Genomic DNA, 54,009 nt, shown 5'->3' on the forward strand with positions numbered 1-54,009 from the left:
CTCCGACAGGTCGTACAGGGTCCAGTCACCGTGCGGGCGCGCCAGCGTCCAACACACCACCGGCAGACCGGATCTGCCGTCGTGCAGCACGCTGAACGGCCCCAGTTCGGCGACGGCGTCGGCGAGTTGGGTCGCGACCCGGGCGCAGGCGCTCTGCACCGAGGTGTAGCCCTCGCGGCCCAGCCGTACCAGGTTGTAGTACTGGGCGATCACCTCGCCACCGGGACGGCTGAAGTTGAGGGCGAAGGTCGGCATGTCGCCGCCCAGGTAGTCGACGTGGAAGACCAGTTCTTCCGGCAGGTACTCGGCGTCCCGCCAGACCACCCAGCCGACGCCGAGCGGCGACAGACCGAACTTGTGGCCCGAGGCGTTGATGGACTTCACCCGCGCCAGCCGGAAGTCCCACTCCAGGCCGGGCTCCAGGAACGGCGCGACGAAGCCGCCGCTGGCCGCGTCCACGTGCACCGGGATGTCGAATCCGGTGCGCTGCTCCAACTCGTCGAGCGCACGGCTGACTTCGGCGACCGGCTCGTACTCGCCGTTGAAGGTGACGCCGAGGGTGCACACCACACCGATGGTGTTCTCGTCGCAGTACTCGGCCAGTTGCTCCGGCCGCATGGTGAGATTGTTCGGCAGCAGCGGGATCTGCCGCAGCTCCACGTCGAAGTAGCGGCCGAACTTCTCCCAGCACACCTGCACCGGACCGCACACCAGGTTGGGCCGCTCCACCGGCTGCCCCGCCGCGCGCCGCTTCGCCCGCCAGCGGCGCTGCATCGCCAGTCCTGCCAGCATGGCCGCCTCGCTGGAGCCGGTGGTGGAGCAACCCACCGCGGACGCGCCGTCCGGGGCGTGCCACAGGTCGGCCAGCACGTGTACGCAGCGGGACTCGATCTCCGCCGTCTGCGGGTACTCGTCCTTGTCGACCAGGTTCTTGTCCAGCGTCTCGGACATCAGCTCCCGAACCTCGGGCTCCGACCAGGTGGTGCAGAACGTGGCGAGGTTCTGCCGGGAGTTGCCGTCCAGCAGCAGCTCGTCGCGGATCAGCTGGTACGCCGCCCGGGCGGGCATGGTGCCCTCGGGGATGCGGTAGCGGGGGAGCGGCTCGAACGCTCCGGGCAGCGCGTACAGGTCGTCGGGTGCGTATTGCCGCGCTTGGTCGACGCGGTGCAGTGGCATGGCACAACCTCCTGGTGGTGGTTTCCATCCTGCCCGGGGCGGCTGGTGGTCATCCGTTAGCAATGCCGACAAGCTCAGATCTTCCTCAAGGAATCATGAACCGCATTTGCCGCGGAAGACCGGCGGGTACCGTCACTGGAGTTGTTGTCTTACCCATGGACCCCGCTCAATTAGCCCCGGTTAAGGAGACCTTGACGGCATGCGTGACGTTCTCCGGGAAGCGGTCCGCGTCACCGATGCCGTAAAGGCGTCGATTTCCGCGGACCTGCGTGCGCACCCTGGGCTCGGAGACGTCACTCCCGATTCTGACCTGCGCTTCTACACCCAGACCGGCGCCAAGCACCTGCGCAATCATCTGCCCGCCGCGGTGCTGGAACGGTTGACGGCATGGCGCCGGGAACCGGATCCCTGGTTGACGGTGTCGAACCTGCCAGAAACGGAGGAATGGATTCCGACGCCGGACAACGGATTCTGCGATGAATCCGCCCTCACCGTTCCCAATCTGGTCCACTTCGGCATGCTGCAACTGCTCGGTCTGACGCCGATGGCCTACCGCTGGGAGAACGAGGGACGGCTCATCCGCAACGTCGCGCCACGGCCCGGATCCGGGCGGGCGCTCACCTCCTGGGGCTACTCTGCACCGCTCGACTGGCACACCGACGACTCGATCCTCGACCACACCGACGGAGCCGAGGCGTCGATAGCGATACCGCACTTCCTGTCCTTCTACGGGATGCGCAACGTGGAGCAGGTCCCCACCGACCTGCTGCCGCTCACCGAGGTGCTCGCCGCCCTGCCCCAGTGGGTCATCGACGACCTGCGGCTGCCGGAGTTCCTGGTGACCGCCCCGGAGTCCTACGCGGCCAGCGCCGACGGCGGCCCGATGACCCGCGAGGGCGTGCCACTGCTGTGGACGCTGCCCGACGGCCAGGACGCCGTACGGTACGGGCCGGGCCGGATCACCGGACTGACGCTGCGCGCCACCCGGGCGCTGAGCCAGTTCGAGCGGCGGCTGGGCGAGTTGGACGGCACCGCGGTACTGGTCGGTGCCGGTGACTTCCATGTCTTCGACAACCGCCGGGTGCTGCACCGCCGAGTCCCGTTCCAGCCTGCCGCACAGGGGACGGCACGCTGGCTGCGGCGCTGCTACGCGCAAAGCCGCGGGGGGCAGTAGCGCGGTGTGTTGCCGGGCGGCCGTCGGCGCGGATGCCGGCGGCCGCCTTCCGGCTTCCGCCGGGCCGCGATCCGCCAGACAGGTCCCTTCCGCGGGACCGCGCGGAACGCCATGCCGGGGTGTGCTGTGCGAAGCGGCCTCCACGTCGCTACCGTGCTGGTGGTGACCTGTGTCCGGGCCGACAGCACTGGGCCCGGCCGGATACCGCGCCCTCCGGGGAACGCCCCCCGGACCGCCACCGCCAGGAGGGCCATGAGCGACGCCGAGAGCAAGACCCGGTCCGGCCCGCTGCGGCGCGCGGCCATGCGCGTGCCCGCCTGGTCCGGCGGGTTCTTCGGCCTGCTCGGCACCGCCTGCGCGCTGTCCGCGCTGGTCAGCCCGGTGCGCTGGCTGCTCTCGCCGGTGCTGGACGTGATCGACGACTGGATCGTCCCGGCCTCGCCCAACCTCGCCTACGCCGTCTTCCTGCTGCTGCTCGCCGGGGCACTGCTCGCCCGCAAGCGGGTCGCATGGTGGGTGGTCACCTTCTACACCGGCCTGGTGCTGCTCGCCGAGGTCCTCACCATCGACCTGGTCGGCCCGGTGGAGGCCGGCGTCTCGCTGCTGATCACCGGCTCGATCATGACCGCGCTGCTGCTGTCCCGCTCGGCGTTCGCGGCCCGGGTACGGCGCGGCGCCTTCTGGCGGGCGCTGGGCGTACTGGCCCTGGGACTGGCCGTCGCGGTGCTGCTCGGCTGGGGCCTGGTGGAACTCTTCCACGGCGGACTGCCCGCCTCCGAACGGCTGCCGTGGGCCGCCAACCGGGTGTTCGGCGGACTGATCAGCGGGCACCGCTTCCCCCAGCACCCCCCGATGGCGGTGAGCTTCCTGCTCGGGCTGTTCGGCGCCCTGGCGCTGCTCAACGCGGCAGCGGTGCTGTTCCGTTCACAACGCGCGCAGGCCTCGCTGCACGGCGACGAGGAGGCCCGGATCCGCGCGCTGCTGGCCCGCTACGGCGCCCACGACTCGCTCGGCTACTTCGCCACCCGCCGCGACAAGGCGGTGGTCTTCGCGCCCAGCGGTGGCGCCGCGGTCACCTACCGGGTCGAGGCGGGCGTCTGCCTGGCCAGCTCCGACCCGGTCGGCGACCGCGGCGGCTGGGACGCGGCCATCGAGGCATGGCTGGCCCTGGCCCGCAAGTACGCCTGGGTCCCGGCCGTCATGGGGGCCAGCGAGGAGGGCGCCAAGGCCTACGCGCGCGCCGGTCTGAACGCGCTGCAACTCGGCGACGAGGCGGTGCTGGAGACCGCCCGCTTTGACCTGGCCGGACGCGACATGCGGGTCACCCGGCAGGCCGTCGGCCGGGTCCGCCGCGCCGGCATGTCCTGCCGGATCCGCCGTCACGGCGCGTTGGCACCGGAGGAGATGGCGCGGGTCATCGCGCTGGCCGACGCCTGGCGGGACACCGAGGTGGAACGCGGCTTCTCGATGGCCCTCGGCCGTCTCGGCGACCCGGCGGACGCCGACTGCCTGCTCGCCGAGGCGGTCAACACCGAGGGGCGGACCGTGGCCCTGCTGTCCTTCGTGCCCTGGGGATCGGACGGCATCTCGCTGGACGTGATGCGCCGGGACCGCTCCGCACCCAACGGGGTGATGGAGTTCCTGGTCGCCGAGATCGCCGAACGGGCGCCACGGCTGGGCATCAAACGCGTCTCGCTCAACTTCGCGGTGTTCCGCGCCGTCTTCGAACAGGGCGCGCGGATCGGCGCGGGACCCGTGCTGCGGCTGTGGCGCCGGATGCTGCTGTTCTTCTCCAAGTGGTGGCAGCTGGAGGCGCTGTACCGGTCGAACGTGAAGTACAAGCCGGACTGGTACCCGCGGTTCCTGTGCTTCGCCGAAGGCCGCCAGGTGGCCAGGATCGGTCTGGCCGCCGGGATCGCCGAAGGTTTCGTGGACTTCCCGCGCTTCGGCCGCCGCTGGCACCAGGGAGTGCGCCCGCCGGTCAGCGCCGAGCCGCTGCCACCGCTCACCGAGGTGCCCGGCGGCGCGCCCGACGAGACCGCCGCCCGCGCCGCAGACGAACTCGCGGCGCTGCCGGAACAGGTCCGGGTGCGCCGCCACAAGCTGGACCGGCTCATCGCGGGAGGCGTCGAGCCGTACCCGGTGGACGCCGCCAGGACCCACACCCTCGCCGAGGTCCGGGCCGCCCACCGCGACCTGCTGCCCGGCACCCGCACCGGTGAGCGGGTCGCCGTCACCGGTCGGCTGATGATGCGCCGAGACTTCGGCGGAGTGGTGTTCGCGGTGCTGCGTGACTGGTCAGCCGACCTGCAAGTAGCCCTCACCAGGGCGGACTTGGGCGCCGCGGAACTGGCCAGGTTCACCGCCGACACCGACCTCGGCGACCACATCGAGGTACGCGGTGAGGTCGGCACCAGCGAGAAGGGCGAACTGTCGGTCTTCGCCACCTCCTGGCGGCTGACCGCCAAGTGCCTGCGCCCGCTGCCGGACAAGCGCCGGGGTCTGACCGACCCCGAGGCCCGGGTGCGCCAGCGCTACGTGGACCTGGTCATCCGCCCCGAGGCCCGCGAGGTGGTACGGGCCCGCAGCGCGGCCGTCCAGGCGCTGCGCCAGGGCCTGCTGGACCGGGGCTTCCTGGAGGTGGAGACCCCGATGCTGCAGCAGATCCACGGCGGCGCCAACGCCCGGCCGTTCACCACCCACATCAACGCCTACGGCCTCGACCTCTATCTGCGGATCGCGCCCGAGCTGTACCTCAAGCGGCTGTGCGTGGGCGGCGTGGAGAAGGTCTTCGAGATGGGCCGCACCTTCCGCAACGAGGGCACCTCCTACAAGCACAACCCCGAGTTCACCATGCTGGAGGCGTACCAGGCGTTCGCCGACTACCGCGTGATGCTGGACCTGACCCGCGAGTTGGTGCAGTCCGCCGCCATCGCGGCCAACGGCGCGCAGATCGCCCGTAGAACCGCGGCCGACGGCACCGTGACCGAGCACGACATCTCCGGCGACTGGCCGGTCAAACCGGTCTACACGGCGATCTCCGAGGCGCTCGGCGAACAGGTCGGCCCGGACGCCGACACCCTCGCGCTGATGCGGCTGTGCGACCGGGCCGAGGTGCCGTACGCACCGGGCACCAGCCACGGCGAACTGGTGCTTGAGATGTACGAGCGGCTGGTCGAGGAGCGCACCACACTGCCCACCTTCTACACCGACTTCCCCACCGAGGTCTCCCCCCTCACCCGCCAGCACCGCACCGATCCACGGCTGGCCGAGCGCTGGGACCTGGTCGCCTTCGGTACCGAACTGGGCACCGCCTACTCGGAGTTGATCAACCCGGTGGAGCAGCGCAGACGGCTCACCGAGCAGTCACTGAAGGCGGCCGGTGGCGACCTTGAGGCGATGGAGGTGGACGACGACTTCCTGACCGCGCTGGAGTACGCCATGCCGCCGACCGGCGGCCTGGGCATCGGAGTCGACCGGCTGGTGATGTTCCTGACCGGCCTGACGATCCGTGAGACACTGCCCTTCCCGCTGGTACGGCGCCGCTGAGCGCTTCCGCTGGGGGTGCGGTGATGTGCGGTTTGGGATCGTCCGCGGCACCGTTGTGGCTGCTCGCGCAGTTCCCCGCGCCCCTTCGGGGCGCTACCGGGCTAACCCAGCGCCGCGGCCTGCTCGTACAGGTCGCGCACCCGCTCGCCGAACACGCTGCTGTACGACACGTCCGGCGTCGAACCGCCGTTGCGGTAGCCGCCGATGACCCCCACCACCGAACCGCCGCCCGACGGACCGGCGTTGGCCAGCCAGGGGCTGCCGCTGGTGCCCGAGGTGAAGCCGGGGCACTCGACGCGCAGTTGGTCCACCCCGCGGCGGGTCGCGGGGCGCGCCGTGCCGTCGCAAGAGATCGCGTCGTCGGCGTTGCGCGGATAGCCGACCAGGCGGATCGGGCCGCTGTCCCGGCCGGTGGACAGCGGGTTGCCGCCCACCACGTCCTGGATGTTCCGCCCGTCCAGCGGATCGACCACCAGGAACGCCACATCGGCCGAGGTGTCGGTGGCGTTGGCCCACTCCGGCGCCACCAGGGCGCTGCGCACCCGCCACAGCCCCGCCGGACTGCGCCCGTTGCGGTAGCCCGGTGCGAAACCGAGCCCGGTGCGGTAGCCGCCGCCCGCGCCGCCGTGCACACAGTGCGCCGCGGTGATCACCAGATCGCGGTGCGGGCTGTCCACCACGCTGCCGGTGCAGTAGTGGTGCGGCTGGCCGTTGAGCGAGAAGACCGCGCCCACCCGGTAGTCGGGCGGAAAGGTGCTGGTCGGCACCGGACTTGCCGCGCGCAGCACCGCCACCCTGTTCCGCGGTGCGGGGGTGCGCCGGGGGCGGTGCGGCGCGTGCGAGGGGGAGCGGTGGGGCCTGGCCGGGGGGCGGGCGGCGGGGCCGCTGATGGCGGCCGACGAGAACAGGGCCGTGGCCAGACAGGCGAGTACGACGCCACCCGCGCGCGCTGCCGCAGCCGTGCCGATCCGCTCCACCGCTGGCCCTCCCATGACCTCTGGTTAAGGCAGATGATCCGACGGTGTACGCCGCGGTCAGCGCTGGACACTCCAGAAGTCACCCGCACGGTGGAGATCGAAATCTCGTCCAGGTCACCCGAAGGCGGGCCGGGACGGGTAGGGGATGGCACCGGCCGGGCTGGGTGGGAAAGGCGCTGCGCTGGGTGGGTGGGAAAGACGCTGCGCTGGGTGGGTGGGAAAGACGCTGCGCTGGGCGGGTGGGAAAAGAATCAGTACCGCAGGCTGAGGGCAAGCCCCGTGCCGTCCACGGCCCCCGACGGCACGAACGTGACCTCCCCGCCGTGCTCCAACTGCCGCTCGACCAGCTCGTCCACCGCGTCCTGGACGACCGTCCCCCGCGCGTCCGGCCGGATCTCGCCCTCGTCCCCGGTGACGACGTTCACCCGCTCCCCGTCGACCCGTGCGGCCACGTGGTACGACTCGTCGACCACGAGGTGCCGGCCCCGGCCCTGGTTCACCAGGCTCCACGCCTCCTCCAGGCTGCCCGCGTACCGCTTCTCGCTGCGGGCGGCGTCCAGCGCGTCCAGCGCGGTACGGACCCGCTTGGCGTGCGCGCGCTCCCACGCCGTCCGCAGCGCCTCGGACAGCGCCGCGGCGGACGCCTTCTCGTACCCGGCCGCCTCGGTGTCCGTCTCGGGATCGGCCAGGGCGTCGCGGTGCCGGGTCAGCTCGCGCATCCGGCGCAGGTGCGCCTGCATGCCGACCAGGAACACCGGCCTGCGCCGACGCTCCAGCGCCTGCCCCAGCGCGTCGTCCACCGCCCGGATGAACCGCTGCACCCGCTCCGTGCGGTAGGCCGCCCGCGGTTCGCTCGGGCGCACCGCGACACCGCCCTTGAGCGGCGCCTCGCCCTCCGGTCCCTGCGCGCTGAGCGGGAAGCCGTACTCGGTCACCTCGTGCAGCCACAGCGGCGAGCCGTCCCACAGCCGGGTGGGCTTCTCGGCCAGCACCAGCGCCCAGTACGGCTCCAGCATGTTGGCGGCCGCCACCAGGTTGCGGGTGAGGAAGGTGGTGCCGAACACCACCTGCTCGGTCACCGGCTGCGGCAGCACCCAGGTGTGGTGCTCGCCCGGCGCCACATGCAGCACCAGCCCCTCACCGGAGGTCTGCTCACGCTCCCACTCCAACTCCTCGACCGCGGAGTCCAACTGCTTTTGCAGGTCCGCGCGGCGGGAGTGGGTGATCTCCGGATCGTCATCGGCTTGTTTCCGGGCCTGTGCCACCAGGTTCCGCAGCCGGATCGGATCCTGTGCCTTCTCCGGCAGCGCCCGGTGGACGGGCAACACAAGGGAGACGGCGGGGTACTCACGTGGACGGCGCAGTTCCGCGAGGATCGAGGGGGTGACCCAGGAGACGTCCATCGGATTCTCCCTAACTCGTCGATCTGAGGCTCGTCGCGCTCAGCCCGTCGATGGCCTGGCGGCGCACGGGCGGCGTGCGCCCGCTGGCGGCGTTCTTCCATCCTCCGCGCAATGGCCGCCGATTGCGACTCGGCGGCGGGCCGTCGCCGTACCACCGACGGGCTACGCCTCCGCGCGCGCCGCCTGGGGCTGTGGCCAGGGTGGGGAGGGGTACCCGGACGCATCCCGGGCAGAAGCGGGGCGAGTAGCACTCGCAAGGCGCTGGAGGACGTCATGAAGCAGCACACCGCACGGCACCCCCTGCTCGCGCCCGACCCGACCGTGCGGCCCCTGACCCCACCGCGGACCCGGCAGCCCGCGGGGCCCGTGCCCGCCCCGCAGGCCCAGAAGGACCCCACCCCCCATCCCGATCCGGAACCCCCCTCGCCGACCCCGCCGCCGGGCCCCGGCCCCGTGCCCGGCCCGGTCCCGCCGGGCCCCACGCCGAACCCCATCCCCACCCCACCGCCCGAGCCCGCACCGGGCCCGGAACCGGAACCGGTGCCCTCGCCTCCGCCGCCTGGCCCCACACCCGGCCCGACACCCAGTCCGATACCGGACCCTGGGCCGCTGCGGTAGCGGCCGCCGTTGCCCGGTCGGCGCGGTCCCCGGACCGCCGAGTACATCGCCCTGGTGCTGCTGGCGGCGGCCTCCGGGGCGGTGGACGCGTTGGCGTTCACCGTGCTCGGCCATGTCTTCGCCGGGGTCATGACCGGCAACCTGGCGCTGCTCGGCATCGCCCTCGCCTCCGGCCGCCCGGCCGATCTCACGGCGCCGCTGGTGGCCCTGGCCGGGTTCGTCGCGGGAACCTGGCTCAGCGCCCTGATCTGCCGTGGCGTCGCCTCCGACGCGCGGCCGGGGTGGCCGACCCGGGTGCTGTTCTGCCTGGCGGGGGAGACCGGGCTGCTCGCCGCGCACGCCTCGCTGTGGGCGGGCAGCGGCGGGGTGCCGGGCGGCGGGCTGCGCGTGGTGCTGTTGTGCGTGGCGGCGGTGGCGATGGGCGGTCAGTCCGTGGCGATGCTCGCGGCGGGCGCTGGCGGCCGGCCCTCCACGTACTTCACCGGCACACTGGCCACGTACGTCGCCCGCAACGCCGGTGCCGCGGTCGGCGCCGAGGACCGGTGGGTGCCGGTACGGCTGGCGGCGCTGGTGGCGGGTGCCGCCGCGGCGGCGGTGCTGCACCACTGGGCCCCGGCCTGGGCGGCGTTGCCCGCCCCGGTGCTGGTCCTGGCGGCGGTGCTCGGGGCTACGTACCGGCCGCCGGAAGCACCGGAACGTAACGGGTAAATGCCAGCGCAGCGGGCACGCGACCCAGTGGCACCGTCCGAGGAGGAAGCCATGGCCATCGCAACCGTGAATCCGGCGACGGGGGAGACCCTGAAGACCTTCGAGGCCCACGGCCCGGACGAGATCGAGGAGCGGCTGGCCCGCGCCGCCGCGGCCTTCCAGGAGTACCGCACCACCGACCTGGTCACCCGGGCCGAACTGCTGCGCGCCGCCGCCGACTTGCTGGAGCAGGAGCAGGACGAGATCGCCCACACCATGACCACCGAGATGGGCAAGACCCTGGTCGCGGCCCGCGCCGAGGCGGCCAAGTGCGTCAAGGCGCTGCGCTGGTACGCGGAGAACGGCGAACGGCTGCTCGCCGACGAACACCCCTCAGCCGCCGACATCGAGGACTCCGGCGCGCGCACCGCTTACATCCGCTACCGGCCGCTGGGCCCGGTGCTCGCCGTGATGCCGTGGAACTTCCCGCTGTGGCAGGTGATCCGGTTCGCGGCGCCCGCGCTGATGGCGGGCAACGTCGGGCTGCTCAAACACGCGTCGAACGTCCCGCAGACCGCCTTGTACATCGGCGACCTCTTCCACCGCGCGGGTTTTCCCGAGGGATGCTTCCAGACGCTGCTGGTCGGCACGGACGCCGTGGAGAAGATCCTGCGCGACCCCCGGATCGCCGCCGCCACGCTCACCGGAAGCGAGCTCGCCGGGCGGTCGGTGGCCGCGATCGCCGGTGACGAGGTCAAAAAGACGGTGCTGGAACTCGGCGGCAGCGACCCGTACATCGTGATGCCGTCCGCCGACCTGGACCGCGCGGTCGGCACCGCCGTCACCGCCCGGGTGCAGAACAACGGCCAGTCCTGCATCGCCGCCAAGCGCTTCATCGCGCACACCGACATCCACGACGCGTTCGCCGAACGGTTCACCGCGGCCATGGCGGCGCTGACCGTCGGCGACCCGATGCTGGAGAGCACCGACGTGGGCCCGCTGTCCAGCGAGCGGGGCCGCGCCGACCTGGAGGAACTCGTGGGCGACGCCGTCGCGCAGGGCGCCACCGCACTGTGCGGTGGCCGACGCCCGCCGCACCACCGGGTGGGCTGGTTCTACGAGCCGACGGTGCTCACCGGCATCACCCCGACCATGCGCATCCACCGTGAGGAGGCCTTCGGCCCGGTGGCCACGCTCTACCGGGCGGCGGACCTGGACGCGGCCGTGGAGCTCGCCAACGACGTTCCGTTCGGCCTCAGTTCCAATGTTTGGACCGGCGACGAAGCAGAACAGCGGCGTTTCGAGCGGGACTTGGCGGCGGGCGGTGTCTACTTCAACGGCATGACCGCCTCGCACCCCGCGATGCCGTTCGGCGGAGTGAAGCGCTCCGGGTACGGCCGCGAACTGTCCGGCCACGGAATGCGCGAGTTCTGCAACGTCACCACCATCTGGTACGGCGCCTGAACATGGCCGCCAAGACCGAGACCCGTACCGTGCGCGCCGGGCGGCACACCATCGAGCTGAGCCGCCCGGACAAGGTGCTGTTCCCCGACGACGGCCTCACCAAGGCCGATCTCGTGGACCACTACCGCACCGTCGCCCCGCGGATGCTGCCGCAACTGCGCGGCCGCCCACTGATGTTGGAGCGGCACCCGGACGGAATCGACGACGGCCGGTTCATGCAGAAGGACATACCCGACTACTACCCCGACTGGATCCGGCGCGCCGAACTGCCCAAGGAGGGCGGCACCGTCACCCACGTGCTGTGCGAGGACACCGCCACCCTGGTCTACCTGGCCGACCAGGCGTGCCTCACCCTGCACCGCTTCCTGGCCAAGGCGGACCGGCCGCGCTGCCCGGACCGCATGGTCTTCGACCTCGATCCACCGGGCGAGGACTTCGCCCCGGTGCGCGAGGCGGCCCGGCGGCTGTGCGCCCTGCTGGACGAACTACGGCTGCCCGCCGCCCTGATGACCACCGGTTCGCGGGGGCTGCACGTGATCGTGCCACTGGACCGCAGGACGGACATCGACGAGGTACGGGACTTCGCCCGGCGCGTCGCGGACACCCTCGCCGACCGCCATCCCGGCCAACTCACCACCGCGCCACGCAAACAGGACCGCGGCGACCGGCTCTACCTGGACGTGCAGCGCAACGCCTACGCGCAGACCGCGGTCGCCCCGTACACCGTCCGCGCGCGGCCCGGCGCACCGGTCGCCACCCCCATCGACGGCTCCGAGCTGGACGATCCGCAACTGCACGCCCAGCGCTGGACGTTGACCAACATCGCCGACCGCCTCACCGACGACCCCTGGCAGGACATCCTGCGCCGAGGGCGCTCGCTGCGCGCCGCGTGGCGGCGGATGTGAGAAGCCGCAGCGCCCCGCGGAACCCATCACCAGCCGGTGCGGTGCTATGGCAGCACGTTCCACGCCGTGATCACCGGACGGCCGTGTTCCGTCCCGATCCGGCTCACGGTGGCGGTGTCCAGCCGGAACAGCGCCCCACCGGAGCCAGGCAGCCCGAGCCGCCGGGCGGTCAGTACCCGCAGGAAGTGCGCGTGCGCCACCAGCGCCACGTCCTCGCCGTCCGCCGCCTCCGCCAGCGCCGCGTCCACCGCCTTGAGCACCCGGTCGGCGCGCTCGGCCACCTGCGCCGCGGACTCACCGGGATGCTCCGCCGGACCGGGCGCCACCCCATCGGTCCACAGGTCCCAGCCGGGGCGGGTGCGGTGGATCTCCTCGGTGGTGACGCCCTCGTAGCCGCCGTAGTCCCACTCCCGCATGTCGGGCTCGACGACCGGATCGCTCAGCCCGGCGAGCTGCGCGGTGCGCAGCGCACGCGCCATCGGGCTGCAGAACGTGGCGGCGATCCGGCGGCCGCGCAGCAGCGGTGCGAGCGAGCGGGCCTGCTCCTCGCCACGGGCGGTGAGCGGCAGATCGGTCCAACTGGTGTGCTGCAACGCCCGGCTCCACTCGGTCTCGCCGTGCCGGATCAGGATCAGCTCGCCCATGTGCGTCCTTATGTTGCGGCCTGCGTGCGTCGTCGGCCTTGGTCTTCCCGTACCGGCCATCCTCGCCGATCATCGAAGGCGGCCGGTCACCCGGGTGGACGGGGACACGGGCGGGCCGCCGCCGACCGCCCCAGGATGGGGCGAGGGCACCGTACGAGCCATACGCAGCGGGAGGCCGGATCGTGACCACCGAGACCCAGGAGTACGACGTCGTCGTGCTCGGCGCGGGACCCACCGGGGAGAACCTCGCCGACTACGCCCACTCCACCGGGCTGACGGTGGCGCTGGTGGAGAGCGAACTGGTCGGCGGCGAGTGCTCGTACTGGGCGTGCATGCCCAGCAAGGCCCTGCTGCGGCCGCCGACCGCGCTCGCCGACGCGCGCAGGTCACCGGGCGCCCGGCAGGCCGCGGGCGGCGCGCTGGACGCGGCGGCGGTGCTCGCCCACCGCGACGAGTACGCCTCGTACTGGAAGGACGACGGGCAGGCCGCCTGGGTGGCGGACGCGGGCATCGACCTGGTGCGCGGCCATGGTCGGCTGGCCGGGGAGCGCCGGGTGGCGGTCGACGTGCCCGGGGGCGGGCGGCGCACGCTGACCGCCCGGCGCGCGGTCGCGGTGTGCACCGGCAGCCGGGCGGCGGTGCCCGACCTTCCGGGGCTGGCCGAGGCCCGGCCGTGGACGAGCCGGGAGGCGACCAGCGCGCAGCGGGTGCCGGGGAGCCTGGCGGTGGTCGGTGGCGGGGTGGTCGCCGCGGAGATGGCCGCGGCGTGGCGGGCGCTCGGTGCCCGGGTGACCATGCTGGTGCGCGGTACGGGACTGCTGCCACGGATGGAGCCGTTCGCCGGTGAACTGGTGGCGGAGGGTCTCACGGCCGCCGGAGTGGAGATCCGTACCGGAGCCAACGTGTCCGCGGTGCGGCGACCGGAACCGTCGGGACCGGTGACGATCACGCTGGCGGACGGCGGTGAACTCGTCGCCGACGAGGTGCTGTTCGCCACCGGACGGGCGCCGCGCACCGACGATCTCGGCCTGGAGACGGTGGGTTTGACTCCGGGGCAGTGGCTGAGCGTTGACGACACCTGCCGGGTCACCGATGTGCCGGGCGGCTGGCTGTACGCGGCGGGCGACGTCAACCGGCGTGCGCTGCTTACCCATCAGGGCAAGTACCAGGCGCGGATCGCGGGCGCCGCGATCGGCGCACGGGCCAACGGCCAGCCGTTGGACACCGTCCGCTGGGGCAGCCACGCGGCTACCGCCGACATCGACGCGGTGCCGCAGGTGGTCTTCACCGACCCGGAGGCGGCCGCCGTCGGATGGACCGCGGAACAGGCGGAACGCGCGGGCCGCCGGATCCGCACCGTGGACCACGACATCAGCCAGGTCGCGGGCGCGGGCCTGTACGCGGACGGCTACCGGGGCCGGGCGCGCATGGTCGTGGACCTGGACCGGGGCCATCTGCTCGGCGCCACGTTCGTCGGCTACGGCGTCGCTGAACTCCTGCACTCGGCCACGGTGGCGGTGGTGGGCGAGGTCCCGCTCGACCGCCTCTGGCACGCGGTCCCCTCGTACCCGACCATCAGCGAGGTATGGCTGCGGCTGCTGGAGACGTACCGCTCGACGGCGTGACCGCCAGCGGGGTGGTCCAACGGCCGGACGCGGGCGGCACGTTGGGTCCGTGCCGCCCGGGTCTGTGAATGAGGTTCCTGAGGACTTCGAAGCGTTGGGCGGTCAGCTGGGATCAGCTGGACTGACAGGTGTTGCCCGCCGCCGGGTTGAGGATTCCGATGATGTCGATGGAGTTCCCACAGACCTGGATGGGCAGGTTGACGGGGACCTGGATCACGTCGCCGGAGATGACTCCGGGCGACCCGACGGCAGACCCGTTGGCGCCCGACTGCGCGACAGCGGTGGTGGCGGTGGCCAGGGCGCCGGTCAGGGCCAGGGTGGCGGCGAGGGCAACACTTCGAACACGCATGGTCTCTCTCCCGAGGCGATCGACAAAAAACGGTGAGACGATCACACCGGTTGAGGTGTCCCATTCCTCCGCATTCACCGGAGTGGCGGCGTGTCGGCCCGGCTGTTCTCCGGCACCGCGAAGCCCGCCGAGTCGCGCCTCCGCGAAGCCTCCAGCGCCGGGACGCCGCCCTTGGCGAAGCCGCACCCCTGAAGCCGCACCGCCGTTAGGCCGCACCCTGGTGAGGCCGCGTCCGCGTGAAGCCGCACCGGCGTTCGCCCAACAACCGCGTGCCGAACGCTCGTTGCGGGTAGTCTTGAGCCGGGGGAGCCCAACCCGGCGCATTAAGTACCCACCTGCGAACGAAACCCGCGGGACCCATGACACCAACCGGCCGGGCTCGGGTCGGATGGGGGGAAGAAGGGTGCGTGCCCGATGAACCCCGGGCTCCTGTCCGCGGCGGCCGCGATCGTCTACGCCGCGACGGTCTCGTTGCTCGCCCTGACCGCCACCTTCGCCCGACGCGCGGTACGTCGGCGTGCGGCGCGGGACACCTTGCTGCTGCTCGTCCCACGACGGCACTTCGGCTGCCCGGCTGGCGGTGAGGAGACCAGCCGGGCAGCGGGGGTTGGCGCCGTCGGGCTCAGGCCCGCGGCCAGGTCGGAAGCGCCGAACGCCGCCAGGTCGCGTTGGTGACCGCCGCGAACGACGCGTACCAGGCGACCACCGCGGTGACCAGGCCGGACCAACCACCCACCTTGGTGGTCACGGTGGACTGCGCGAACTCACCGGCCGACAGCAGGACGAACGTCAGTGACAGGAAGGCGAAGACGCCCAGCACCGCGCCGTTCGTCTTCAGTGCCGCCACCGTCATGTACACCGTGAACACCGCCCACACCAGCAGGTACAGGCCGGTCGCCTGGTGCGCGCTGGCCGCCGGAAGGTGCGGCGCCACAAACCTGACGTATCCCGCGAAGGACAGCCAGAAGGCGCCGAACGAGCCGAACGCCGTCGCGCCGAAGGTGTTGCCCCTGCGGAATTCCCACATCCCCGCGAGGAGTTGGACCAGCCCGCCGTAGAACAGCGCCAGTGGGAGCACGACGGCGGACAGGCTCGCGTCGAGCAGGTTGGCGTTGAAGCAGCTGAGGACGAAGGTGGTGCTGGCGAATCCGGCCAGGCCGAGCGGGCCGGGGTCGGCGGTCGAGTCGGGCGCGAGCTGCCGGGGTTGATCGAGCTGGGCGGTGGAGTCGGGGTTGGCTTCGGCCATGGTCGTACTCCTTGCTCTCGACGAGGCGGCCGGACAGGCCGGGATGCCGCGGATGCGAGGGTTTCGTCCTGCGTGGACCAGGTGTGTGCGCCGACGACCGGAGGACGCGCCTCCAGGATTCCCGTGCCCTGCCCACTTCACCCCTCCCACCGGCCGGGTTGACCACATTCGCCAGCCATTGGCGCGTACAACCGGCGCGCGACCTCCGTAAAGCGCTCCCCAGGTTGGGGTTTCACAGCGCAACGACCGCTCAGCGACGTGCCGTTGGCCTTCCCGGTCGGCAGCGGTGGGCGCCGCGTTACCATCCAGTGCCCGCAGCAACCGCACGAAACGGACCGGAACGTGACGCCCACGCCCGACGACGACCTGCGCCAAGTCGCCGCCGTCGGCCCGTTCTTCGGCCTACGGACCGAGGCGGCCCCGGCCGGGCCGGGCGGCGAGGGGTACCGGCCGCTCGCCGACTTCTATGCCGGGCGCGGCCCGGATCCGCCGCTGGGGGAGCGGTTGGCCGTGGTGGCCGAGCGGTTGGCGACCGGAGAGCCGAGGGTCGCCGCGTCGCTGGTCTTCCAGGGGATCGCCGCCCGGCTGTGGTCGATCGCTTTCGGCTCGGCGGTGCTGTGCGGCCGTACTCCGTCGATGTCCCCGGATCGGCTGTGGTGGCACCCGGACCGGATGGCGCCGGAGGACCTCTGGCTCCCCGCGCCGGAGCCGCTCCCGGTCGCGGCGTCCGATGCGGCGCGGCGGCTGGCGGTGAGCGTGGTCGAGGACCACCTGGTGCCGCTGCACACCGCGGTCCGCGCGCTGTGCCCGGTCTCGCCGCGGCTGCTGTGGGGGAACGCGGGCTCGGCGCTGGCCGGTTCGCTGCGCGTACTGCACGGCTGGTGCCGCACCCAGGGCCGCCCCGACCAGGCACGGCACGCCCTGGACCTGGCGGGGCGGATGCTCGCCGCCCCGCCGCTGCGCGGTACGGGCAGCCTGCGCACACCGCCCGGCGATCCGGACCCCGCCTTCACCCGGCGCAGCTGCTGCCTGTACTACCGGGTGCCCGGTGGCGGCCTGTGCGGCGACTGCGTACTGCGTCGGCGCTGAGCGGCCTCGGGGACGCGCCCGACACCCCCGGGGCCGCTCAGGCCCCGCTGGTCACCGTCGGCGCGGAGAGCCCGGCCAGTAGCCGGTCGAGCACCAGGCCTGCCTCCTGGCGGGCGCGCCCATGGTCCTCCGCGCGGGCGATGTAGAGGCTGGCCTCGGAGATCAGCGCGGCCAGCATCCTGGTCAGCGGGGCGAGCGGCAGCTCCTCGATCTGGTTGTCACGGATCGCCTCGGTGAGCGCCTCGGCCAGCAGCAGATAGCCGTGCTCCTCGACCAGCGCGTCCCAGGCGCTGTGCCCCAGCACGGCGGGCCCCTCGATCAGCACGATCCGCTGGAAGTCGGGATCGGTACAGGCGTCCAGGAAGGACTGGAAGCCGGTGCGCAGCAGCTGCCAGGCGTCGCCCGGTTGCTGTTCGGCCCGGCGGGTCTCCTGCTCGACCAGCCGCTCGGCCATCTGCTGCGCGCACTCCGCCATCACCGCGCGGAACAGGTCGGACTTGTCGCGGAAGTGGTGGTAGAGCGCGCCTCGGGTGACCCGCGCCGCGCCGACGATGTCCTCTGTTCCGGTGGCGGCGTAGCCGCGCTCGGCGAACAGTTTCCTGGCCGCCTCCATCAGGGCGCGCCGGGTGTCGCTGACGTGTTCCGCACGGCGGCTGCCGCGGCCTGCGGAAAATCGGGGGCCTTTCATACGTACATCCTGTTCCATACAGACTGTATGTTGGAAGGGGGCCGGACTTCAGCACCTGGCCGTCCCGGCTCAGGGTCAGCAGTAGAGGCTCGGGAACGGAGACATGGATCATGGCACTCCCGCTCAACCTCACCGTCAAGATGGGCAGTTACCTGCTCAAGCAGAAGCTGCTGCGGCGCGAGAAGTTCCCGCTCATCGTGGAGGTGGAACCGCTTTTCGCCTGCAACCTGAAGTGCAACGGTTGCGGCAAGATCCAGCATCCGGCGGGCGTGCTCAAGCAGCGCATGCCGGTCGCCCAGGTGATAGGCGCGGTGGAGGAGTGCGGCGCGCCCATGGTGTCACTGGCGGGCGGCGAGCCGTTGATGCATCCGCACATCGACCTGATGACCCGCGAGCTGCTGGGGCGCGGCAAGTTCGTGGTGCTGTGCACCAACGCCGTGCTGCTGCCCAAGCACCTGCACAAGTTCGCCCCGCACCGCAATTTCGCGTGGATGGTGCACATCGACGGGCTGCGGGAGCGGCACGACGAGTCGGTGAGCAAGGACGGCGTGTTCGACCAGGCCGTGGAGGCGATCCGGCAGGCCAAGGCGGCCGGTTTCGCGGTCTACACCAACTCCACGTTCTTCAACAACGACAGCCCGCAGGACGTCATCGAGGTGATGGACTACCTCAACGACGAGCTGAAGGTGGACCGGATGGAGCTCTCGCCCGGTTACGCCTACGAGAAGGCGCCCGACCAGGACCGTTTCCTCGGGGTCGAGCAGACGCGGCAGCTGTTCCGCAAGGCGTTCGCCGACGGCCGTCGCCGCCGGTGGCGGTTGAACCACTCGGAGTTGTACCTGGACTTCCTTGAGGGACGCACCGACTTCGAGTGCACCCCGTGGGCGATCCCCTCGTACTCGCTGTTCGGCTGGCAGAAGCCCTGCTATCTGATGTCGGACGGCTACGCGGCGACGTACCAAGAGCTGCTGGAGACCACCGACTGGGACAAGTACGGCCGGGGCAAGGACCCGCGGTGCGACAACTGCATGGCGCACTGCGGATACGAGCCCACCGCGGTACTGGCCACCATGGGGTCGCTCAAGGAGTCACTGCGGGCGATCACGGCGGGCTGAACCGGGCTCGTCCAGAGCTTGCCGGGCGCGATCAGGGGCCGCAGGTCGCGCCCGGCGAGACAGTCTCCGGACGCGGAGGAGGGGCCCGCCCAGGCGGGCGAGCCCCTCGTTCGAACGATGCGCCGTGGGCTATTTGTCCTCCGGCTTGTCCCTGAGGTCCTGCGTCTTGTTCGGTATCTCCTCCTGGGCCTGCTCGCCGCCCTCCCTGCCCTTCTCGGCGCGCTGGGCTTCGCGCTGCGCCCTGGCCTTCTCCGCCATCTCCTTGGCCCTGCGCTTGAAGTCTTCCCTGAAATCCTTGACGCCCATGTCGCACCTCCTGTGGATCCCTGGGTGCTCCCCAGGCTGGCACGCCGAACGCCGGTCTGCATGTCGGAGACCCACGACGCCGTACCCTCTCGTCAGGCGCGTCTCGACCCTGGGGAGGAAGCCGTGAGCACCCCCGCCCTGTCCGCCGCGGACCTGTGGCTCCCGGAGCCGGAGGAGCACGACTTTCCGGCGGCGGCCGACTACCTGGACCTGATCTTCGACGCGCAGCGGGTGCGGCGGATCGTCACCGCCCTGCGCCAGGCCCAGACGCTCACCAAGAAGGCCAAGGACGTCATGCGGGCCAGCCAACTGCCGCTGCTGCCCGCGGACAACGTCCACGTCAAGCACAACATCCGCAAGGTCCACGCTGGCGGCAAGCTCAGCCCGGTCCTCCTGGTCCGCGGCCAGCCGCTGGTCATCGCCGACGGCTACCACCGGGTGTGTGCCGCCTACCACCTCACCGAAGACCTCGACATCCCCTGCCGGTTGGTCAACGGGTGAACCGACCCCTCGGCGAGTGAGGGCCGCGCCGGACGCGGCAGGGTCAGGACCTCGACGTGTCGGCGCTCTCGTCGCTGTCGGCTGTCTCGTCGAGGTGCTTGAGCGCCGCGCGGGCCGCGATCTGGTCGGCGCCGAGGGTCGACCAGAAGGGGTGAACGGTCACCGCGTGGGCCAGTTCCCGTTGCCGGGCCCACAGGGCGTCCACCGCCTGCCGCTCCTCCTCGGTCCAGGCGGGGGTCGCGGGATGTTCGACACCGTCCTCGTCCACGAACGCCTCGGTGCCCGCCGGGCGTGGCGGCAACTGGGCGTGCAGGGCGGTCAGCTCGTTTCGTACGGCGTGCAGCTCGCGCTGTAGGGAGCGGAGGTCGTCGGGGAAGGGAAAGGAAGGCACCCTCGAATAGTACCTCTGTTCGAATATGTTTCGCCGTAAAGTCATGGCATGGCTTCAGACGAGGGGACCGTACGGGTCGACAGCTGGATCTGGTCGGTACGGCTCACCAAGACGCGCTCGCTCGCCGCCTCGGCGTGTCGCGGCGGCCATGTCCGCGTGAACGGGGAGCGCGTCAAGCCCGCGCACGTGGTGCGGCCCGGGGACGAGGTGCGGCTGCACCATGCCGGGCGGGAGCGGATCGTGGTCGTCACACGTGTGGTGCGCAAGCGGGTGGGGGCGGCGGTCGCCGCGGAGTGCTTCATCGACAACAGTCCGCCGCCGCCACCGCGCGAGGAGGTCGCCGTGGTCGGGGTGCGTGACCGAGGCGCCGGCCGCCCGACCAAGCGCGAGCGCCGCGACCTGGAACGCCTGCGGGGTCACTGAGTGCGGCATGGGGGCGGCGTCAACTGGGGTGAACTCGGGCCGCGTTCAGCGCCGCTCGGTGTCTTGGGCGGGCGGCGTTCCCCGCCGCGGCGGCACCGCCTTTCGCCGCCGCGACGGTGAGGAGCCCAACGGCGTGGCCCGGCGGTGCCCCAGCGGCCGCGATCGCAGGGCCGTTGGGCATCCGCGGTCGCGGTCCTCGGACTGCCGGGCCACGCCGTCGTGGTCGCTCGCCTCGCCGCGGCGGCCTAACGGACTGTCACGTTGAAGACCTGGGAGGCCGTGCTGCCGCTGACGATGCGCAGGTCGTTCTTGCCCTTCAGGCCGAGCTTGACGCCCAGCGAGTAGGAGCCGTTGCGCGAGATGGGCGCGGAGGCGGGCAGCGTGACCCACTTGCCGTGCTGCATCTGCTGGAGCGTCACCTTGCTGCCCGCCTTCAGGCCGGTGGTCTTGCCGGTGACCCGGAACAGCTGCCAGGCGCGGACCGAGGACACCGACGGCGTGGCGGTGATGCTGGCCTTGGCGGCGACGGCCTTGTGCGCCGCGGCGACGGAGGGCGCGGTGTGCGCGGCCGGGGTGGCTGCCATCGCGGTGCCCGCCAGGGCGACGGAGGCCGCGCTGATGGCGCCGACCGCAGCGATGCGCAGGGATTGCCGCTTGGTGACGATCATAGATCTGTCCCTTTCGATGTGGAACTTAAGTCTTTGCGCCAAAGGCGATACAAGTGCGATTGGCGTGGTCTCACCAGAAAAGACGTTCCATCACACGAATGCGTTGTAGGCGCTTTGTCACTGTCTCGCAACAGCTGACTCAGAGCGGACTCAGCGCGGACTCAAGGGTTCCGCCAAGGTGGTGTCGAACTGACGTGAGAGGGCGTCCCGTCCCCGGGTGAACGCCGCTGGTGCGTTGTGACCGCGTGCCGGAGTCCGGCGTTGTCGGTACATGGCGACCGTGACAACGCACTGGGGCCTCCTCGGAGGCTTCTCCGTACGGCACGAACAACGGCACGGGCAACCGCGGTACGAAGAATCGGTTCCGCGAACCGCTGAGCCCCCTGACGCGCTGGCCGCCGAGGCGCCGATCTACGAGGCGCTGGCGCGCGGCTGGGTGCGCGCCGGACGCAGTGTGCCGGACCAGCACGACACGGAGTGGGCGGCGCTGGCCGAGCAGCCGCCGTGGCCCGCTGGCATCCGGCGGCGCGCCCTGTTTCCACTAATGGGGCGGCGCAACTACACGGCGGTGCCCAGGACTTGACAGGCGCGGGTCACACGCCGGTGGCCCCGTCGATCCGTTCGCGGATCAGGTCGGCGTGACCGTTGTGCCGGGCGTACTCCTCGATCATGTGGATGTAGATCCAGCGCAGGCTCACTTCCCTGCCGAGCAGCGTGCCGGTGTCCTGGAGCGAGCGGCCCGCCGCGTTCTCCCGGGCCTTGGCGACCTCCGCCTCCCATAGGGCGAACGCCTCCTTGGACGTGGTGTCCTCGGCCACCTCGAAGCCGCCGTCGGGCCCCTCCGCATAACTCCTCGCGCCGAATATCGGTGCGACGTCCTCGCCCGTCAGGATCCGGCGGAACCAGTTGCGTTCCACCTCGGCCATGTGCTGCACGATCCCCAGCAGTGACATCGGCGAGGGCGGCGCCGAGCTCCGCCGCAGCTGGGCCTCGTCCAGACCACGGCACTTCATGGCGAGGGTGGTCCGATGGAAGTCGAGCCAACTCTCCAGAGTGGCGCGCTCATCGGCGTTGAACGGCGGGATGGGGCGTTCCGGAGTCGACATCATGGCCGTCATCCTGTCACCGGGGTCTGACAGCGCGGAATGCTCTGCGCCGTCTCGTCCCGGCAACCTCCCGCCGTCGCGCGGTACTTGGCGATCTCTGGTGATGGTGCTTCAATGCCCCGGGTAAGTTAGGAAACTTTCCTAATCGCCCAAGGATGGAGAAGCGCATGCGCCATCACCGCGCGGCACGCTCCCGCAAACGTCTGACCCTGCTGGTCACCGCCGGTGTGCTCGCGGCCACGGCCACCCCGCTGGCCGTGGCCGCCGCTGGCAACGCCACCGAACCCGCCCCGACGGCCAGTCGCGCCGTCGCCGACAAGGCGTCAGGGGCCGGGCTGGACGACCCGCACAAGAAGGAGATCGCGATGGAGCTGGTCTCCAGCGCCGAGAACTCCACGCTCGACTGGAAGGCCCAGTACAAGTACATCGAGGACATAGGCGACGGCCGCGGCTACACCGCGGGCCTCATCGGGTTCTGCTCCGGCACCGGCGACATGCTCGAACTGGTCACCGCCTACACCCGTGCCGAACCGGGCAACGTGCTGGCCAAGTATCTACCCGCGCTGCGCAAGGTCAACGGCACGGACTCGCACGCGGGCCTCGACCCGGACTTCACCAAGGACTGGAAGAAGGCCGCCGCCGATCCGGTGTTCCAACAGGCGCAGAACAACGAGCGCGACCACGTCTACTTCAATCCGGCCGTCTCCCAGGCGAAAGCGGACGGGCTGGGCGCGCTCGGCCAGTTCATCTACTACGACGCGATCGTGATGCACGGCCCCGGCAACGACAAGTACAGCTTCGGCTGGATCCGCAGGACCGCGATGAGCAAAGCGAGGACACCCGCACAGGGCGGCGACGAGGCCACGTACCTCAACGCCTACCTCGACGCGCGCAAGGTCGCCATGAAGTCGGAGGAGGCGCACAGCGACACCAGCCGGGTCGACACCGAACAGCGGGTCTTCCTGCGCGACGGCAACCTGAACCTGGACCCGCCGCTGCACTGGAAGGTGTACGGCGACAGCTACTCCATCGACCACTAGGCGTCTCGGTTCAAGCCTTCGGCGCCCCTGGTCTTAGTGCCGTGCGGCTGATCAAACCTCGTGGGGCCGCACGCCCGTCTATCGCGTGAATCCGGTCGGCGTGTCCGCCTGGTCGGCGGTCGGGATGGACAAGCTGATCGCGGGGCGAGCCGGGCCACATCGCGGCCAGGGAGCGGTAGGGCCCGGCTCGCCGGGGGAACGCGCGGGGTGAGGGAGAGGCTGATGTTCGCGTGGAGCGCGGCCCGGGCCGCGGTCTCACCGGGAGGGCTCCGCCGATGGGCGCGCCGCCTGGCGGCCGTGCTGCTCGCGGGTGCGGCGGCGGTGGCGTGCGGCGGGGTGGGTTACGCCGTGGGCTGGCCGGTGGCGCCGGTGCCGGGGGTGAGCGCACATCTGCCGTCCGGCTGGGGAGTGCGGCCCCCGCCGGGGCTGCCGGGCTTCGGCCGATTCACCGCCCGGCACGTGTGGCCGTCGGGCCTGCCCGGCATACGCCGCCCGCTGCGCTGCCCGCACGGACTGGGCCGGGCGCTGCCCGCCCTGGGCCCCAGATCCTGCGAGAGGTCCGTGCGCGCCGCCGCCTGTGCCCCGCTGCGCTCCGTCGACGTCTCGGGCAGCATCGCCACCGTACGCACCGCCGACAACGCACCGGTGCTGCGACGGCTCACCGCGATGGCCAGCCGTAGCTGCGGCGCGCCCGCACCACGGCTGCCCGCCCCACCGCTGCCGGAACCGCCCACTCCACGGCCGCCGCAGCCACCCACGGAGCAGCCCGGCCCACCGCACACACCACCGCGCCTCAGCGTGCCCCCCGCGCTGTCCGTGAAGTCGGCCGCACCGCGCCCGGTGGCGTGGCCGCGCCACGCCCCGGACGCCGAGGTCGCCGCACCGGCCGGGCTGCCCACCGCCACCGCGCTCTTCCTGGTGCTGCTCCCGGCCGTGGTGGCCGGGGTCGCGGCCGGTGCGCGGTCCGTCTCACGGGGGCGGTGACCGGGACGGTGGTGCCAACGCCTGTCGCCAAGCCGGTTGTCCCGTACGGTAGTTGAGGAGGTTCGGTTGTTCGCTCTGCTCAGCATCCTGGGTATCGTCCTCGGCGGCGGCCTGGTCGCGGTGGCCTGTGTGGTGCTCAAGCACCGGGTCTTCCCGCCGAAGCCGGACGAGGAGCCGCGCGAGGCGCTCGCCGAGTACATCTCGATGATGGTCGGGGTGATCTACGCGCTGGTGCTGGGCCTCGCCCTGGTGTCGGTGTGGGACACCCACTCCAGCGCCGAGGCGCACGTGCAGAGCGAGGCGGGCGCCCTGCACCAGGTCTATCTGCTCGCCGACGCCCTGCCGCCCGCCGCGGAACAGCAGGCCAGGGCCGCCGCGGTCTCCTACGCCCACCAGGTGACCAGCGACGAATGGTCCGAGATGACCCGCCGCGAGCCGCTCGGCCCGTCGGGTTGGCAGTTGCTCAACCGGCTGCGGGACACCTATGAGACGGCGCAACCCACCGGTGCCGCCCAGCAGAACGCCGGGCAGGAGGCCATGGCGCAGCTGTCGGTGCTGGACGAGGCGCGTCGCGGCCGGGAGGCGGACGCGCAGAGCCGGTTGTCCAGTGTGCTGTGGGCGGGGCTGCTCATCGGCGGGGTGCTGACGGTGGGCTTCATGTTCCTGTTCGGGGTCCAGCGCCGGACCAGTCATCTGGTGATGGTGATGGGCCTGACCGGGTTCATCGTCTTCCTGATCGTGCTCATCCATCAGCTCGACATGCCGTTCGGCGGGGCGCTGGGCGTCGATGCCGAGGCGTTCACCCGGTACTTCCCGGGTTCGTCCGGTTGACGGCTGGCCTTTGACGGCCTCAGGGATGCTCGCTGATCACGGAGAACAGTCCGCCCTCCGAGTCGCGCAGTCCGGCGACCCGGCCGTACGCGGAGTCCTGGGGCTCGCCGGTGACCTCGCCGCCGAGTTTCAGCGCCTTCTCGACCGTGGCGTCGACGTTGTCCACCGAGAAGTAGACGTGCCAGCGGGGGCGGACCCGGGGGTCGATGGCCGCCTCCGTACCGCCGCCGGTGAGCGCCGCCACGCTGTGCCCGTCCACCCGTAGCACCACCCGGTCGTGCTCGTAGCGCACCTCGTAGCGCTTGGGGTCCTCCTGGTCCCAGCCGAACACCTGGCCGTAGAAGAGCGCCGACTCAAAGGCGTCCCGGGTGCGCAACTCGATCCACACCGGAGAGCCGATCGGCCGCTCCCGCGACCGGGAGCTGGCCTTGCCCTCCCAGATGCCGAAGGATGCGCCCGCCGGATCCGAGGCCAGCGCCATCCGCCCGGCGTCGAACTCCAGCGGCCCCACCGCCACCGTGCCGCCGCGCTCCCTGATCGCGGCGGCGGTTGCGTTGGCGTCCTCGGTGCCGAAGTACGTCGTCCAGGTGACCGGCAGCTCCCAGCGCTTGGCGACGGCGCCTATTCCGGCGACCTCCCACCCGGCGGAGTACACCCGCAGATAGGGACCCCAGCGCTCCGGCCCCGGCTCGAAGCGCCAGCCGAGCAACGGCCCGTAGAAGCCGGTGGCCGCGCCCAGATCGCGGGCCATCAGACCGACCCAGCACGGAGCGCCGTACACACACCCTTTCCGCATCACGGTCACGTTGACTCCCGCAGGGCAACAACACCTCACCGGCCCTCGCGGACCGCCCTCAGCTTATGCCCGGCGACCGGCCGCCGCGCGCCGCGCCGCGGGCGTGTTCAGGGCCGCCGCGCCGGAGTCTGCTGCTGGGTGATGGCCGGGTCGGTGACCGCGACCGGTGCCACGACCTCGTTGATCCGCGCCATCAGCTCGGGATCCAGCCGGACGCCGGAGGCCTTGGCGTTCTCCCCGACCTGCTCGGGGCGGGAGGCGCCGACGATCGCGGCGGACACGTTCGGGTTCTGCAGCACCCAGGCGATCGCGAGCTGGGCCAGGGACAGCCCGGCCTCGGCGGCCAGCGGCCGCAGCGCCTGCACCCGCTCCAGCACATCCTCGCGCACGAACCGGCTGATGAAGTCCGCGCCGCCCTTGTCGTCCGTGGCCCGCGAACCCTGCGGCGGCCGCTGCCCCGGCTGGTACTTGCCGGTGAGCACGCCCTGGGCGATCGGCGACCAGACGATCTGTCCGATGCCGAGCTCCGCGCAGGCCGGAACCACCTCGGGTTCGATCACCCGCCACAGCATGGAGTACTGCGGCTGGCTGGAGACCAGCGGAATCCGCAGTTCCCGGGCGAGCGCGTGCGCCCGGCGGATCTGGTCGGCGGTCCACTCCGACACGCCGACGTAGTGCGCCTTGCCCCGGTGGACGACGTCCGCGAAGGCCTCCATGGTCTCCTCCAGCGGCGTGAACCGGTCGAAGCGGTGTGCCTGGTAGAGGTCGACATAGTCGGTCCGCAGCCTGCGCAGCGAGTTGTCGATCGACTCCAGGATGTGTTTGCGGGACAGTCCGCGGTCGTTGGGGCCGGGACCGGTGGGCCAGTAGACCTTGGTGAGGATCGCCAGCCCTTCACGCCGTTCGCCCTGCAGCGCGCGGCCCAGCACGGACTCGGCGCGGGTGTCGGCGTACACGTCGGCGGTGTCGAACGTGGTGATACCGGCGTCGAGGGCGGCGCGGACGCAGTCGGTCGCGGTGTCCTCCTCGACCTGGGAACCATGGGTGAGCCAGTTGCCGTAGGCGATCTCGCTGATCAGCAGGCCGCTGCGGCCCAGATGACGGTGTTCCATGGAAGCCGAATCTAGTTGCGCCGCTCACCTGCGAGGGCCACCAACTTGCCCACGCAGGGTGGCGTTCCAGTTCGTCGTGCGCGACACGGCCACGCCGACCGGGTAGGTATTGCCATGGAGGAGCCATGGTGACCATAGACAAGCCCGATGAACTGGGCATCCCGGTCGGGAACGGAACCCTGCGCGTCCTGCGGTTCGGCACCGGCCCGCGGCTGGTGCTCGCGGTGCACGGAATCACCGGGTCAGCCATGGCGTTCCGGGCGATCGCCCGCCAACTGCCCGTGGAGTACAGCCTGTTCGCCCCCGACCTGCGCGGCCGGGGCGGCAGCGCCGGGCTGCCCGGACCGTACGGCCTCGACCGGCACGCCAGCGATGTGCTCCGGGCGGCCGAACTCCTGGGCCGCGCGGGCCGGTTGACGCTGCTCGGTCACTCGATGGGCGCGTACGTCGCGCTACGGGCCGCGGCGGCGCGGTCGGCACTCTTCGACCGGCTGCTGCTGGTCGACGGCGGTCTGCCGCTGCCGACGCCGCCGGGCGCCGATCCGGAACGGGTGCTCGACAGCATGCTCGGCCCGATGCTGGCCCGCCTTGACCGCACCTTCGACAGCGCCGCGGCCTACGTCGACCTGTTCCGCGCCCATCCCGCGCTCGGGCCGTACTGGAACGCGGACATCGAGGCGTATGTACGCGCCGACCTCACCGGACCCGACGGCGCGCTGCGCTCCCGGGTCAGCGCGGACGCGGTCCGCGCGGATGGACGGGACCTGCTGACCTCGACGGCCCGCGTCGAGGCGGACCTCGAACGGCTGCGGCTTCCCGCGCTGTTGGTGTACGCGCCGCGGGGACTATTCGACCGGGAGCCGGGGCTGCTGCCGGTCGGGGTGGTGGCACGGTGGCGCGAGCGCTCCCCGTCGCTGCGCACCGAACTGCTGCCCGGCTGCAACCACTACACCATCGTGCTCGGTGAGCGGGCGCGGCTGGTCGCCCAACGGCTCACCGAGCCGCTCGGTGACTCGCCCTCGTAACGGTGAAATGAGGCCGTCCCGCCACCGGGTCCACTACCACTGACCCCATGTCCACATTCCGAGGCGGAACCGTGGAGGGCGCCGCGTGACCGGCGGTGGGCCGACACGGCTGGTCGACGAGGTCACGGTGGGACCGAGCGGTGCGATGACCCGCGAGGGCGTCATCCTCACCGGCACGCTGACCGTCGCCACCACGGCGCTGCCCGCCAAACGGGCCCAGGTGACCCTGCGCGAGGCCGGGTCGACGGAGTGGCACACGCTCGCGGGCAGTCCGTTCCCGGTCCCGCCGGAGGGCATCGAGGCGCTGCACGCCATCGTGGTGGCCGCCATCGGCGCCGGATCCCGGCCGCCCGACTGAATGGACCGGCGGCGGCCGGGACGTGTGGTTCCAGGGCCGTCAGGGTGGATGCGAGGCGGGCGTGCGCGCGCCGATTGCGGGCCGGGAAGCGCCTGGGTTGACTCGTGCCCCATACGTTGCTCCCGTTCGAGAGGATTTCTGTGAACAACGTCCGCCGCATCACCGCGACCGTCACGGCAAGTGCCCTCCTCGCCCTGGGCGGCGCCGCACTGGCGACCCCTTCCCACGCGCAGACGCGCACCGTCTCGACCGGGGGCCGTGCGGCCACCGCCACCATGCAGAGCGCGCCAGCCGTGAGCCAGATTCTCCGGGGCGCCAGCTACCTCCTCAGCAAGCTTCTGTAATCGCCGGGCCACAGCACCGGCGCCCCTCCTCCGGCTCGCCACCGAGGCCGGGCAGGCGCCAAGGCGGCGGCTCACGGCTGGTGCGCTGGCGGCCTGCTCATCCCTCCTGCTCGGCAAGGGTGTTCCAGAACATCGACTCGTACGCCTGCAGCAGCCGCCCGTAGCGGTGTGCCAGCCATGTGACGCGTCCGGCGTCCAGCCCGGCCTGTACCGCGGCCAGTGCCTGCTGTTCGAGTCGGGGTGCGGGTTCCGCGAAGAAGTCGAAGAAGCCGCACGCCTCGTCATCGAAGCCGTACCGTTCGCGCAGCGCCCGGCCCATCGTCCGGCAGTAGCCGCCCCACGCGGCGAAGTTGGCGGTCAGCGCGATCACCACGTCCACGGGTTCGGCGTTCAGCGCGAGCCAGGCCACATAGGCCGGATACGCCTGGCAGCCCGGCTTCGGGTGGTAGCCGTCCACGGACTCGTCGTCCAGACCGAGGGCGTCGGCGAGCGTGCCGAGCTTGTCGAGCGCGAGGTTCTCACCGTGCGCCAGGCTGGCGAAGAAGGTGGCGGCCGCCGGATCGGCGGAGCAGCGCTCGTTCAGGTACAGGAAGCTGCGCCGGTCGCTGGGGATGATGTGGTGCTGTTCCATCGCGAACGCCGCCAGCGTCTCCAGCGGCGCTTCGCCGCTGGCGATGCGGGGGACCAGGCGGTTGGCGCCGACGTCCGGGGCCAGTTCGCGAACGGCCCGCGCCAGGACGTCCTGTGCGGTACGGGTCACCTTTCCGTCCTTCCTGCCGTGTTGGGGGTTCGCCGAGCGGTCAGGCACCGGCCCTGCCGAGCAGGACGCCCGCCGTGTACGTGACCGCCATCGCCACCATCCCGCCCGCCGCGTTCCGCAGCAGTGCCCGCCGGGCCGGGGCGTTGCCGAGCCGGGCGCTGGCCCAACCGCACAGTACGAGCGCACACAGCACCGCGACCACCGTGACGGCCAGCCGTACCGATGCCGGGGGCAGCACGATCGCCAGCAGCGGAAGCAGCGCACCGCAGGTGAACGCGGCGAAGCTGGCCCAGGCGGCGTGCCACGGATTGGTCAACTCCTCCGGATTGATGCCCAGTTCGACCCGTGCGTGCGCACCCAGGGCGTCGCGTTCCGTGAGTTGTTCCGCCACCTCGCGGGCCAGGTCGGGGCTGATGCCGCGACCTGCCAACAAGCCGGTCAGTTCGTCCAGTTCGGTCTGCGGGGCGGTGGCCAGCTCCTCGCGCTCCAGGGCGAGCGCGGCCCTCTCCGAGTCGCGCTGGGTGCTCACCGACACGTACTCGCCGGTGGCCATCGACAGCGAGCCCGCCAGCAGCCCGGCCAGTCCCGCGGTCAGCAGGGTCTGCCGGGACGTGGTGGCCCCGGCCACGCCGACCACCAGCCCGGCCGTGGACACCACGCCGTCGTTGGCGCCGAGCACCGCGGCGCGCAGCCAGTTGAGCCGGGTGCCCATATCACCGGCGTGCGGTTCGTGGGCGTGCGGGGCGGCCGGATCGCCGGGTGAGTCGTCCTTGTGCACTCCGTGAGCATCTCACCGACCGACCGTCAGCGAGCGGCATTTCGGGCGGGCTTCGCGGCACTTCTCACCCGGGCATCACGTTCGGCGGACTACAGGTGTAGTGCCGAGTGTCATGACGCCGAGTGACCGCGGTGGCGGCACCCAGCGTCGGCCGAGCGGTCCCGGGTCGGCCGGAGCCGTCCGGGATGCCGCAGGGGGTGATTGCGGGTGGAATGGACCCGTACCGGAACCGCCCGCGAGGAGGCCTACGGCCATGACTGCTGCGACGCGCCTGCTCAGGGCCCTTCCGGCGGTGCACCGTGACCGCCTGATGGAACTGGCCAAGGAGGTCTCCTTCGATCAGGACTCCCGGATCTTCGAGGAGCAGGGCACCGCCGACCGGTTCTGGGTCATCCGCTCCGGCGCGGTCACCCTCGACCTGCGGATACCGGGGCGGCGCCCGGCCACCGTGGCCACTTTGGGCCCCGGCGACCTGCTCGGCTGGTCGTGGATGTTCCCGCCGTACACCTGGGACTTCGGGGCGGAGGCGCTGAGCCCGGTGCGCGCGTACGAGTTCGACGGGGCGCGGGTGCGCGCGCTGTGCGAGGAGGATCCGGTACTCGGCTACGCCCTGGTACGGGCCGTGGCGGAGGTCCTCGCGCATCGGCTCCAGATCGCCCGCTCGAAGCTGATGGAGCTGAGGGTGCAGCACGGCGGTTCCTGGTGAGCGGCGAGTGAGCGGCGCCCGGTTTCACCCGTTCGGCCGACTGTGTTGAGCGCCGCACACGGGGCGGCGACGGTGCCCATAACCCGGCCGATGTGCTCTCGAATCCGGCCCCGCCTGGGTTACCGTCCAGTACAGACGAGGCTGTCCGGCGGGGGAGCAGTCAACTCCCTCGCAGCGGGCGGCACTTCGCCGCTGCCGCTCCCCGTCATGTCCCGGCACCCGGCGCCACCCGAGCACTGTTTAGTAGTGCTAAACCAAAACCGCTAGCAACTCTCGCTGGTGCTGAACGGTCGATGCACGTCAGTCTTGACGCATGATCACAACAGGCGCGGTCCTCGGTGTCTCGGCGGTGGCCCTGGGCATGGTGCTCACCCCGGGACCGAACATGATGTACCTGATATCGCGAAGCCTCACCCAGGGACGCAAGGCCGGTCTGGTCTCACTCGCCGGGGTCGGCGTCGGCTTCCTGTGCTACCTGAGCGCCGCCAACCTCGGTCTGTCGGTGGTGTTCGTCGCGGTGCCCGCGCTCTACGCCACCGTGAAGCTCGCGGGCGCCGGATATCTGGCCTACCTCGCCTGGCAGGCGCTCCGGCCCGGCGGCCAGTCGGTTTTCGCCCCAAGGGAGTTGGCGCCGGACTCCCGTCAACGGCTGTTCGCCATGGGGCTGGTGACCAGTCTGCTCAACCCGAAGATCGCGGTGATGTACCTCTCGCTCATTCCGCAGTTCATCGATCCACGGGCGGGCCATGTGATGGTCCAGGGGTTCGTCTTCGGCGGCGTCCAGGTGGCGGTCAGTCTCGCGGTCAACTGCGCGATCGTCCTCGCCGCGGGAACCATCGCGCGCTTCCTGGAACGGCGTCCGACGTGGCTGCGGGTCCAGCGCTACTTCATGGGAACGGTGCTCGGCGCGCTCGCGGTCCGGCTCGCGGTGGACAACTCCAGTCCCGCACCGGCCTGACGGATCAGGGGTCAGTCCTCCCGCTGCCGATCCCGCCGTGCCCGGCGCCGGTCGCGCACCATGTCGACGGTGAGCACGAGTGTGAGCAGCCAGGTCGCGGCGACGGCCACGATCACCGCGGGGGCCAGCGAGGCGACGGCCAGCACCATCAACGCCGTGGACGCCACCGTCACCAGGACGACCAGCAGCGGCCGCCAGTGCCGCAGCCAGCCCGTGATGTTGGGGATCCGCCGCAGGCGCATGGTCCGCAGTCGGCGGTCCAGCCCGTCGTCCTGCCGCAGCATCGTCTCGATCTGCTCCAGAGCCCGGCGCTCCTCGTCGGAGAGTCGATGTCCGTCCATCGCCGACACCTCCGTGGCCGCTCCCGAAGGGCCTTTCCTTCCCACCTTCTACGGTAGCCGCAGCAGCGCCGTAGAGCGCTGGAGTTTCACAGTTGATCTGTTCCGGATCCGGGGCCGGTGACCCCCGTGACGACGAGCGTTGCGCCATCCGTAGGCCGGTCCGTGTCGTGGGCCGCCGCACCGGGGACGTATGTGGCTCCCACGGCGCTGACCGGTGCGCACAGGAGAGGAACGGAGGGCGTGATGGTACGTAGCCGGGCATGGGCCTGCGCGGCGGCGGCAGGGTTGGTCATTGCGGCTGGAATCGCTGGTTCCGCCGTCGCGGAGGATCCCAGCGCCGCGCCGAATGCGGCGGCCGGTCCCACACCGTCGAGCAGCCCCGCCGCCTCCGGCGCCCCCAGCCCGTCCAACAACTCCTCCGACTCCGCAACCCCGAGCACGTCGAGCAGCGCCAGCCCGTCCGACGGCAGCGCCAGCCCCTCGGACAGTGGGACGCCCACCGTCGGACCCGGTGACGCCGCCTTCCTCGGCGCGCTGCACCAGGGCGACCTCGCGGAGGTCAGCTGGGGCCGGGACGCCGCGCCCCACGCCGCGGCGGCCTGCGTGATGCGGGTGGGCGCGGCGCTGGTGCGGGACCGGGGCGCGATGGACAAGGCGGTCAGCGAGCTCAGCGGTCAGCTCAAGATCGGGCTGCCGCCGAGCCCCACCCCCGCGCAGAACGACCAGCTCGCCCGGATCGGCAAGAGCGCGGGTACCTCCGGCTACGACACCCAGTGGCTGCGGGCCCGGTCGGCCGCGCACGCCGAGACCCTCAGGCTGATCGACCAGGAGATCGTCTCAAGCGGGCAGGGCGACCACGCCAAGGTGGTCGCCGCCGCCCAGTCCGCGCGTCCGGTGGTGGCGCACCACCTCGCGATGGAGCACAACTGCCATCCCCTCGGCGCCTCGGGCGCACCGCAGCAGACGGCGTCGGGCGTCTGGAAGTCACCGCATGGCAGATGGAGCGCGACCCATGTCTCGGTGCTCGTGGTCGGTTCGCTGCTGGTGATCGCCGCGTCGGCGTGGGCCACCCGCAGATGGCACCGTGATCTGTCCCGCTGACCTCGGCAAGTGCCCTTCCTTCAAGGGGAGTTGGACGCGGTTCGAGCTCAGCCGCCGTTGCTGTGCGGGCGGGTGAGGATTTCCATGTTGTGCCCGCCCGGATCCTCGAAGTAGGTGCCACGGCCACCGTTACGGTGGTTGATGCTGCCCTTCTCGGTGTGCTGGGGATCGGCGTAGTAGGTGATGCCCGCCTGTTTGATGCGTTCGAAGATGGCATCGAACTCGTCCTCCGACACCAGGAACGCGTAGTGCTGCGGGGTGATGGTTTCCGAACGGCTGTCCGCGTAGTCCAACGTGACGCCGTTCCCCACCGTGACCGGGACGAACGGCCCGAAGGGCGCCCCGACTTCAAGTCCGAACAGCGAAGCCAGGAATCGCGCTGACGCCTCCTTGTCGTGCGCCGCGACTATGGTGTGGTTGAGCTGGATCGTCATGGCGAAAGCCTCCAAACACGGGCTGGCAGAAGCCCTACGAAAAGCGTAGGCCCACCCCACACCCGCCCGGCACCCCGCCAGTGCCTCCCGGCCCGGGCACGCGGGGGCAGCCGTGGGCTCGCCCGGACATACCAAGAGAGAAATTCCATGGTCAACTCCCGCCACGGCGGTATAGCCTTGGGAACATGAAGCGCGCTGCTGTGACGACGACGCCGGACCCCGTCCCGGCGCGCTGACACCTGCCAGACAGAAGCCCCGGGGCGAGTGCCCCGGGGCTTCGTCGCTTCGTCGCGGTCACTCGCACCGGCACCACCCCGAGGAGACCGCCATGTACGACCACCGCAAGCTCGGCCGCGAGCTGGACCTGTTCGACTCCGACCCGCTGATCGGCGCCGGGCTGCCGTACTGGCTGCCGGGCGGCGCCGCCGTACGGCACGCCCTGGAGGAGTACGTCCGGGAGGCCGAACGTCGCGCGGGCTACCGCCACGTCCACTCACCGGTGGTGGCCAAACGCGAACTGTACGAGATCTCCGGGCACTGGGCGCACTACCGCGACGACATGTTCCCCGCGATGGAACTCGGCGGTGAACAGTTCGTCCTGCGCCCCAGCCTGTGTCCGCACCACGCGCTGATCTACCGCTCCCGGGAGCACAGCTACCGCGAACTGCCGCTGCGAATCGCCGAGTTGGGCGGGATGTTCCGCTCCGAACTGTCCGGCGTCCTCGGCGGGCTCACCCGGGTACGGGCGATCCAGCTCAACGACGCCCACATTTTCTGCACCCTGGACCAGGCCGCCGACGAGGCGCGGGCGGCGCTCGAACTCATCGGGCGCGCCTACCGGGCCATGGGCATCCGTGCCGCGCGCTACCGCCTCTCGCTGCCCGGCCCCGGCGGCAAGTACGTGGCGGACGCCGCCATGTGGCAGCGCGCCGGAGCCCTGCTCACCGAGGTGCTCGACGCCATCGGGGCGCCGTACGAGGCGGAGGAGGGCGAGGCCGCCTTCTACGGGCCGAAGATCGACGTGCAGATCGCCGACGCCAGCGGCCGTGAGTCGACCCTGTCCACCGTTCAGGTCGACCTGTACCAGCCGCGCCAGTTCGGTCTGCACTACATCGGGCCCGACGGTGCCGAGCACCGACCGGTGATGGTGCACCGCAGCGTCATCGGCAGCGTGGAGCGCGCGGTGGCCCATCTGATCGACACCCACGGCGGGGCCTTCCCCGGCTGGTTGGCACCGGTACAGGTGGTGGTGCTCCCGGTGTCCGACGACGAACTGCCCGCTGCCGAGGCGCTGGTACGGCGGTGCGTCGAACAGGGCCTGCGCGCGGAGTTGGCCGCGCCGGACCGCGGCTCGCTCGGCGCACGGGTGCGCGCCGCGCGACTGGCGCCGTACCAGGCCGTGATCGGGCCGAAGGAGGCGGTGGACGACCGGGTGGCGCTTCGGCTGCGCGACGGCCGCCGGATCGGCCCGCTGCCGGTCTCCGAGATGGTGGCCCGGATCGCCGACCTGGTCGGCGGCAACTGCCTTGAGCTGTGGGACGAGTGACGGCTCAGTCGGGCAGCAGTACGGCGACTCCGTTGACCTGACCGGCGGCCAGGTCGGCCAGCGCCCGGTCGGCCTGCGCCATGCCGTACCGCTGGACGTGCGCCCGTGGCCGGATCCGGGCCGCCTCCGCGAGGTAGGCTCGGCCGTCCGCACGGGTGTTGGCGGTGACGGAGCGCACGGTCCGCTCCTGGAACAGGTGTTGGGCGTAGTTCAGCGACGGGATGTCCGACAGATGGATGCCCGCGATGGACAGCGTGCCGCCCCGGTCGAGCGCCGCCAGCGCGACCGGCACCAGCTCACCGGCCGGTGCGAACAGGATCGCCGAGTCCAGCGGTTCCGGCGGGCTCACGGTCGCCGGGCCCGCCGACGCGGCGCCGAGTTCCAGGGCGAGCCGCCTGGCGTCCTCGCCACGGGTGAGGACGTGCACGGTGGCGCCCTGGGCCACGGCCAGTTGTGCCGTCAGATGCGCGGAGGCGCCGTACCCGTACAGCCCGAGGCGGCCGCCCGGCGGCAGGTCGGCGCGCAGCAGCGCCCGGTAGCCGATGATGCCCGCGCACAGCAGGGGCGCGAGCTCCTCCTCCGGCCAGCCTTCGGGCAGCGGATAGGCGTAGCGCGCGTCCACCACGGTGTGGCCCGCGTATCCGCCGTGGATGTCCCAGCCGGTGTAGCGCGACCGCGGGCACAGGTTCTCCCGTCCGGAACGGCAGTACGGGCAGGCACCGCAGGTGCCCGCCAGCCAGGCGGCGCCCACCCGGTCACCGGACCGGAAGCCCTGGGCGGCGCTCCCGGCGGCCAGTACCCGCCCGACGATCTCGTGACCGGGGGTGCACCGAGGGCGGCGCGGCGGCAGATCGCCCTCGGCGAGGTGCAGGTCGGTCCGGCACACCCCGCACGCGTGCACCTCGATCAGCAACTCGTCATCTCCGGGCGGTGCGACATCGCGCCGCACCCGGCGCAACGGCCCGGTCGACACCGGGCCAGGGGTGTCGACCACCCACGCCTGGGTCACGGTCTCACGCGTCATCGGCCGCTTCCTCCCGCGCCAGTGCCGGGATGACGCCGCCCGCGAGCACCGCCTCCCTGCGGCGTGGCGAGAGATGGTGGTGTACGCCGTACTCCTCGTCGCGGGTGATGTTGCGCACCCGGAGCCTCGGCTCCGCGTCCGCGGTGAGCGCGGCGTGCAGACCGGTCAACCGCAACCGGTCGCCGGGCTGGATGCGCCCGTAGTCCGCCGGATCGTCGAACTCCAGGGCCAGCACTCCGAAGTTGGCCAGGTTCTGCCAGTGGATCCGCGCGAAGGATTTGGCCACGACGGCCCGTAGCCCCAGGTAGCGCGGGGTGATCGCGGCGTGCTCACGCGACGAGCCCTGGCCGTAGTTGTCGCCGGCCACGATCAGGTGGCCGCCCTCCTCGCGGGTCTCGGCCGCGTGCTTCGGGTACTGCGGATCGAGCCGGGTGAGCGTGAACCGGGCGAGCATGGGGATGTTGGACCGGTACGGCAGCGCCCTGGCACCGGCGGGCGAGATCTCGTCGGTGGACACGTTGTCACCCGCCTTCAACAGCACCGGACCCTCGATGGTGTCCGGCAGCGGTTCGAAGTCCGGCAGCGCGGAGATGTTCGGCCCGCGCTCCAGCTCGACCCGCGCCGCCTCGTTGGGCGGCAGCGGCGGTTCCAGCATCGCGGTGTTGACCGAGAAGTGCTCCGGGAGTTCCGGCGCCCGGTACTCGACCCCGCGGTCCTCGGCCCAGTCGCGCGGGTCGGTGATCACCCCGGTCAGCGCCGAGGCCGCCGCGGTCTCCGGCGAGCACAGCCACACCGCGTCGTCCTCGGTGCCGGACCGGCCGGGGAAGTTGCGGGGAAACGTACGCAGCGAGTTGCGTCCGGCGGCCGGTGCCTGGCCCATGCCGATGCAGCCGAGGCAGCCCGACTGGTGGATCCTGGCGCCCGCCGCGATCAGGTCGAACGTGGCGCCCGAGCGGGTCAGGTCCTGGAGGATCTCCCGCGAGGTCGGATTGACGTCGAAACTCACGCCCGGCGCCGTCTGCCGTCCCCGGACCATCGCCGCCGCCATCGCGAAGTCCCGCAGCCCCGGATTGGCCGAGGAGCCGATGACCGCCTGGTTGACCACCTCACCGGCCACCTCCCGCACCGGCACCACGTTCCCCGGCGAGGTGGGTTTGGCGATCAGCGGCACCACAGCGCCGAGGTCGATCTCCTCCTCCAGGTCATAGCGCGCGCCCGGCTCCGCGGTGATCTCGGTGAAGTCCTCCTCGCGGCCCTCCGCGCGCAGGAACTCGCGCACCGCCGCGTCGGACGGGAACACACTTGCCGTCGCGCCGAGTTCGGCCCCCATGTTGGCGATGACATGCCGGTCCATCGCGGTCAGCGACGCGAGCCCGGGACCGTGGTACTCCAGCACGCGGTTGACGCCACCGCGCACCCCGTGGCGGCGGAGCATCTCCAGGATCACGTCCTTGGCGCTCACCCACGGCGGCAACTCCCCGGTCAGCCGCACCCCCCAGATCCGCGGCATCGTCACGTACAGGGGGCGGCCCGCCATGGCCAGCGCGACCTCCAGGCCGCCGGTGCCGATCGCCAGCATGCCCAGCGAACCGCCCGCGCAGGTGTGGGAGTCGGAGCCGATCAGCGTCTTGCCCGGCACCCCGAAGCGCTGCATGTGGGTGGGGTGCGACACGCCGTTGCCCGGCTTGGAGTACCAGACGCCGAACCGGCGCGCCGCGGACCGCAGGAAGTCATGGTCCTCCGCGTTGCGCTCGTCGGCCTGCAGCAGGTTGTGGTCGACGTACTGCACGCTGACCTCGGTGCGCACCCGGTCCAGGCCGAGTGCCTCCAGCTCCTGCATCACCAGGGTTCCGGTCGCGTCCTGGGTGAGGGTCTGGTCGACCCGCAGGGCGATCTCCTCGCCCGGTTCCATCCGCCCGGCCACCAGATGGGCGGCGATGAGCTGGTGGGCGACGGTCCCCTTGCCGGTGGTGTCCATGGCTCCCTCTCCGTCGATCGGGGCGTGTGTCCAGCCTGGCGCGTTCCGACACGTCGCGCACGTGCGGACGGGGCGTATCGGATCGCACTGAGCGGGTACCCGAACTCTTAGGACACTGAATTGAGGTGACCCTGATGTTCCTGTTGGGAATATTGCTGGTGGGAGCGACCGCCGCCTTCGTCGCCCTGGCGATCGTCGAGAACTTCTCCGGCGGTGGGCCCGGCTCCAGCGTGACCATGCTGGGACACACCATCGCGACACTCAACGCCCTGGAGACGTTCCTGGCCGGTATGGCGCTGGCCCTGGTCTTCTGCCTCGGCCTGGCGATGATGACCGGCAGCGTGCGCATCCATCGCCGCAGGCGCGCCCGTTACACGGCCCGGGGCGCGATGGCCGCTCGCGAGGGCGAGCCGATCGCCGGTGAGCCAGCGGCCGCGAGGGGCAAGCCACGGCACCGGCGCGGGCTGCACATCTTCGGGCACTGAACAGCGCGGGCCGGTTACCCGCCCGCGCTGCCGTTGGTGTGGAACGCGTCGCACAGGCCGGTCAGTGAGTCCCGGGACACGATGCTGTCGCTGAGCGCCTGCTGGGCCAGCGGCAGGCCGCCGCAGTGCCGCTCGCCCTGCGCGCCGCTACCCAGTCGCGGCGCGGCGGCGCCCAGTGGCCCGGCCGACGCGGTTCCCGCGGCGGCCAGCAGCAGACCGGCGCCGAGCACGGCGGCGGCCGCGGACCGATGAGCCTTGGTGACGCTGGCCATGGGCGCATCCTCTCCTCGGTGAACACTTCTGCCCGGAAGAACGGAAAACTCCCGTAATGGTCACTATGAGGGCATCCCTGGCCCGCTCAGCGGAGTGAATTCCACGACCTCCGGCCGTCCGGTGAGCTTGCCCAGCACATCTTCGACGGTGAACTCCCGCTCCGGTGTCACGGCCGCCAGCGCGGCGTTGACGCTCTCCTGATCGGTCCACATCTCAATGACCCGCACCACGTCCGCGTCGTCCTTGTCACGGCAGATCACATACATCTGACACCCCGGCGCGCCCTCCAGTACCGCCGCGACTTTCGACAGGACGTCAGCCAGCTCGCCTCCCTTACCGGGTTGCGCGCGCATGGTGACGAAACGGCCGATCGTAGGCGTGGACATATCGGGAGGTTACCCAATAGCGCGGACGGTGTTCCGGACCGTACGTGTCGGCGGGCCGCCAGTAGGCGGTTCACGGGGCGTCAGAAGTCCGCGGCCCAGGGGAAAAGGCCGATGAACGAGCCCGTGGCGCGATGCCCAGCGGTCGGCAGCGGCCATCACTGCGCATCCACCTCTGTGGCAAAGGGGACCCTGGCGCGGTGTCGATGACGGCCGCGCCTTGACGCGAACGATGTTCGTAGATAGAACATTGTTCGTGACGGTGAATGTGAACCAGGACGTAGACGTGACCGTGGTCGGAGCCGGGCCGGTGGGGCTCGTGCTCGCCGCGGAGCTGGCGCTCTGCGGGGCGACGGTGCAAGTGCTCGAGCGACGGGCCGAGCCGGACGAGTCGATGAAGGCGGGCGCGATCAACGTGCCGACGGCCGAGGCACTCGACCGCCGCGGCCTGTTGCCCGCTGCCGAAAGAGTGCAGCGGGAGATGCTCGAGCGGGTGGGGTCGTTCGCTCGCCAGGCCGACGACCAACCACCCGGTGGTGGCCGGGGAGCGCGCGAGTCGCGATTCACCGGGCATTTCGCGGGGATCGTCCTCGACGCCGACCTTGTGGACTGGTCCGATCCCGAGCTCGCCGCGCACACCGCCGCCGCCGGAGCGAGGATGGTGCCGCAGCGTGAGCTGGAGAAGCTGCTGGCCGACCATGTCGCACGACTCGACATACCGGTGCACCGCGGGGTGGAGGTCACCGCGCTTGAGGACACCGGCGACGGCGTGCTCGTCGGCACTACTGCCGGGACGGTGCGCACCGGGTGGCTGGTCGGGTGCGACGGCGGGCGCAGTACGGTGCGCCGCCTCGCGGGCTTCGACTTCCCCGGCACCGACCCCGAACTGACCGGACTCCTGGCGGTCGTCGATATCGCCGCCCCGCACAAGCTCGTGAACGGATGGGCGTGGTCGCCCCGGGGGGCGTACCGCTACGGGCCCCAACCTGGGCGGGTGGTCACCGTGGAGGCCGACGGCGCTCCCGCCGACCGCTCGGCGCCGGTCACCCTTGAGGAGGTGCAGACCACTTTGCGCCGGGTCTCGGGTACCGACGTCACGCTGACCGCGCTGCGCGGTACGGCGACCCGTTGGAGCGACAACGCCCGCCAGGCCGCGACCTATTGGTCGGGTCGGGTGCTGTTGGCCGGTGACGCCGCGCACGTGCACTCGCCGTTCAGCGGTCAGGGGCTCAATCTCGGGATCGGCGACGCGATGAACCTGGGCTGGAAGCTCGGAGCCGTGGTCGCCGGGTGGGCGCCCGAAGGGCTGCTCGACACCTACGACGCCGAGCGCCGTCCCCTTGGCGCCTGGGTGCTGGACTGGACGCGGGCCCAGACCGGGGTGATGCGAGGGGACGCCAAGTCGGCGGCGCTGCGCCGGATCGTCGCCGACTTGCTGAGCACTCGGGAGGGTGCGACCTACGCGGTCAAGAAGATCTCCGGCGTCACACAGCGCATCGACCTGCCCGGTGACCATCCGCTGGTCGGCCGGTTCGTCCCCGACCTATGGCTCAGGGACGGCTCCCGTCTGGTCGACCACGGGCACGGCGGCGGGTTCCTGCTGCTCGACCGCACTCCGGACGGCGCGTTCGCCCGCCTCGCCGCGGCCTGGGACGGGCGGGTGAGCAGCGTGACCGACGACCACGCGACGCCGACCGGGGTGCTGGTACGCCCGGACGGGGTGGTCGCCTGGGCCTGCGACACCACCGACATCGCAGCCGCCACCGACCTCGAAGCCGCGTTGTACCGATGGGCTGGCGCGCCGACTGTCCCGTGAACTCCCCATCAAGGGCTGCGAAGTCCCCGTGGACGCTTGCCGGTTCGGGCGAAGTGCGAACAACCCCGGGTAGCCACCAGGGGTTCGCCTTCGCCTACTGGAACGGCATGAGCAGCCGATCAAGCGGGCAGATCGAACCCGAGGGAGGTCAGGGCCGCCTCCGCGGCTTGCTGGTCCTGCTCGTACGTTCCCCCGGAGATGCCCAGACCACCGATGCACCGGCCATCCTCAAGTATCGAGTAGCCGCCGCCGACCGCCATCAGGCGCGGATGGTGGGCCAGCGGTGCGACCTTCGGGTCGGCCAGGTAGCCGTTCCAGACATGTGTTGCGGTACGGAAGGACACTGCGGTCCAGGCCTTGTCGAGGGCGACCTCGGCGGTGAGGAACGGCGTGCCGTCACCGCGCTCGAACGCCTTCAGGTGGCCTCCCGTATCGGTGACCGCGGCGGCCGCCTCGAAGCCGATCCGGGCCGCCGCCGCGTGTACCGCCGCGATCAGCGCGCCCGCCGCGGCCTGGGTGATCGAGGGCGCGGGGGATGACTTCGCGGGTGTGCCAGTGCTCATGGGGATTCCTTCACTTGCTGTGTCGCGGGGGTCTGATGTTCGGGGCGGCTGACGCATGGCAGCGCGGAACCGCGCTGCCATGCGTAGCCCGGTCGCGGCCCCCAGCGTCGGACGCAACGGACGCCGGGGACAGGGTGGTTGGGGTTACTGCAGTGGTGACGCGGGCGTGGGCGTGACGCGGGTGACGACGGACCTCTCGGGGATGAGCAGTCCGTACACCACCGGGCCGATGTCGTTCTTCCAGCGGTCGCTGTCGTAGACGGCCGAGTACTGCGCTTCGCGCTGGGTCTCGTCGTCGAAGCGTCTGATCCACACATAGCCGTCCGGGTTCTGCTCGTCGGTGAACGAGGCGACGACCTTGACGCCCTTCGACGACTGGAACGGGATGACCACCTCCTCCATGAAACGGATCCACTCCTGGCGGCGTCCGGGCTGGCTCTGGTAGTAGCGGATCTCGTAGAACACGGGATCGCTGCTCCAATCTCTGGGGCTCTCAGGGCGACATGAGCGACACGAGACGGTCGGCCTGTCGTCGGGACAGCGGGAAAAAGGGGCGGTGGGTCAGGTGGTGACGCGCAGGACGAGCTTGCCGCGGGTGCGGCCGTTCTCACCGCGCATGTGCGCCTGGGCCGCTTGCTCCAGGGGGAAGACTTCTTCGACCTCGACCATGACTTCCCCGGTGTCGATGAGTTCGGCGATCCGGGCCAGGGCGGGGCCGTCCGGCTCGACGAGGAACGGGGTGACCCGTACCCCGCGGTAGTGTGCGGCGGCGGCCAGTTCGGGTGAGACACCGGCCGGGATGGCGACGAGCAGACCATCCGGGCGCAGGACTTCCAGCGAGCGCAGTGCGGTGTTGTCGTGGGTGTCGCCGACCAGGTCGATGACGATGTCGACATCGCGCGCGACGTCCTCGAAGCGGGTGGTGGTGTAGTCGATGACCTCGTCGGCGCCGAGTTCCTTCAGCCAGGTGTGGCGGGTGCTGCTGGCGGTGGCGGTGACGTGGGCGCCGAGGTGTTTGGCGAACTGGACCGCGAGGTGGCCGACGCCTCCGGCGGCGGCGTGGACGAGTACGTGTTGCCCTGGGCGTACGTGGGCGGTGTCCACCAGGGCCTGCCAGGCGGTGAGGGCGGCCAGCGGGACGGCGGCGGCCCGTTCGTGGCCTACGGTGGCGGGCTTGCGGGCGAACTGGCGGGCGGGGGCGGTGACGTACTCGGCGTAGCCGCCCGCGGCGCGCGGGAACCACGGCATTCCGTACACCTGGTCGCCGACCTGGAGCGTGGTCACGCCGAAGCCGGTGGCCTCCACCACGCCGGAGACGTCCCAGCCCAGCACGAAGGGCGGCTCGCCCAACACACCGGCCATGCCCGTGCCGCCCCGGGTCTTCCAGTCCACGGGATTGACACCGGCCGCGTGCACGCGCACCAGTACCTCTGTCGGCAGTGGCTCGGGGCGGGGTACCTGCTGGGTTCGCAGCACCTCCGGGCCGCCGAAACGGTCCTGGACCACCGCGCGCATCATGGCTGCGGACATGCGTCATCTCCTGGGAACGTGCCTGTGACGGAAGGCCGTCGGCGGCCTTCCTGCTGACGGGAGTGACGCTATCCGCGAGGGTGTAGTTACCATCAAGGGCTCCTACTTCCCATTGGAAAGCAACCTGGTGAGGAGAGTTCGGATGACGACCAGCTGCCCGAGCGGACAGCACGCGCACCACGATGTCTACGCCGCCCAGTGCCCCTGCCGGGCTCTGCTCGACCTGCTCGCCAACAAGTGGTCGGCCCTGGCCATCGGCGCACTCGAACAGGGGCCGCAACGGTTCGGCGCACTCCAGCGCCGCCTGCAGGGCGTCAGCCCCAAAGTACTGACCCAGACCCTGCGCCGTCTCGAAGACTTCGGCCTGGTCGACCGCACCGTCTACCCCGCCGTCCCCCTCCACGTCGAATACGCCCTCACCGCCCTCGGCAAGAGCGCCTCCGTACCCCTCAACGACCTACGCACCTGGGTCGAGCAGAACCTCGACAACACCGGCCCGCGGGAGCCGATCCCCGAGGCCTGAAGGCGAGCGGCCGAACGGCCTGACCCGAGGGTCACCCGGCCGTGGAGGTGGAGCGTGCCCCCAGATGGTCCGCTCGCTGGAGGCGAGCCCAGGCGGCGGGGACCACGCGGAGTGGGTGCGTTGCTACCAGTGTTGCCGGTGGACGACTTCGTCGAGGGGGCGTCGATCGGGTCGCTGGATGGGTCTGAGCGGACCACCGGCCGGGTGGCCCAGTGCGATGAGGTACGCGCACTCGCGGTCGGTGGGGAGGCCGAGTAGCCGCCGGGCCAGGTCCTGGTCGGCCACCGCGGCGTGGCCGCTGCCGATGCCGAGGTCCGCAGCGGCCAGCATGATGCTCATCGTGGCCTGACCGAGGTCGTACTGGGCGCGTTCGCGTTGCCCGGCATCATCATGGACGCCGGTGACCAGCGCGATCGTGGCCGCGGAGCGGGCGACATGACTGGCTCCGCGCCACACGTTCGAAAGTTCGGCCAGGCGGCCGCGATCGGTGACAACCACGAAGTCCCAAGGCTGCCAGTTTCGCGACGACGGTGCGCGACGGCCCGCTTCGAGGATCCGGTTCAGATCCTCGTCGGGGATCGGCCGGTCCGCGTAGTCGCGCACGTTCCGCCGAGAGGTGATGGCGTCCCAGGTCTCCATGCCACTCACCCTGCCCACACTCCGTGCACCTCGCGCCCGGTGCTGCTCCGTTCGCGGCGGGCGCGGCGGCCATGATGCCGCCGGGGGAGTCGTCGGCCACTCATCGAACGGAGTTCGTCCTCGGTATGCTCGGAACATGCCACCGACTCCTCAGCAACGGCGTGCGGCGCGGCACCACCAGCCACTTCCTGATGCGACTGCGCCGCCGGCGCGTGTCCGGCGCTCGAAGCCGATCACGGTGGACGCCGTCATCGACGCAGCGCTCGACATCGTGGCGCGCGAGGGCTACGGAGCCCTGACCATGCGTCGCGTGGCAGCCGCTTTGGAGACCGGACCGGCGTCGCTGTACGCCCACGTTGTCAACAAAGAGGACCTGGACGAGCTGCTCATCGGCCGCCTGTGTGCCGAGATCGACCTGCCCGAGCCGGACCCCGCCGCCTGGCGCGAGCAGATCACCAGCATTTGCTGTCAACTGCGCGACCAGTACCTGCGCTACCCCGGCCTCTCCCGGGCCGCACTCGCCGTCGCCCCCACCAATCAGGACACCCTGCGTCTCAGCGAGAGCATGCTCGCCATCCTGCTGGCCGCGGGCATCGCGCCGCAGACCGCCGCCTGGGGCATCGACTCCCTGACGCTCTACGTCAACGCCTACACACTTGAAGTCTCCCTGCTCCGCCACCCCGGCGACGAGTGGGTCGTCAGCCGGGACGAACTACTGCGCCGCTTCTCCGCGCTGCCGGACACCTTCCCGCAGACCAAGCGCTATGCCGCCGAAATCACCTCGGGTATCGACCACGAACGCTTCGCCTTCACCATCGAGCTGATGCTGGACGGCCTCGCGCGCTCCTGACGCCAGTTCCGCCAGGCAGGCGGAGGGCATCAGGCAATCGCGCACAGCATTGCGGGCTGGTTGTGCCACAAGTCCGCCGACTTCGTGTCGGCTGGCCGGAGGCCGTCTGCCGAATCCCGCTACCGTCGATCCATGCGCCTGCTGCTCACCTCGGACACTCATCTGCCGAAACGCGCCAAGAAGCTCCCCGAGGAACTCCTGGCGCAGTTGGAGCTCGCCGATGTGGTGGTGCACGCCGGTGACTGGGTCGACCTCGCCACTGTCACCCTCTTCGCCTCACGTGCCCGGCGGCTGATCGGTGTGTACGGCAACAACGACGGCCCCGAGCTGCGCGCCCGGCTACCCGAGGTGGCCCGCGCCGAGTTGGACGGGCTGCGGTTCGGCGTCGTCCACGAGACCGGACCGACGCGCGGTCGCGACCAGCGCTGCGCGCGGCGGTTCCCGGATCTGGACGTACTGGTCTTCGGGCACAGTCACATCCCGTACGACTCCACCGCTCCCGGCGGACTCCGGCTGCTCAACCCCGGCTCGCCGACCGACCGTCGACGCCAGCCCTACTGCAGCTACATGACCGCGGCCACGGAGCCGGGACGCCTCGCCGAGGTCGTCCTGCACGCCCTGCCGCCCCGTCGATGATCCGTTCTGCCCCTGGGGTGTCCGGTCCCGCGTACGTCGGCTACACCGGGCCGGGCAGTACCCGCTCCAGCGCTTCCCAACTGCTGTCCCGAGCCCGCTCGGCGGCTTCCGCACGTCCGCCGCCGCGCAACCCGAACAGGCGCTTGGCCACAAGGAGATAGACGACCACCGCCAGGTTGATCAACAGGGTGAGGACCTTCGTGGGGGTGACGCGCGAGCTCAGCTCGTAGACCTCCGGTACGAGGAGCACGGTGGTGGCCACGAACGTGAGGTACTCCGCCCAGCGCTTGGTGAGCCACAGCCCGACCGCCTCGACGCCCTCCAGCAACGCGTATCCGGCCAGTACCAGACCGATCAACCAGAGCGTGGAGGAACGGGCGGCGAACGCCTTGGCTAGGTCCCCGAGGAGGCCGTGCCGGGTGGTGCCGCTGGCGCCGCCGACGCCGTTCTGCAGCACGTCCATGATCCGGTAGAAGGGAGCCCTGAGGCTGGCGCGGGTGTCCGCGAAGACCAGTACGCTGACGGCGAGCACTCCCAGGACCAGGAAGTGCAGGAGCCGGTCGAGGGCGATCAGCCGCAGGACATAGCGGTCGCGCAGCGGCTTCCCCCGCAGTGGGAGGGTGATCTCGTCGCGCTCGGGTGGGAACTCCCGCTCGGGCCTGGCTGGCGGCGGCAGCGGCAGCCAGGCGTCACAGCGCAGACAGCGGTGCCAGCGCAGCCCCTCCGCGAACTCGCGCACCAGCAGGGCGTCGTCGGGGCGCACCCGGCGCGCGCCGGTGCCCTCCAGGTGGTGGCCGTGCAGGCCGCACCCGAGGAGTTCATAGCGCAACCGGTGCTTCTCGGTGCCCGTCCCCGGGGCAGGTGCGAGACCGTTTCCCTCCGCCATGTCCGCCTCCCACGCGCCTGCTGCCGTCGTCTTCGTACGGCGCCGTCTCCACGGATCCGGCGCCGTCTTCAGTCTGTGCCACGCGCCCCCGCGATTCCGAGACCCGAAAGGTCGCGTCGCCGTACCGCTCAGGTCAGCAGCTGACCGATCGCCACCAGGCCCACCGCGACGATCACCACCCGCAGCACGGTGGACGAGAGCCTGCGGCCAAGACGGGCCCCCGCCTGGCCGCCAATCACCGAACCGGCGGCGATCAGCAGCACCGCCGACCAGTCGAAGTGCGCGACGAAGAGGAAGACAACGGCCGCCACCCCGTTGACGAGCAGGGCCAGGACGTTCTTCACCGCGTTGATCCGCTGGAGGTCCTCGTGGAGCAAGGTACCGAGCAGCCCGATGAGCAGTACACCCTGTGCGGCGCCGAAGTAACCGCCGTACACCCCGGTGGCGAACACCCCGGCGACGAGTACCCAACTCGTCTTCTGCTGAGCCGCGTTACCGCGCCGCGCGGCCACCGCGCGGGCGATGCGCGGCTGCAGCACCACCAGGACCAGTGCCGCCGCGATGAACACCGGAACGACCGTCGCGAAGATCCCCGCGGGCAGGGTGAGCAGCAGCAGCGCACCGACGAGTCCGCCGATCAGGGAAGCCGGACCCAGCCGGACCAGAGGCGCGCGCAGCCCCGCCAGCTCACGGCGATAGCCGATGACGGCGCTGACCGACCCGGGCACCAGGCCGAGGGTGTTGGAGACGTTGGCGGTAACGGGCGGCAGGCCCACGGCGAGCAGTACCGGAAAGGTGAGGAGCGTCCCGGAGCCGACGACAGCATTGATCGTTCCGGCCCCTACGCCCGCCGCGAAGACGGCGCACGCGTCCCATATCGTCATGTGTTCATCCCGTCGACGTGTTCCGGTCCGATCTGGTACCGGTCACTTGGACAAAGCTGAAGAATGGTAACGGCCGGTCCCGCGACGGCGTTTCGGCTGGCGGACGCGCATCGCTCCAGGCGCTCTACGGAGCCCGTCGGCAGCCGTTCGCGGCCGATGGTGTTACGCTGCCCTCAGCACGCGAGTTCGCCCGACAGTGGCGCCGGTGCTCGTTCGTCTCACTCATCTCCCCGTCCCGGGCTCTGCCTTCTCGACCGGCCCGCAGGGACGTCACACGGTCTCCCGCAACGACCGCCGGTGAGCACATCAGTCATCACGGCCGTCGCCCCTCGGGCAGCGAACGGGGCTCGCCCGAGCACGCGCCGCATTCCCGTCGCGGCTCCTTCCCCTCACTCCCGTGCCCAGAAAGGGCATCCATGACCACCACCATCGCACCACGTTCGCGACACGACCACCGCAGCACCCCCGTCCCGGTCGCCGGTCTCTTCGACCGGATCGGCAACCACGGCCATCTCCGTGTCGACGGCTACCTGCCGGGACCACGGGACGTGCGCGTGACCACATCGCTGGAGCACCAACTCGGCCTGCGCAAAGGCGACTTCATCGAAGGACTGATGGACGCCGAGGCACCCGCGCAAGGCGACGGACAACGCGGCAGGCAGCGCGTGCTCGTTCGCGTCGAGCGCGTCAACGGCGTCGCGCCCGACCGGATTTCCAGGCGGCCGCACTTCGCCGATCTCACGCCGGTCCACCCCACCGAGCGGCTTCGTATGGAAACGAGCCCGACGGTGCTGGCAACCCGCGTCATCGACCTGATCGCGCCCATCGGCAAGGGCACCCGCGGGCTGATCGTGGCACCGCCCAAGGCCGGGAAGACCATGCTCCTCAAAGCCGTCGCCGAGGCCGTGGCCCGCAACCATCCCAACTGCCACCTGATGGTCGTGCTGCTGGACGAGCGCCCCGAGGAAGTCACCGACATGCGGCGCTCGGTGCGCGGCGAGGTGGTCTCCTCCACCTTCGACCGCCCGGCAGCGGATCACGTCAGCACCGCCGAACTGGCCGTGGAGCACGGCAAGCGCCTGGTCGAGCAGGGACGCGAGGTGGTGATCCTGCTCGACTCCATCACCCGCCTGTGCCGTGCCTACAACAACAGCGCCGCGGGCAAGGGCCGCACGCTCAGTGGTGGTGTTGACGCCGCGGCGCTCCACGGCCCCAAGCGCCTCTTCGGCGCGGCCCGCGCCATCGAGACGGGCGGGTCCCTGACGATGCTGGCCACGGCGTTGGTCGAGACCGGATCACGTGCTGACGACCACTACTTCGAGGAACTGAAGGGCACGGGCAACATGGAGTTGCGGCTCAGCCGCGCCCTCGCCGACAGCCGGACGTTTCCCGCCGTGGACATCAGCCTCTCGGGCACCCGCCGTGAGGAGATCCTCCTGGCAGCCGACGAACTGGCCGCCCTGCGCAGGCTGCGGCGTGTGCTGGGCGCCCGGGACGCCCACCAGTCCGCCGAGTTGCTCCTGGACCACCTGCGGCGCACCGCCGGGAACGCGGAGTTCATCCAGCACATCAACCAGAACGCCGCGCCCAACGGGCGTTGACCGCACGCGGATGTTATGGAGCGAGGTCCATAACGCGGGTGTTATGGAGCGGCGGGATGTTCCCAACCGTCCTGGAGCCGCACAGCCTTGGGTGGCATGAAAACGTGAGCGCGGCCCCTGGCGGCTCCCAGTGAAATGTGAAATATTACTGACGTGTCCATGGGAGACTCTTCCGACGTCATCGTCGTCGGGGCCGGAGTGGTCGGAGCGGCCTGCGCCTACTACGCCACCCGCTCCGGCCTGTCCGTCACCGTCATCGATCGCGGCCCCGTCGCGGGCGGCACCACGGGCGCGGGCGAAGGGAACCTTCTGGTCTCCGACAAGGAGCCGGGCCCCGAGCTGGAACTCGCCCTGCTCTCAACGCGGTTGTGGCGCGAGCTGGCCGAGCCGCTTCCCCTGCAGATCGAGTACGAGGCCAAGGGCGGCCTGGTCGTCGCCTCGGACCCGGCGGGCATGGACACGCTGCGCGAGTTGGCCAGGGGGCAGGAGAAGGCGGGAGTGCTGGCGGAGGAGATCCCGGCCGACCGCCTGGCCGAGCTGGAGCCGCACCTCGCCCCCGATCTGGCGGGCGGCTTCCACTATCCCCAGGACGCCCAGGTCCAACCCGCGCTCGCCGCAGCCCACTTGCTGCGCGCCTCAGATGCGCGGATCCGCCTCGGTGAGGAGGTCACCGGCATCCTCACCGCCACGACCGGCGAGGTGACCGGGGTCCGAACGGCAACCGGAACCGTCCACGCCCCGCACGTGGTGAACGCCACCGGTACCTGGGGCGGCGAACTGGCCCAACGCGCGGGCACCGAGCTACCCGTGCTACCGCGCCGCGGCTTCGTCCTCGTCACCGAACCACTGCCACGCGTGGTGCGGCACAAGGTGTACGCGGCGGACTACGTCCGCGATGTGGCCAGCGATTCGGCGGCGCTGCAGACCTCACCGGTGGTCGAGGGCACCCCGGCGGGCCCGGTGTTGATCGGCGCCAGCCGGGAGCGGGTCGGCTTCGACCGCACGCTCTCGGTGGAGGCCCTGCGTCGACTGGCGGCCCAGGCCACGGCGCTGTTCCCGGTGTTGGCCGGAGTTCGGGCGGTGCGGGCGTACGCGGGCTTCCGCCCGTATCTGCCCGACCACCTGCCCGCGATCGGCCGTGACCCCCGCGTCCCCGGGCTGCTGCATGCCTGCGGCCACGAGGGCGCGGGGATCGGGCTCGCCCCGGCCACGGGGGCGCTGATCGCTGGGATGTTGAGCGGTGGCCCACTGCCGCTGGACCCTGCGCCGTTCAGCCCCGCGCGCTTCGTTGGTGGCGCGGCGCCGTAGGGGGTGCGGTGGATTTTCCCGCCCACCCGCCCCTTCCTTCCGACCCGCCCACCCTTCTCTCCGACCCACCTGTCCTTTCCGTCCCGCCCGCCTCTTTTCGTTCCCGCCCCGCCGCATCTGGAAGGAGGCCCGCAGTGGCCCGTACCCCCAGCGAACTGGTCAGGGCTGAGCCCGGTCCGCCGTTCGAGATCACGGTCGACGGCAGGGCGATCACCGCCCTGCCCGGGCAGTCCATCGCCGCGGCCCTGTGGTGTGCTGGCGTACTCGCCTGGCGCTCCACCCGCGGTGGCGGTCGCCCGCGCGGCGCCTTCTGCGGTATCGGCCAGTGCTATGACTGCCTCGCCACCGTCAACGGCGAACCCAACAGAAGGGCATGCCTGGTGCCCGCCCGACCCGGTGACGCGATCACCACCCAGGAGGGACACGGCCGTGCCGGACTCGGCGTCTGAACCCTACGACCTGGCGGTGATCGGCGCGGGCTGTGCCGGTCTGGCGGGTGCCGTCACCGCGTCCGAACTCGGCCTGCGGGTCTGCCTGCTGGACGGCTCGGGGCAGGTCGGCGGCCAGTTCTTCCGGCATCCCGCCCCAGCCCTCGGCGCGCTGCGGCCGCAGGCCCTGCACCATGACTGGCCCGCCTTCGCGGCACTGCGCCAACGACTGGAGGCCAGCGACACCCGCCGTCTCCTGGGGCACCAGGTGTGGACCGTGACGCGGGGGAGCGGTGAACTGTGGACGGTGCACGCTCTCAGCGGCGTTGACGGCGGGGCCGAGCGCCCGGTGCGGGTGCACGCCCGCGCGGTCCTGCTCGCGACCGGTGCGTACGAGAGGCAACTGCCCTTCCCTGGCTGGACGTTGCCCGGAGTGGTGGCCGCCGGGGGCGCCCAGGCGATGCTCAAGTCCGGTCTGGCGCTGCCCGGTAAGCGGATCGTCGTCGCCGGAAGCGGGCCGCTGCTGCTCGCCGTCGCCTCCTCGCTCGCCGCCGCCGGGGCACAGGTGCCCGCCATCGTCGAGGCCTCCGGCTACCTCCGCTACGTGACCCACGCGCGCGCCCTGGTGGCCAACCCGCGCAAGGTACTTCAGGGCGCGGTGCACGGCGCGTCCCTGCTGCGGCACCGGGTGCGACCGCACAGCCGTAGTGCGGTCACCGCGGCGCACGGCACCGATCGGGTGGAGGCCGTGACCGTCTCCCGGCTCGACCAGGACTGGCGGCCGGTGCCGGGAACGGGCCGCCGCATCAGCTGCGACGCCCTGGCCGTCGGCCATGGACTGGTCCCGCAGATTGAACTGGCCACCGGACTGGGCTGCGCGACCCGGCGCACGCCCGACGGAACGCACGCCCTCGTCCTCGACGGCCGCCAGGAGACCTCCGTGCCGGGAGTGTGGGCGGCGGGTGAGACCGGCGGCGTCGGTGGCTGGGAACTCGCCCGCGTGGAGGGCGAGTTGGCGGGAAGGGCGGTGGCCTTCCGGCTGCGTGGGGTGCTCGTTGACCCGGCGCGCGTCCGGGAGCTTCGCCGCCGCCGCGACCGGATGCGCGCCTTCGCCGACGCCATGGCTGTCGCCCACGCGCCCCGCCCGGGCTGGACCCACTGGCTCGACGACGACACCGATGTCTGCCGGTGCGAGGAGGTGACGGCACGCCGCGTCCGGGAGGCGGCGGCCGAACTGGGCGCCAGGGATGCCCGCACCGTCAAACTCCTCACCCGGGCCGGAATGGGCTGGTGCCAGGGCCGCATGTGCGCCGCGGCCGTCGCCTGCCTGGCGGCGGGCGGAGGCGACGAGGGCGTACCGCCTTCACCTGAGCGCCGACCACTGGCCGTACCCGTGCCCCTCGGCCTGCTCGGCTCACCGGCCGGGGCCGACGAAGCCGGGGCCGACGAAGCTGGGATCAACGAAGCCGGGGCCGACGAATAGCTCCCCGCACGGCATCCCTCACGTTCACTGCCGTGCGCCACCGCACAACAACGATCGCTGCACAACAACGATCGCCGTACAACGGCGATCACTGAAAATGTCACACACCATAGAAGGGCCGACTGGCATGACCACCAGTTCGTGGAATCCCGAACGTCCCTGGCGCGGCGTGATGGTCGCCACCGCGCTCCCCCTGCGCGAGGACCTCTCCGTCGACTACGACGCCTACGCCGAGCACGTCCACTGGCTGATCGAGAACGGTTGCGACGGCGTGGTCCCCAACGGGTCCCTCGGCGAGTACCAGACCCTCACCGCTGAGGAACGCGCCCAAGTGGTGCGTACCGCCGTCGAGGCGGCGGGAGACGGTGCCCGGGTGATGCCCGGGGTGGCCGCCTACGGCAGTGCGGAGGCGCGCCGGTGGACCGAGCAGGCGGCGGAGGCGGGCTGCGGCTGCGTGCTGCTGCTGCCGCCCAACGCCTACCGTGCCGACGAGGCCGCGATACGCGCCCACTTCGCCGAGGTGGCCAGGGCCAGATTGCCGGTCGTCGCGTACAACAACCCCATCGACACCAAGGTCGACCTCGTTCCTGCCCTGCTGGCCCAACTCCACGCGGACGGAAGCGTGGTGGCGGTCAAGGAGTTCACCGGTGATGTGCGCCGGGCCTACGAGCTGGCCGAACTCGCCCCCGGGCTCGATCTGTTGATCGGGGCGGACGACGTGCTCGTCGAACTGGCCATGGCCGGTGCCGTCGGCTGGGTCGCGGGATACCCCAACGCGTTTCCGGCTACCTGCTGCGAGCTGTACCGCGGTGCCGTCGCGGGGGACCTTCAGGCGGCACTGCCCCTGTACCGGTCGCTCCATCCGCTGCTGCGCTGGGATTCGAAGACCGAGTTCGTGCAGGCCATCAAGGCATCCATGGACATCGTCGGTCGTCATGGCGGACCCTGCCGCCCGCCGCGCTCGCCGCTCACCGCCCAGGTCGAGGCCGCCGTGCGCGCCGCCACCGAGAAAGCCGTCGCCGAGGGCCACCACTGACCGCCCGACCCGCGAAAGGACGCCCGTGCGCACCCGTCATGTCTTCCACGCCGTCGACTCCCACACCGAGGGCATGCCAACCCGCGTCATCACCGGCGGCGTCGGGGTGATCCCCGGCGCCACGATGGCCGAACGCAGACTGCACTTCATCAAGCACCTGGACCACATCCGCACCCTGCTGATGTACGAGCCACGCGGCCACGCCTCCATGAGCGGTGCGATCCTGCAGCCCCCGACCAGATCGGACGCCGACTTCGGGGTGCTGTTCATCGAGGTCTCCGGTGTGCTGCCGATGTGCGGGCACGGCACCATCGGGGTCGCCACCGTCCTGGTGGAAACCGGCATGGTCGAGGTCCACGAGCCGATCACCACCGTGCGGCTGGAGACCCCGGCGGGCCTGGTCCACGCCGACGTACGCGTCGAGAACGGCGCGGCCAAGGCGGTCACGTTCACCAACGTGCCCGC

60 protein-coding genes (2 of these 60 cut by a window edge) are annotated in these 54,009 nt (G+C 71.3%); 33 read left to right on the forward strand and 27 right to left on the reverse strand.

Features of this window, described 5'->3' with window-relative positions; all coding sequences use genetic code 11:
• On the reverse strand, positions 1-1,176 hold the 5' portion of the coding sequence (gene gad, locus NON19_RS03550; protein ID WP_255925080.1) for a glutamate decarboxylase. Its footprint begins 204 nt before the window's first position; only the first 1,176 of its 1,380 coding nucleotides appear in the window; its start codon is at positions 1,174-1,176; its stop codon lies off the left edge, out of view.
• Positions 1,177-1,375: 199 nt separating this feature from the next.
• Between gad and NON19_RS03555 the strand changes: the two genes are divergently transcribed.
• The gene (locus NON19_RS03555; protein WP_255925082.1) at positions 1,376-2,350 is read left to right on the forward strand and encodes a TauD/TfdA family dioxygenase; all 975 of its coding nucleotides are present in this window, start codon (positions 1,376-1,378) and stop codon (positions 2,348-2,350) included.
• A 252-nt stretch (positions 2,351-2,602) separates the two neighbouring features.
• On the forward strand, positions 2,603-5,899 hold the full coding sequence (gene lysX, locus NON19_RS03560; protein ID WP_372513987.1) for a bifunctional lysylphosphatidylglycerol synthetase/lysine--tRNA ligase LysX: 3,297 nt from the start codon (positions 2,603-2,605) through the stop codon (positions 5,897-5,899).
• A gap of 101 nt (positions 5,900-6,000) precedes the next feature.
• Here lysX and NON19_RS03565 read toward each other — a convergent pair whose 3' ends face one another.
• Positions 6,001-6,891, reverse strand: coding sequence for a trypsin-like serine peptidase (locus NON19_RS03565; RefSeq protein WP_255925083.1), 891 nt, complete (start codon positions 6,889-6,891; stop codon positions 6,001-6,003).
• A 236-nt stretch (positions 6,892-7,127) separates the two neighbouring features.
• Positions 7,128-8,279 carry a baeRF3 domain-containing protein gene (locus NON19_RS03570; protein WP_255925084.1) on the reverse strand — a complete coding sequence of 384 codons (1,152 nt, stop codon included), beginning with the start codon at positions 8,277-8,279 and terminating at the stop codon, positions 7,128-7,130.
• Positions 8,280-8,906: 627 nt separating this feature from the next.
• On the opposite strand from NON19_RS03570, the gene NON19_RS03575 reads away from it, so the two are divergent.
• From NON19_RS03575 to ligD, 3 genes are read left to right on the forward strand one after another with little or no spacing between them, the layout of a single operon-like run.
• Positions 8,907-9,605, forward strand: a complete 699-nt coding sequence (locus tag NON19_RS03575; RefSeq protein ID WP_255925085.1) for a YoaK family protein — start codon at positions 8,907-8,909, stop codon at positions 9,603-9,605.
• Between the two features lie 51 nt (positions 9,606-9,656).
• Positions 9,657-11,048, forward strand: a complete 1,392-nt coding sequence (locus NON19_RS03580; protein WP_255925086.1) for an NADP-dependent succinic semialdehyde dehydrogenase — start codon at positions 9,657-9,659, stop codon at positions 11,046-11,048.
• A gap of 2 nt (positions 11,049-11,050) precedes the next feature.
• Complete coding sequence (gene ligD, locus NON19_RS03585; protein WP_255925087.1) at positions 11,051-11,953, forward strand: non-homologous end-joining DNA ligase; 903 nt, start codon at positions 11,051-11,053, stop codon at positions 11,951-11,953.
• Positions 11,954-11,997: 44 nt separating this feature from the next.
• Here the strand turns inward: ligD and NON19_RS03590 are convergent, their stop codons facing one another.
• Positions 11,998-12,597, reverse strand: a complete 600-nt coding sequence (locus tag NON19_RS03590) for a histidine phosphatase family protein (RefSeq protein WP_255925088.1) — start codon at positions 12,595-12,597, stop codon at positions 11,998-12,000.
• 182 nt (positions 12,598-12,779) lie between these two features.
• Between NON19_RS03590 and NON19_RS03595 the strand changes: the two genes are divergently transcribed.
• The gene (locus tag NON19_RS03595) at positions 12,780-14,222 is read left to right on the forward strand and encodes a dihydrolipoyl dehydrogenase family protein (RefSeq protein ID WP_255925089.1); all 1,443 of its coding nucleotides are present in this window, start codon (positions 12,780-12,782) and stop codon (positions 14,220-14,222) included.
• Between the two features lie 112 nt (positions 14,223-14,334).
• Here NON19_RS03595 and NON19_RS03600 read toward each other — a convergent pair whose 3' ends face one another.
• Entirely contained in the window at positions 14,335-14,571 is a 237-nt protein-coding gene (locus NON19_RS03600) for a chaplin (protein WP_255925090.1), read from the reverse strand.
• Between the two features lie 414 nt (positions 14,572-14,985).
• On the opposite strand from NON19_RS03600, the gene NON19_RS03605 reads away from it, so the two are divergent.
• Positions 14,986-15,246, forward strand: a complete 261-nt coding sequence (locus NON19_RS03605; protein ID WP_255925091.1) for a hypothetical protein — start codon at positions 14,986-14,988, stop codon at positions 15,244-15,246.
• On the opposite strand, the gene NON19_RS03610 is transcribed toward NON19_RS03605, so the two are convergent.
• A complete protein-coding gene (locus NON19_RS03610) occupies positions 15,194-15,817 on the reverse strand; it encodes an acetate uptake transporter (RefSeq protein WP_255925092.1) in 624 nt (207 codons plus the stop codon). The genes NON19_RS03605 and NON19_RS03610 overlap by 53 nt on opposite strands.
• Positions 15,818-16,159: 342 nt before the next feature.
• Here NON19_RS03610 and NON19_RS03615 point away from each other — a divergent pair, with 342 nt between their 5' ends.
• Positions 16,160-16,906, forward strand: a complete 747-nt coding sequence (locus NON19_RS03615; protein ID WP_255925093.1) for a (2Fe-2S)-binding protein — start codon at positions 16,160-16,162, stop codon at positions 16,904-16,906.
• Positions 16,907-16,943: 37 nt separating this feature from the next.
• On the opposite strand, the gene NON19_RS03620 is transcribed toward NON19_RS03615, so the two are convergent.
• Positions 16,944-17,594: a TetR/AcrR family transcriptional regulator gene (locus NON19_RS03620; protein WP_255925094.1), complete on the reverse strand. Its 651-nt coding sequence runs from the start codon at positions 17,592-17,594 to the stop codon at positions 16,944-16,946.
• Between the two features lie 110 nt (positions 17,595-17,704).
• Here NON19_RS03620 and hpnH point away from each other — a divergent pair, with 110 nt between their 5' ends.
• Entirely contained in the window at positions 17,705-18,709 is a 1,005-nt protein-coding gene (hpnH, locus tag NON19_RS03625; RefSeq protein WP_255925095.1) for an adenosyl-hopene transferase HpnH, read from the forward strand.
• Positions 18,710-18,838: 129 nt separating this feature from the next.
• Here the strand turns inward: hpnH and NON19_RS03630 are convergent, their stop codons facing one another.
• Entirely contained in the window at positions 18,839-19,015 is a 177-nt protein-coding gene (locus tag NON19_RS03630) for a hypothetical protein (protein ID WP_255925096.1), read from the reverse strand.
• Positions 19,016-19,138: 123 nt separating this feature from the next.
• Here NON19_RS03630 and NON19_RS03635 point away from each other — a divergent pair, with 123 nt between their 5' ends.
• A complete protein-coding gene (locus NON19_RS03635) occupies positions 19,139-19,516 on the forward strand; it encodes a hypothetical protein (RefSeq protein WP_255925097.1) in 378 nt (125 codons plus the stop codon).
• 43 nt (positions 19,517-19,559) lie between these two features.
• Here the strand turns inward: NON19_RS03635 and NON19_RS03640 are convergent, their stop codons facing one another.
• Positions 19,560-19,907, reverse strand: a complete 348-nt coding sequence (locus NON19_RS03640) for a DUF8825 domain-containing protein (RefSeq protein WP_255925098.1) — start codon at positions 19,905-19,907, stop codon at positions 19,560-19,562.
• Positions 19,908-19,955: 48 nt separating this feature from the next.
• Here NON19_RS03640 and NON19_RS03645 point away from each other — a divergent pair, with 48 nt between their 5' ends.
• Positions 19,956-20,330 carry an RNA-binding S4 domain-containing protein gene (locus NON19_RS03645; RefSeq protein WP_255925099.1) on the forward strand — a complete coding sequence of 125 codons (375 nt, stop codon included), beginning with the start codon at positions 19,956-19,958 and terminating at the stop codon, positions 20,328-20,330.
• A gap of 245 nt (positions 20,331-20,575) precedes the next feature.
• On the opposite strand, the gene NON19_RS03650 is transcribed toward NON19_RS03645, so the two are convergent.
• Positions 20,576-20,998 (reverse strand): hypothetical protein, encoded by a 423-nt coding sequence (locus NON19_RS03650; RefSeq protein WP_255925100.1) that lies wholly within the window; start codon positions 20,996-20,998, stop codon positions 20,576-20,578.
• Positions 20,999-21,269: 271 nt separating this feature from the next.
• On the opposite strand from NON19_RS03650, the gene NON19_RS03655 reads away from it, so the two are divergent.
• The gene (locus NON19_RS03655; RefSeq protein WP_255925101.1) at positions 21,270-21,581 is read left to right on the forward strand and encodes a hypothetical protein; all 312 of its coding nucleotides are present in this window, start codon (positions 21,270-21,272) and stop codon (positions 21,579-21,581) included.
• A 10-nt stretch (positions 21,582-21,591) separates the two neighbouring features.
• Here the strand turns inward: NON19_RS03655 and NON19_RS03660 are convergent, their stop codons facing one another.
• Positions 21,592-22,104: a DinB family protein gene (locus tag NON19_RS03660; protein ID WP_255925360.1), complete on the reverse strand. Its 513-nt coding sequence runs from the start codon at positions 22,102-22,104 to the stop codon at positions 21,592-21,594.
• Positions 22,105-22,271: 167 nt separating this feature from the next.
• Between NON19_RS03660 and NON19_RS03665 the strand changes: the two genes are divergently transcribed.
• The 3 genes from NON19_RS03665 to NON19_RS03675 all read left to right on the forward strand — a co-directional run bounded on the left by NON19_RS03665 (position 22,272) and on the right by NON19_RS03675 (position 24,959).
• Positions 22,272-23,144 carry a chitosanase gene (locus NON19_RS03665; RefSeq protein ID WP_255925102.1) on the forward strand — a complete coding sequence of 291 codons (873 nt, stop codon included), beginning with the start codon at positions 22,272-22,274 and terminating at the stop codon, positions 23,142-23,144.
• 222 nt (positions 23,145-23,366) lie between these two features.
• Entirely contained in the window at positions 23,367-24,128 is a 762-nt protein-coding gene (locus tag NON19_RS03670) for a hypothetical protein (protein WP_255925103.1), read from the forward strand.
• A gap of 66 nt (positions 24,129-24,194) precedes the next feature.
• A complete protein-coding gene (locus NON19_RS03675; RefSeq protein ID WP_255925104.1) occupies positions 24,195-24,959 on the forward strand; it encodes a bestrophin-like domain in 765 nt (254 codons plus the stop codon).
• A 19-nt stretch (positions 24,960-24,978) separates the two neighbouring features.
• On the opposite strand, the gene NON19_RS03680 is transcribed toward NON19_RS03675, so the two are convergent.
• Positions 24,979-25,755 (reverse strand): VOC family protein, encoded by a 777-nt coding sequence (locus tag NON19_RS03680; protein ID WP_255925361.1) that lies wholly within the window; start codon positions 25,753-25,755, stop codon positions 24,979-24,981.
• A gap of 107 nt (positions 25,756-25,862) precedes the next feature.
• The gene (locus NON19_RS03685) at positions 25,863-26,867 is read right to left on the reverse strand and encodes an aldo/keto reductase family protein (protein ID WP_255925105.1); all 1,005 of its coding nucleotides are present in this window, start codon (positions 26,865-26,867) and stop codon (positions 25,863-25,865) included.
• 125 nt (positions 26,868-26,992) lie between these two features.
• Between NON19_RS03685 and NON19_RS03690 the strand changes: the two genes are divergently transcribed.
• The 3 genes from NON19_RS03690 (at position 26,993) to NON19_RS03700 (ending at position 28,594) form a co-directional block, all read left to right on the forward strand.
• A complete protein-coding gene (locus tag NON19_RS03690) occupies positions 26,993-27,892 on the forward strand; it encodes an alpha/beta fold hydrolase (RefSeq protein ID WP_255925106.1) in 900 nt (299 codons plus the stop codon).
• 85 nt (positions 27,893-27,977) lie between these two features.
• Entirely contained in the window at positions 27,978-28,250 is a 273-nt protein-coding gene (locus NON19_RS03695) for a hypothetical protein (protein ID WP_255925107.1), read from the forward strand.
• Between the two features lie 140 nt (positions 28,251-28,390).
• A complete protein-coding gene (locus NON19_RS03700) occupies positions 28,391-28,594 on the forward strand; it encodes a hypothetical protein (protein ID WP_255925108.1) in 204 nt (67 codons plus the stop codon).
• A gap of 97 nt (positions 28,595-28,691) precedes the next feature.
• Here the strand turns inward: NON19_RS03700 and NON19_RS03705 are convergent, their stop codons facing one another.
• Entirely contained in the window at positions 28,692-29,354 is a 663-nt protein-coding gene (locus tag NON19_RS03705) for a thiaminase II/PqqC family protein (protein WP_255925109.1), read from the reverse strand.
• A 40-nt stretch (positions 29,355-29,394) separates the two neighbouring features.
• Complete coding sequence (locus tag NON19_RS03710; RefSeq protein WP_255925362.1) at positions 29,395-30,066, reverse strand: VIT1/CCC1 transporter family protein; 672 nt, start codon at positions 30,064-30,066, stop codon at positions 29,395-29,397.
• A 319-nt stretch (positions 30,067-30,385) separates the two neighbouring features.
• Between NON19_RS03710 and NON19_RS03715 the strand changes: the two genes are divergently transcribed.
• Together NON19_RS03715 and NON19_RS03720 are read left to right on the forward strand one after the other, a co-directional pair.
• Complete coding sequence (locus NON19_RS03715; protein WP_255925110.1) at positions 30,386-30,838, forward strand: Crp/Fnr family transcriptional regulator; 453 nt, start codon at positions 30,386-30,388, stop codon at positions 30,836-30,838.
• Between the two features lie 313 nt (positions 30,839-31,151).
• Positions 31,152-31,796, forward strand: a complete 645-nt coding sequence (locus NON19_RS03720) for a LysE family translocator (protein WP_255925111.1) — start codon at positions 31,152-31,154, stop codon at positions 31,794-31,796.
• Between the two features lie 11 nt (positions 31,797-31,807).
• On the opposite strand, the gene NON19_RS03725 is transcribed toward NON19_RS03720, so the two are convergent.
• A complete protein-coding gene (locus NON19_RS03725) occupies positions 31,808-32,137 on the reverse strand; it encodes a DUF3040 domain-containing protein (RefSeq protein WP_255925113.1) in 330 nt (109 codons plus the stop codon).
• Between the two features lie 243 nt (positions 32,138-32,380).
• On the opposite strand from NON19_RS03725, the gene NON19_RS03730 reads away from it, so the two are divergent.
• Positions 32,381-33,238, forward strand: a complete 858-nt coding sequence (locus NON19_RS03730; RefSeq protein WP_255925363.1) for a DUF4142 domain-containing protein — start codon at positions 32,381-32,383, stop codon at positions 33,236-33,238.
• Positions 33,239-33,285: 47 nt separating this feature from the next.
• Here the strand turns inward: NON19_RS03730 and NON19_RS03735 are convergent, their stop codons facing one another.
• Positions 33,286-33,672, reverse strand: coding sequence for a VOC family protein (locus tag NON19_RS03735; protein ID WP_255925114.1), 387 nt, complete (start codon positions 33,670-33,672; stop codon positions 33,286-33,288).
• A gap of 328 nt (positions 33,673-34,000) precedes the next feature.
• On the opposite strand from NON19_RS03735, the gene thrS reads away from it, so the two are divergent.
• Complete coding sequence (gene thrS / locus NON19_RS03740) at positions 34,001-35,218, forward strand: threonine--tRNA ligase (RefSeq protein ID WP_255925115.1); 1,218 nt, start codon at positions 34,001-34,003, stop codon at positions 35,216-35,218.
• Between the two features lie 4 nt (positions 35,219-35,222).
• Here the strand turns inward: thrS and NON19_RS03745 are convergent, their stop codons facing one another.
• Together NON19_RS03745 and NON19_RS03750 are read right to left on the reverse strand one after the other, a co-directional pair.
• Complete coding sequence (locus NON19_RS03745) at positions 35,223-36,242, reverse strand: zinc-binding alcohol dehydrogenase family protein (protein ID WP_255925118.1); 1,020 nt, start codon at positions 36,240-36,242, stop codon at positions 35,223-35,225.
• Positions 36,232-38,220 (reverse strand): aconitate hydratase, encoded by a 1,989-nt coding sequence (locus tag NON19_RS03750; protein WP_255925119.1) that lies wholly within the window; start codon positions 38,218-38,220, stop codon positions 36,232-36,234. Before NON19_RS03750 ends, NON19_RS03745 begins: the two co-directional genes overlap by 11 nt.
• Before the next feature lie 134 nt (positions 38,221-38,354).
• Here NON19_RS03750 and NON19_RS03755 point away from each other — a divergent pair, with 134 nt between their 5' ends.
• A complete protein-coding gene (locus tag NON19_RS03755; protein WP_255925365.1) occupies positions 38,355-38,705 on the forward strand; it encodes a hypothetical protein in 351 nt (116 codons plus the stop codon).
• Between the two features lie 14 nt (positions 38,706-38,719).
• Here NON19_RS03755 and NON19_RS03760 read toward each other — a convergent pair whose 3' ends face one another.
• Both NON19_RS03760 and NON19_RS03765 read right to left on the reverse strand, forming a co-directional pair.
• Positions 38,720-38,977, reverse strand: coding sequence for a hypothetical protein (locus NON19_RS03760; RefSeq protein WP_255925120.1), 258 nt, complete (start codon positions 38,975-38,977; stop codon positions 38,720-38,722).
• A gap of 63 nt (positions 38,978-39,040) precedes the next feature.
• Positions 39,041-39,364: a putative quinol monooxygenase gene (locus tag NON19_RS03765; RefSeq protein ID WP_255925121.1), complete on the reverse strand. Its 324-nt coding sequence runs from the start codon at positions 39,362-39,364 to the stop codon at positions 39,041-39,043.
• Positions 39,365-39,617: 253 nt separating this feature from the next.
• Here NON19_RS03765 and NON19_RS03770 point away from each other — a divergent pair, with 253 nt between their 5' ends.
• Positions 39,618-41,177 (forward strand): FAD-dependent monooxygenase, encoded by a 1,560-nt coding sequence (locus NON19_RS03770; RefSeq protein ID WP_443729330.1) that lies wholly within the window; start codon positions 39,618-39,620, stop codon positions 41,175-41,177.
• Positions 41,178-41,296: 119 nt separating this feature from the next.
• Here NON19_RS03770 and NON19_RS03775 read toward each other — a convergent pair whose 3' ends face one another.
• The 3 genes from NON19_RS03775 to NON19_RS03785 form a co-directional block, all read right to left on the reverse strand.
• Entirely contained in the window at positions 41,297-41,740 is a 444-nt protein-coding gene (locus NON19_RS03775) for a GlcG/HbpS family heme-binding protein (protein WP_255925123.1), read from the reverse strand.
• 144 nt (positions 41,741-41,884) lie between these two features.
• Positions 41,885-42,205 carry an NIPSNAP family protein gene (locus NON19_RS03780; RefSeq protein ID WP_255925124.1) on the reverse strand — a complete coding sequence of 107 codons (321 nt, stop codon included), beginning with the start codon at positions 42,203-42,205 and terminating at the stop codon, positions 41,885-41,887.
• Between the two features lie 96 nt (positions 42,206-42,301).
• Entirely contained in the window at positions 42,302-43,270 is a 969-nt protein-coding gene (locus NON19_RS03785; RefSeq protein ID WP_255925125.1) for an NADP-dependent oxidoreductase, read from the reverse strand.
• Positions 43,271-43,412: 142 nt separating this feature from the next.
• On the opposite strand from NON19_RS03785, the gene NON19_RS03790 reads away from it, so the two are divergent.
• A complete protein-coding gene (locus NON19_RS03790; RefSeq protein ID WP_255925126.1) occupies positions 43,413-43,793 on the forward strand; it encodes a winged helix-turn-helix transcriptional regulator in 381 nt (126 codons plus the stop codon).
• 123 nt (positions 43,794-43,916) lie between these two features.
• Here the strand turns inward: NON19_RS03790 and NON19_RS03795 are convergent, their stop codons facing one another.
• Positions 43,917-44,432, reverse strand: coding sequence for a nitroreductase family protein (locus tag NON19_RS03795; RefSeq protein ID WP_255925127.1), 516 nt, complete (start codon positions 44,430-44,432; stop codon positions 43,917-43,919).
• Between the two features lie 136 nt (positions 44,433-44,568).
• On the opposite strand from NON19_RS03795, the gene NON19_RS03800 reads away from it, so the two are divergent.
• A complete protein-coding gene (locus NON19_RS03800; RefSeq protein ID WP_255925128.1) occupies positions 44,569-45,282 on the forward strand; it encodes a TetR/AcrR family transcriptional regulator in 714 nt (237 codons plus the stop codon).
• A gap of 132 nt (positions 45,283-45,414) precedes the next feature.
• Positions 45,415-45,918, forward strand: a complete 504-nt coding sequence (locus NON19_RS03805; RefSeq protein ID WP_255925129.1) for a metallophosphoesterase family protein — start codon at positions 45,415-45,417, stop codon at positions 45,916-45,918.
• Positions 45,919-45,958: 40 nt separating this feature from the next.
• Here the strand turns inward: NON19_RS03805 and NON19_RS03810 are convergent, their stop codons facing one another.
• On the reverse strand, positions 45,959-46,804 hold the full coding sequence (locus NON19_RS03810) for a DUF2127 domain-containing protein (protein ID WP_255925130.1): 846 nt from the start codon (positions 46,802-46,804) through the stop codon (positions 45,959-45,961).
• Between the two features lie 128 nt (positions 46,805-46,932).
• Positions 46,933-47,688 carry a sulfite exporter TauE/SafE family protein gene (locus NON19_RS03815; RefSeq protein ID WP_255925131.1) on the reverse strand — a complete coding sequence of 252 codons (756 nt, stop codon included), beginning with the start codon at positions 47,686-47,688 and terminating at the stop codon, positions 46,933-46,935.
• 416 nt (positions 47,689-48,104) lie between these two features.
• Between NON19_RS03815 and rho the strand changes: the two genes are divergently transcribed.
• The 6 genes from rho to NON19_RS03845 form a co-directional block, all read left to right on the forward strand.
• Positions 48,105-49,289, forward strand: coding sequence for a transcription termination factor Rho (rho, locus tag NON19_RS03820; RefSeq protein WP_255925132.1), 1,185 nt, complete (start codon positions 48,105-48,107; stop codon positions 49,287-49,289).
• Positions 49,290-49,448: 159 nt separating this feature from the next.
• Positions 49,449-50,597, forward strand: a complete 1,149-nt coding sequence (locus tag NON19_RS03825) for an NAD(P)/FAD-dependent oxidoreductase (RefSeq protein ID WP_303653305.1) — start codon at positions 49,449-49,451, stop codon at positions 50,595-50,597.
• 134 nt (positions 50,598-50,731) lie between these two features.
• Positions 50,732-51,046 carry a (2Fe-2S)-binding protein gene (locus NON19_RS03830; RefSeq protein ID WP_255925134.1) on the forward strand — a complete coding sequence of 105 codons (315 nt, stop codon included), beginning with the start codon at positions 50,732-50,734 and terminating at the stop codon, positions 51,044-51,046.
• Complete coding sequence (locus NON19_RS03835; protein ID WP_255925135.1) at positions 51,027-52,508, forward strand: FAD-dependent oxidoreductase; 1,482 nt, start codon at positions 51,027-51,029, stop codon at positions 52,506-52,508. Before NON19_RS03830 ends, NON19_RS03835 begins: the two co-directional genes overlap by 20 nt.
• A 127-nt stretch (positions 52,509-52,635) precedes the next feature.
• Entirely contained in the window at positions 52,636-53,544 is a 909-nt protein-coding gene (locus NON19_RS03840; RefSeq protein WP_255925136.1) for a dihydrodipicolinate synthase family protein, read from the forward strand.
• A gap of 25 nt (positions 53,545-53,569) precedes the next feature.
• Positions 53,570-54,009, forward strand: the 5' end (the start) of a protein-coding gene (locus tag NON19_RS03845; RefSeq protein ID WP_255925137.1) for a proline racemase family protein. It continues 565 nt past the right edge of the window; 440 of the gene's 1,005 nt are visible here — the first part of the coding sequence; it begins with the start codon at positions 53,570-53,572; the stop codon falls past the right edge of the window.

The sequence above is a fragment of the Streptantibioticus rubrisoli genome, from assembly GCF_024436055.1.
Taxonomy (GTDB): domain Bacteria; phylum Actinomycetota; class Actinomycetes; order Streptomycetales; family Streptomycetaceae; genus Streptantibioticus_A; species Streptantibioticus_A rubrisoli.

Bases quoted from the DNA above. Each gene is read 5' to 3' on its own strand.
- NON19_RS03730 (WP_255925363.1), top strand. From the start codon at position 32,381: ATGGTACGTAGCCGGGCATGGGCCTGCGCGGCGGCGGCAGGGTTGGTC.
- NON19_RS03825 (WP_303653305.1), top strand. From the start codon at position 49,449: ATGGGAGACTCTTCCGACGTCATCGTCGTCGGGGCCGGAGTGGTCGGA.
- NON19_RS03755 (WP_255925365.1), top strand. From the start codon at position 38,355: ATGTTCCTGTTGGGAATATTGCTGGTGGGAGCGACCGCCGCCTTCGTC.
- NON19_RS03670 (WP_255925103.1), top strand. From the start codon at position 23,367: ATGTTCGCGTGGAGCGCGGCCCGGGCCGCGGTCTCACCGGGAGGGCTC.
- NON19_RS03600 (WP_255925090.1), bottom strand. From the start codon at position 14,571: ATGCGTGTTCGAAGTGTTGCCCTCGCCGCCACCCTGGCCCTGACCGGC.
- thrS (WP_255925115.1), top strand. From the start codon at position 34,001: ATGTACGACCACCGCAAGCTCGGCCGCGAGCTGGACCTGTTCGACTCC.
- NON19_RS03690 (WP_255925106.1), top strand. From the start codon at position 26,993: ATGGTGACCATAGACAAGCCCGATGAACTGGGCATCCCGGTCGGGAAC.
- NON19_RS03650 (WP_255925100.1), bottom strand. From the start codon at position 20,998: ATGATCGTCACCAAGCGGCAATCCCTGCGCATCGCTGCGGTCGGCGCC.
- NON19_RS03620 (WP_255925094.1), bottom strand. From the start codon at position 17,594: ATGAAAGGCCCCCGATTTTCCGCAGGCCGCGGCAGCCGCCGTGCGGAA.
- NON19_RS03665 (WP_255925102.1), top strand. From the start codon at position 22,272: ATGCGCCATCACCGCGCGGCACGCTCCCGCAAACGTCTGACCCTGCTG.
- NON19_RS03720 (WP_255925111.1), top strand. From the start codon at position 31,152: ATGATCACAACAGGCGCGGTCCTCGGTGTCTCGGCGGTGGCCCTGGGC.
- NON19_RS03645 (WP_255925099.1), top strand. From the start codon at position 19,956: ATGGCTTCAGACGAGGGGACCGTACGGGTCGACAGCTGGATCTGGTCG.
- NON19_RS03725 (WP_255925113.1), bottom strand. From the start codon at position 32,137: ATGGACGGACATCGACTCTCCGACGAGGAGCGCCGGGCTCTGGAGCAG.
- NON19_RS03610 (WP_255925092.1), bottom strand. From the start codon at position 15,817: ATGGCCGAAGCCAACCCCGACTCCACCGCCCAGCTCGATCAACCCCGG.
- NON19_RS03715 (WP_255925110.1), top strand. From the start codon at position 30,386: ATGACTGCTGCGACGCGCCTGCTCAGGGCCCTTCCGGCGGTGCACCGT.
- NON19_RS03555 (WP_255925082.1), top strand. From the start codon at position 1,376: ATGCGTGACGTTCTCCGGGAAGCGGTCCGCGTCACCGATGCCGTAAAG.
- rho (WP_255925132.1), top strand. From the start codon at position 48,105: ATGACCACCACCATCGCACCACGTTCGCGACACGACCACCGCAGCACC.
- NON19_RS03815 (WP_255925131.1), bottom strand. From the start codon at position 47,688: ATGACGATATGGGACGCGTGCGCCGTCTTCGCGGCGGGCGTAGGGGCC.
- NON19_RS03685 (WP_255925105.1), bottom strand. From the start codon at position 26,867: ATGGAACACCGTCATCTGGGCCGCAGCGGCCTGCTGATCAGCGAGATC.
- NON19_RS03765 (WP_255925121.1), bottom strand. From the start codon at position 39,364: ATGTCCACGCCTACGATCGGCCGTTTCGTCACCATGCGCGCGCAACCC.
- NON19_RS03785 (WP_255925125.1), bottom strand. From the start codon at position 43,270: ATGTCCGCAGCCATGATGCGCGCGGTGGTCCAGGACCGTTTCGGCGGC.
- hpnH (WP_255925095.1), top strand. From the start codon at position 17,705: ATGGCACTCCCGCTCAACCTCACCGTCAAGATGGGCAGTTACCTGCTC.
- NON19_RS03605 (WP_255925091.1), top strand. From the start codon at position 14,986: ATGAACCCCGGGCTCCTGTCCGCGGCGGCCGCGATCGTCTACGCCGCG.
- NON19_RS03750 (WP_255925119.1), bottom strand. From the start codon at position 38,220: ATGGACACCACCGGCAAGGGGACCGTCGCCCACCAGCTCATCGCCGCC.
- NON19_RS03760 (WP_255925120.1), bottom strand. From the start codon at position 38,977: ATGGCCAGCGTCACCAAGGCTCATCGGTCCGCGGCCGCCGCCGTGCTC.
- lysX (WP_372513987.1), top strand. From the start codon at position 2,603: ATGAGCGACGCCGAGAGCAAGACCCGGTCCGGCCCGCTGCGGCGCGCG.
- NON19_RS03805 (WP_255925129.1), top strand. From the start codon at position 45,415: ATGCGCCTGCTGCTCACCTCGGACACTCATCTGCCGAAACGCGCCAAG.
- NON19_RS03570 (WP_255925084.1), bottom strand. From the start codon at position 8,279: ATGGACGTCTCCTGGGTCACCCCCTCGATCCTCGCGGAACTGCGCCGT.
- NON19_RS03745 (WP_255925118.1), bottom strand. From the start codon at position 36,242: ATGACGCGTGAGACCGTGACCCAGGCGTGGGTGGTCGACACCCCTGGC.
- NON19_RS03795 (WP_255925127.1), bottom strand. From the start codon at position 44,432: ATGGAGACCTGGGACGCCATCACCTCTCGGCGGAACGTGCGCGACTAC.
- NON19_RS03580 (WP_255925086.1), top strand. From the start codon at position 9,657: ATGGCCATCGCAACCGTGAATCCGGCGACGGGGGAGACCCTGAAGACC.
- NON19_RS03710 (WP_255925362.1), bottom strand. From the start codon at position 30,066: ATGGGCACCCGGCTCAACTGGCTGCGCGCCGCGGTGCTCGGCGCCAAC.
- NON19_RS03840 (WP_255925136.1), top strand. From the start codon at position 52,636: ATGACCACCAGTTCGTGGAATCCCGAACGTCCCTGGCGCGGCGTGATG.
- NON19_RS03630 (WP_255925096.1), bottom strand. From the start codon at position 19,015: ATGGGCGTCAAGGATTTCAGGGAAGACTTCAAGCGCAGGGCCAAGGAG.
- NON19_RS03810 (WP_255925130.1), bottom strand. From the start codon at position 46,804: ATGGCGGAGGGAAACGGTCTCGCACCTGCCCCGGGGACGGGCACCGAG.
- NON19_RS03800 (WP_255925128.1), top strand. From the start codon at position 44,569: ATGCCACCGACTCCTCAGCAACGGCGTGCGGCGCGGCACCACCAGCCA.
- NON19_RS03660 (WP_255925360.1), bottom strand. From the start codon at position 22,104: ATGTCGACTCCGGAACGCCCCATCCCGCCGTTCAACGCCGATGAGCGC.
- NON19_RS03680 (WP_255925361.1), bottom strand. From the start codon at position 25,755: ATGCGGAAAGGGTGTGTGTACGGCGCTCCGTGCTGGGTCGGTCTGATG.
- NON19_RS03590 (WP_255925088.1), bottom strand. From the start codon at position 12,597: ATGGGCGAGCTGATCCTGATCCGGCACGGCGAGACCGAGTGGAGCCGG.
- NON19_RS03775 (WP_255925123.1), bottom strand. From the start codon at position 41,740: ATGAGCACTGGCACACCCGCGAAGTCATCCCCCGCGCCCTCGATCACC.
- NON19_RS03735 (WP_255925114.1), bottom strand. From the start codon at position 33,672: ATGACGATCCAGCTCAACCACACCATAGTCGCGGCGCACGACAAGGAG.
- NON19_RS03655 (WP_255925101.1), top strand. From the start codon at position 21,270: ATGGCGACCGTGACAACGCACTGGGGCCTCCTCGGAGGCTTCTCCGTA.
- ligD (WP_255925087.1), top strand. From the start codon at position 11,051: ATGGCCGCCAAGACCGAGACCCGTACCGTGCGCGCCGGGCGGCACACC.
- NON19_RS03790 (WP_255925126.1), top strand. From the start codon at position 43,413: ATGACGACCAGCTGCCCGAGCGGACAGCACGCGCACCACGATGTCTAC.
- NON19_RS03565 (WP_255925083.1), bottom strand. From the start codon at position 6,891: ATGGGAGGGCCAGCGGTGGAGCGGATCGGCACGGCTGCGGCAGCGCGC.